This window comes from Fodinibius salipaludis, assembly GCF_002287075.1.
Taxonomy (GTDB): domain Bacteria; phylum Bacteroidota; class Rhodothermia; order Balneolales; family Balneolaceae; genus Fodinibius; species Fodinibius salipaludis.
The window spans coordinates 288358-346028 of sequence record NZ_NSKE01000004.1; the positions used below are offsets into that span (position 1 = coordinate 288358).

Genomic DNA, 57671 nt, shown 5'->3' on the forward strand with positions numbered 1-57671 from the left:
TTAGATGGCCTTATCTACCATAAACGCGGCAAAAGCAAAAAACATCCTCCGCGACCCATCAAAACACCGGTCACCAACAACATCGTGCTTAAAAAACTTCGGGTGGCCTTTGAACTACGCGAAAATGATATGCACAACATCCTGGAACGGGGTGGCTTTTCGATATCCAAGCACGAGATGAGTGCTCTTTTCCGTCGCAAGGGGCATGATAATTACCGGGAGTGTGGTGATCAGATTTTGCGGTATTTCTTAAAGGGATTAACAGAACGAGTGAGAAATTGATTATGTATTATAATATTTCCAGAAGTCTTAAAAATAAGATGTGAATTTTTCCCATTGGCGTATTCCAAGATGGCTATTCATTTTTTGTGACCAAAAAACGAATACAAAAAGTCTCGGGAGAATCGTAGATATTGTACTTTTTATAATTGGCAGTAAGCTTTTTGCTCTAAAACGTCCACTGCTTTTTCGAATTCCTTTCCCGCGATTCACCCCGAACCCCAAATATACCCTCGAGAATTCTGATCCGTCTCGGAGCAAGCGAAGCCGTACCGTCCGCAAACAGCATTTTTTAATTCAATTTCCTTATTAACTCCCCCTGCAAAATCCTTATATTAATCGCTTGACTAAATGTCTGCACATTCCTCATTGATAATTCCTAATTCTTAATTCAAGTCTCGTGAGCGACCAAAAAATTATTTTTTCGATGGAGGGCGTAAGCAAAGTATACAAGCCCAACAACTACGTTCTCAAAGATATTTACCTCTCCTTTTTTCACGGAGCCAAAATCGGTGTACTCGGTAATAACGGTTCCGGGAAAAGCACCCTGCTGAATATTATTGCAGGAAATGATGAGGAATATCAGGGCAAAATATCGCGAAATAAAGGTATTACTTTCGGGATGCTTCCGCAGGAGCCCAAACTCGATCCCGATAAGACGGTCAAGGAAATTGTTGAAGAGGGCGTACAGGAGCAGATCGATCTGTTGGCTGAATATGAGGAAGTAAATGCCGCTTTCGGTGATCCCGATGCCGACTTTGAGAAACTGATTGAAAAGCAGGAAAAACTGCAGGAGAAGATCGAACATATCGGGGCGTGGGATCTCGACAGCAAATTGGACCAAGCCATGGATGCTTTGCGCACGCCTCCGGGTGACACCTCCGTAGAAGTACTTTCTGGTGGTGAAGCACGTCGCGTTGCACTGTGTCGATTGCTACTTAAAAAACCGGATGTACTTCTGCTCGATGAGCCTACTAATCACCTCGATGCCGAATCCGTGGCCTGGCTCGAACAGCACCTGGATCGTTATGAAGGGACGGTAATTGCCGTAACGCACGATCGGTATTTCCTTGATAATGTTGCGGGATGGATTCTGGAACTTGACCGCGGCGAAGGTATTCCGTTTGAAGGCAATTACAGCTCGTGGCTGGATCAGAAGAAAAAGCGATTGGAACAGGAGGAAAAACAGGAGTCGAAGCGGCAAAAAACGCTGCAAAAAGAGCTGGAATGGATACAGCAAAACCCCAAAGGCCGACGATCCAAAAGCAAGGCACGAATCAACCAGTACGAGGAGCTGCTATCCGAGGAACGTCGAAAGCAGCGGGAGGATATGGAAATTTTTATTCCCGCCGGTCCGCGATTGGGTGATAAAGTGATTGAAGCAAATGATGTTTCGAAGGGCTATGATGATCGACTGCTTATTGAAGAAATGAATTTCAGTCTGCCACCCGGCGGGATTGTCGGTGTCATTGGTCCCAACGGCGCAGGAAAATCAACGCTCTTTAAGATGATTACCGGTGAAGAAGAACCGGACAGTGGTAGCATAGAAATTGGCAAAAGTGTTGAGCTTGGCTACGTGAATCAAAAACGTCCACTTGATCCCCAAAAAACCATTTGGGAGGAAATTTCGGGCGGCAAGGATACAATCAAGCTGGGCAATCGTGAAGTAAACTCAAGAGCTTACACGGCCCGTTTTAACTTCAGTGGCAGCGATCAGCAAAAACGGTGCAGCGAAATTTCGGGCGGGGAACGAAATCGCGTGCACCTGGCAAAGATGCTGAAAAAGGAATCTAATGTATTACTCCTTGATGAGCCGACCAACGATCTGGACGTTCATACACTTCGGGCGCTGGAAGAAGCCCTGCTGGATTTTGCGGGCTGTGCTGTCGTTATTTCTCACGATCGTTGGTTTCTTGATCGTATCGCTACGCACATGCTGGCTTTTGAAGGCAACAGTCAGGTGTATTGGTTTGAGGGCAATTACTCTGAATACGAAGAAAATCGTGAACAGCGACTGGGTTCAAAATATCATCCTGAACGCGTACAGTACAAAAAGCTGATGCGGGATTAAAGACAGAATTCAGTTATCAGGAGTCAGAAGAGCTTTGATAGCTGTTCGGGCGTTGACTATTTCACATCTCGACTTTCGCCAACCACTAAAAATTGCCCCTCTTGGAAAAGGTTCTGGGCCTGCGAGGTGAGTAGCTTCTGAGTACTGGCTCCTGAATTCTTCATTTAATTTACCCGTAATTTATCAATCTCCCGGGCAAGAATATGTTGAAGGAATCAATATAAACATAAACAATGTCGATAAATTTATCTTATTTCGACACATATATAGTACGTGTCGATAGCTTCGACATTTATTATTATTCACCGGAAAGTAGTTCGTATAGTCGCGTATTTCGATACAGCTGCTCACGTCCCACTTTCTTACTTTTAAGGATGCCGGCTTTTTCCAGCTCCGACAAATAATCACCAGCAGTCTGTCGTTGCGCAATACCACGGTCTACCAAGAATTTAATTTTACAATAAGGTTGCTCAAAAAGGAGTTCTATCAGCTCTTTTGAATAGACCCTGCTCGGCAGCTCTTGCCTGGCTTTTTCAAGCATTTCATCCATCAGGGTTCGGATTTCATTGATACGCTGCATCGCTTCTTTAGCTGTAACTTCCACCGCATCCAGCATAAACAACAGCCATGGTTCCCAGGCATTTTGCTCAGTAACTTCTCGCAACAATCGATAGTAATCCCCTTTTTTATGGATAACATAATCGCTTAAATACAGAATTGGCAGATTCAGCAGATCTTTCATCACTAAAAATAAAATATTGACAATTCGGCCTGTGCGTCCATTTCCATCATCAAACGGATGGATAGCTTCGAATTGGTAATGAATCACCGCCATCTGTATCAACGGATCTACCTTTACAGACTTATCATGAATATAGTTTTCCAGGTTACTCAGTAATTTTCGAATCCGTTCTTCACCTTCAGGCGGCCAGTAAATAATATCTTTAGTATTCGGATTTGCAATCACCGTCCCGGGAGTATTACGGATCCCCAACTCAGTTTGCTTAATGGTCTGCACCAAATCTATAAACAGGTTACTCGAAAGCGGACGATCATCCAGAGCATTAAACCCCTTCCACAAAGCTTCGCGATAACGAAGTACTTCTTTTGTCTGCGGATCGTAATCGCGATCTTCGGCAGCAAAAGCTTCATACAGCCGGTCGTTAGTAGTAATGACATTTTCGATCTCCGAACTGGCTTTTGCCTCCTGTAGGATAATCGAATTAATCAAAATAGATTGATTGGGTATCGTTTCTGCTTTTCCCTTAAGCTCGGCCAACGCACGATTTGCACGAATTGCTGATTTCAACACAGCCGGTGTTTCCAGTTCTGTATCCGGCGGCAAAAGGGGCAGATCGTTATACGGTTTATTCGGATTGTGAGCCATCTATAGAATATATGTCTATAATTTTGACATGAACAACAAATATGTCGAAATATAATTAATTTATAGACATGTATTCAGTTTTTTTAGTTTACTTTGTTTTCCCGTCTAATAATGGTATTTCAGAATCTTCTCCTTCAGTCAGCTCATAGCCCCACTTTTTAAGCAGTGGCTTCTCCATGGATTCATCGCGATATTCATCGGGAATAAGAATAGGAATGCCATAGATTACCGGGAAGTAGCGGTTGCATTCAGGACAGCTCAAGAGCCCCTCGAGAATTTCACCTTCCTCCCCTTCGTTAATGATATTAGCATTTAGATCGTGCTTGTCGATCGGGCAACATAGTTTTTCTAAGAGTTCTTTCGTCATTTAAATCTCATTTTTTTGGATGCAAAAATTGAATGTCCATTTTTTGTCACCAAAAAACAGACGAAAAAAGTGCTGGGGGAATCGTAGATTTTGTTCTCAATAAAATGTTACATTAGTAGTTGCTCTAAGACGGAAAGTAGTTTTTTTGAATTTTTCCCGCGATTCGCCCCAGACCCCGATAACCCACCATATGAATTGTGAGCCGTCTCGGAGCAAGCGAAGCAGAGCCGTCCGAAAATATGCTTGTCTGAATGAGCAACGCGAATGAGTTTGCGTTTTTTCAGGCTCGATGAGCGACGCTCAGGCGAAGAATTCTCAGGTGGTGAGTTTTTTGGTTCGTTTTTTCCTCATTGAAAAAATGAACAGTAACATATCACCTCTTAATTAACGCTTGATTATAATTCCGTGCTTTTTCTTTCGGTTCATCATCACTCAAAATTCCGGAAATTACCGCCACGCCATTAAACTCTAACCCTTCCAGTCCGTCAATTTTTTCGGGCGTAATCCCACCGGACAAAAACAGCGGTATATCCGTAACCTCCCGCGCCTTGCGAACTGTTTCAGGACGTACGATCTCACAACTGCCCACGGAGGGCGACGGATACATCGCACAAAAAGAAACGTAATCAAAACTGTTTTCCTCGGCCCATTTAACGACTTCTAAATCGTTACTGCAAGTAATACCAGCAATAAAATCACGGCCTACTTTCTGTCGGATTTTATCAATATCATCGGGTATCGAATCAAAATGTACACCGGCCAGATCTGTATTCTGCAACAATTCCCAGTCATCATTAATCAATACCGGCACACCATATTTCCCGGCCATCTCAATGATATATGTAATCAACTGCTCTTTATCATACTCACTCATTCCATCGGGCCAGTGATTCCAGATCTGTAATATTTCTATACCGCCCTTCAAAGATTCTTCTATCTTTTTAAGTAGCACTTCGTGATCCATGGATGGATCGACAACCAAGTATAGACCGTTCAGTTCCTCATTTCTCATACTTTTCAACTTTTTATTAGTAGCCCCCCCTTCAAAGGAGCACAGGAGAACTTATTCCCAACCTTTTTCCATCGCTTTAAAAAATGCATTCCAATACGGATCGTTACCGTCGAACTTAAAAGAATCTTCCTTTCCATCTTCAATCAGGATGGTTGCCTCACTTTTTTCTGTCAACTCACCTACCACCGTCGCCGGAATGGACTGATCATTCAAGTAGTTCACAAGTGCTTCTTCCTTTCCTGCCGCTACGGCCATTATCATAGAGCCGGCCCCTACACAAAGACGGTGATCAATCTCAAAAAGCTCACAAATTTTTTGAGGCGCCTCTCCCACGGGAAGTTTATCACTATCTACGCGAAAGCCACAACCCGAAGCCTCGGCCAACTCAGTTATGCCACCAAGCAATCCACCCTCGGTAACATCGTGCATGGCCTTTAATTCCGTTTTCGGTGCAAGCACCTTCGTTGCTTCCAGTGCATCTTGCAAAGATGAGGTGCGATAGAAATTTTCACAGGCCTGCTCATAAATTTCCGGTCCGCACTCTTCTTTAACCGTCTCGGGAAAACTCTTCGCCAGAATCGAGGAAGAAACCAGCGCACTTTCTTTAGTAACTACAATTTTATCACCCGGTTCAGCACCGTCACTTGTTATAATTTCATCAAGCGGTGCCTGTAAAAACATCGTGCCACCACCCGGCGTTGTGGATTCCTGTCCCGGCACCTGCGCAGTATGTCCGCCGGTAATAGCAATACCTAAATCATCACAAAATTCGTGAATGTATTTCCAGTACTGCTCAAAAGAATCACGGGGGAAATCAGCCGGTAGATTTAATACAAATTGCACATATTGTGGAGCAAATCCGGTAGTAGCCATATCGTTGACCAGTAAGTGCACCGACAGCCAGGCCGATTCTTTAAGTCCCAATAACGGAATCAGCGAGACCGGGTCACTCGAAGTCGCCAGTCCGTTACCATTCCCAAGATCAATGACGGCCGTATCCACACCAAAGCCGGGACCGGTAATAACTTCATCCCGCTTCCGACCGCTTTGCGGTTCAATTATTTGCCGGAAGAGTTTGCTGCTTATTTTTCCACTTTGATCTTCAAATGCACTCATACTTATCTGTTTTCTTCGACATCAGTTAACTTTACATGCAGCCCAAAAAAATCGCCGATCGGTAGTCCCCAACGCTGCACGGGGAACCATTTGGGCAGGCCGGTGGCCGTCCATTCAATCTCATACAATCGTCCCTCGAGCGCCTCGTGAATAGTGTCAATCAGCTTATTCGGCGTATAGAAATTGGCCGTCTCATAATAGGGGTTCGCTCCGAAAACCTCCTGCACGCGCCGGCGCATCACTTTCGTAGAATTGCGATTCATAATACCAAAAATCATCCCGTACTTTCCTACACGAACCGCCTCACGGATCACCTTGATCGGATCATCGTAATAAGCAAACGTAGCGATAAAAGCCAGTGCATCAAATGTGTTGTCTTTAAACGGCATGTGATGAGAATCGGCCCATACCAGATCACCGTCAAAATGTTTGTTTCCTTCACCTAACATAAACGGCGAAATATCCGCCCCAGTGGCCTCAATACCAATTTCCTGCCACCAGCGAGTAAAACGGGTCGTTCCACATCCGTATTCCAGCAGGGTTTCTACGCGCTCATCTTTTTGGATAAGCTTGGCCAACACCTTCTTCTGCCAGATCTCAGCCCGCTTATAGCGACCCTCATAATAATCCTCATACACTTCGGTGTGCTCACGATTGAAAAACCATTCTTCGCGATCCTGCCACTGCTCAAGTTTCTTGGTGGCCAGCTCAAACTTTTTCTTTTGGAGTTTATCACTCATTGCATCATGCTAAAAATTTCAAAGTTCGGTTCCGACCGGATGGATAATAACAGACAGGCAATCAGCCGGACACATAACTTGCAATAAGCAGACTGGTTCCCTACGCTGGTATTATCCAGATCAGGTCGAAGGGTTTGATCTCAGCCCCGTTTTACGGGGCACCCCTGAAAAAGTTAAAGTAATGATTTTCGAGGGATTGGTAAACAAACATATTATCAGACTTGTAACATAGATGACATTAAGTAATCTTATCTACAAAGGCCAACAGAGAGCAAACAATTAATTATGAATTCAACTGACCAAAATACTGCCTTGGTGCTTTCCGGAGGCGGAGCAAAGGGAGCTTTCCAGGCAGGGGCTCTGGAAGTATTAAAAGAGGCAGGCTATTCTTTTGATGCTATCAGCGGGGTCAGTGTGGGCGCATTGAACGGGGTTATGCTGGCTACGGATCAATTTAATGAACTGCTTGACATCTGGCAGGAGATCACTCCCAATAAGGTGTTGCGTAAAACCTCTCTCTTAACACTGGCTCGACAATACCTTCTATATAAAATTGGTTTTGGCTCACCACCGGTTTCCAGATATAACAACGAGCCCCTTCAACATTTGATGCATCATTATCTTAAGGATAAAACAGTGAAGCTCCCATTTCACTTTGGTTATGTGAAACTGGAAAGTGGTGAATATGTAAAAGCAACCATTCGCCGTACTGATGGGCACACGATTGATCAAGACGATTTAAAGCGGATTTTAGCTTCAACGGCCATTCCGGTTTATTTTAATCCTGCACATATTGGCGACTTTACAGCCGTTGACGGGGGACTCCGGAATATCTCACCAATTAAAGAAGTACTGCCCTACAGACCTGATCGGATAATTATTATCCCCACTGAACCGGTAAATAAAGACCCCGGCACCACCAAGGTTCGTGATATTTTAGAGATTGCATTCCGATCTATTGACATCATGCTGAACGAAATCTTCCACGAAGATATCGATCGATTTCTTGTCGCTAATCGACTTGTCAAACAGGCCGAAACCCAAGGATTAACACTCAAAAAATCAGACGGCTCTCCTTATCACTATATAGAACCCATTATTATTGCTCCCGAAGAACCACTGGGTGATGCTCTGGATTTTGACAATCAAAGAATCCGCAAGCTGATGGAAAAAGGACGAAACAGGACCCATCAAATTTTAGAAAGCCGAATTGCGTGAATATCATCTATTTCCCAAACAGGCACCTCTTAGTGATTAACATTTCTTCTCCTGTTTAGATCTCTAATATTAAGATGCAAATCCACCGGTGCCAACATGTCCAAGTGTTTCTCTCTTTTCCTGAAATGAAATAGTATTGACCGTTGTAGTACCGTTCTCAAAAATTTTGTCGTGTTTTGAAGCCTGATCAAAAATCCTTTACGGAACGGGACATAATCCCATAGCCACCTGTACAAGAAAAGATCCCACAATCAAGCCGATGGCAATGAGCATCACTACAAATCCCCACGTCAGGGTTGATCCATCTTCGGTGTTATTTCTGAAAAATCGAATCATTGCCGGATACACCCATCATTTCTTTTTAAGATATTGCAGAGAAAAATAACTCTTATCATCCGTCCACACTTTCTCTACCGAATACCAATCAGCAACCAACTCCTCAAATTCCTCAAGACCATACTTATATGAACTTTCGGTATGGATCGATTCGCCCTTCTCAAACGCTATTCTCTGATCCCCAATAGTAACCGTCTGTTTTTGGGATGATATCAGATGCATTTCAATGCGTCCGGCCTCTTCATTATAAAACGCCTTGTGCCTAAACTTTTCGATATCAAAATCGGCACCCAATACTCGATTAAGGTGTGTCAACATATTTTTATTGAACTGAGCTGTAATACCTTGCTTATCATTATAAGCCGCTTCCAGCACCTTCGGATCTTTCTTCAAATCCACCCCCACAAGCATCTCTGAATCATCAGCGGTAATGCCTGCCATATTATTCAAAAATACCTGTACCTCTTCGGGATCAAAATTACCAATCGTCGAACCCGGAAAAAATACGACCTGTTTCTGGTTTGAACCTTCTGTAACCGGCAGATCAAAATTTGATGTGTAATCTGCAAAAACAGGAATAATAGATATTTTTGGATATTCCAGGCGCAATTGACTAACCGTCTTCAACAAAAATTCTTCTGAAATATCAACCGGTATATAGGTGGAAAGGTCTGATAACTCTTCGAGCAAAAACCGGGTTTTGTAACTGCTTCCACTGCCCAGCTCTATCAGCATCACATCTTTACCAATACACCCTGCAATATCTTTAATATTATTTTGCAGGATCTCCTTTTCGCAATCGGTAAGATAGTATTCATTGAGACGAGTAATCTGTTCAAACAGATCTGACCCCTTTTCGTCGTAAAAATACTTGCTGGGCAGCTGTTTTTGAGACTTGGTCAATCCTTCCAACACCTCTTTTTGCATAATACTGGCATCGACCGACGAAAGATCTTCCATAGAAGAAAATAAGGATTAGAAAACTATTGTATTGTGTAGCTACAAACGATGAGCGAAGCTATTATCGTTCTCTGTAGAAATATATTTTTTTGTTTTTTGAATCCTTACCGGTCTTAATCTTCACTCCCTTCTCCTGATTATATTGATAAACAGCCGTTCGCATAGAATTAACGCTTTTATCATCTTCGTAATCTATTTCGATGGCATCCCCGCCCACTTCAAGCTCATCAAGAGCTTCCAACAGGGGCTTAAACTTCGAAGACCTTTTCTTCGAAGTATAAATTTTTTCACGGTCTACAAACTTAATATCCATATCAAATATTACTTTTATACAATTTCAACCAATATACACATTGAATATAATTTAATTTATAAAATAGTATAAATAGCAAATACAACAATTTACATTGTAATAGAACAGATTACATAAAAAAAGCTTGCAGAAAATTCTGCATGCTCTAATATAAAATTAGATAAAGTAAATCGACCTATTATTGTATTTCATAAAATTGTTTATAAACGTAATCCCAAAAATCTGCCAGATTTGAACCTTTATTGTGTGGGTTTTTTGATTTTGTAGATTTCATGGCATCAACACAAGCTTTTTCTTTTGCGTCGTAATAAGCTTTTAGCTGATGCGCAGTAGGGTCTTCGATCATCTCTTCAAACTTCTCTATTTTCTCAGGCATAAATTAAAAGGCTTTGGTTCTTTTTATTACATAACGATAAAAGGGGGCAAAAAATTTCCTTCCAATTTCTAATAAAGCAGTTTGCAAGTTTTATTGCAATACTACCCTTCAGTTATGTAATAGAAATAAAAAAAGCGATACCACTGCTTGTGGTATCGCTTTGCATGTATTTAGGTATTGGATTTGTAAGATTATCCAATAAATCCAAGAACCGACTGCGGGCCGTTGTTGGCCTGCGCCAGCGAAGAGGTTGCCGTCTGCTGCAAGATCTGCAGTCTCACGGACTCACTCTGGGCCTTCGCAAAGTCGGTATCCATAATTCGGGACTTCGCCGACTCATTTGCACTGATCGACTCCGAGAGCGTCTGCTCACGTACCGACAGCGACGATTGGGTAATACCAATGTCATTCACGTTCTCCGACATCGTCGTAATCGCTTCATCTATCTTTCCGATAAATGAACGGTAATCCTCGGAATTCGCTGTAGAAGCAAAGGTCAATCCACCGGCATCATCCGTATCCGCAGCCTGAGCCTGAATAGCTCCGGCCGTTGCTCCTAAGTCTACCGTTGCACCGGCCGCCGTACCTGAGGCAAAAAGCTCACCCACATTCACTGCACTCAGATCGGCCGTAATCGTATCTGATTCTCGCTCACCAACCTGGAACGTAAGCGACAGTGTTCCTGACATGGTACCCGTTGCATCATCCCCGTTGAGAAGTTCATAATCTTGGTACACGGTCTGATCAGCGATCTTATTGATGTCATCACCCAACGCTTTGAGCTGATCACCAATAAACCCACGCTCATCATCACCAAGCGTATCGTTGGCCGCCTGGGTGGCCAATCCTTTCATTTCTACCAGGTTATCCATCACCGTACCAAAGCTTGACTCGGCAATATCCAAGACCGACTTGGCATCTCCAACATTCTGCATCGCCTGGTTCAAGCCGCCGATACGACTGCGCAACTTCGTGGCAATCGAGAAGCCGGCCGAATCGTCTTCGGCGCGGTTAATCCGCTTACCCGTCGACATCTTCAGCTGGTTCTCGGCCATCTGCTTGTTAATCTTGTTCAGCGACAGCTGCGAGTCCAGCGACTGAATGTTTGTGTTTACCCTGTTTAAATCTCCAAAACTTGCCATAACGTTTTTCTCCGTTTTTTTGTTAGTAATACATTTGTTACTTCCTGCTTGCACTGTGGTTATCGGGGCCCCACAGGCCGACTTAAATATTTTTTCTGGTTTTTCTTCTTAGCACAGATTTACGCAGGTGGGGAATAAGGGCAGTCATTCCGAGGAGAGTTTCTCCCAATGACGTAATCTCCCCGGAAGTGTTCGCGTAAGAAACTCTAATGCATTAAAAACTCGAGTCATGGAGATCGCCGCGCTGCGTTCCACTCCGCTCGCGATGACAAACGTTGTTTCCCAAAAAGCCTTGTAAGTAATGCCACATGAAAGAGTCCTACTATACTATGGCAAAAAAGTATCACGTATATATTATTACCAATACTCACCACACCGTTCTCTACACCGGTGTAACAGGAGATATCCTCAAAAGAGGTTGGCAACACAAACAAAAATTGGTAGATGGCTTCACCAAGCGCTACAACTGCACGAAGTTGGTATACATAGAAGAATACGATCACCCACAAGGCGCTATTGTCTGGAAGAAACAGATAAAGGCGGGTTCCAGACAACATAAAATTGACTTTATAGAAAACCTGAATCCCCACTGGAAGGATTTGTATGAGGAACTCCTTCCCTAATAAAGAGCTGTCATTACGAGGAGTAGCTTGCTACGACGAAGTAATCTCCCTGGAAAAGTTCCTGTAATATCTAAGGGTTACCCCTCACACATAAGCAAACTATTTCAAGGAGATCGCCGCGTTTCGTTTCACTCCACTCGTGATGACGAACATTGTTTTAAAATAATATGAAGGCAATGTCATTACGAGGGAGGTTTATCCCAACGACGTAATCTCCTTGAATTAGTTCGCGTAATATCTAAAAAACTCACCCTCATATGTTAGTAAACAATTTTCAGAAGATTGCTTCTCATCCGGCTGGCAGATCGCAATGACAAACGTTGGTAAAATAAAAAAGCCATACCACCTGATCAGGCGATATGGCTTTATCTAATTATGAGAGTATTTAAGTTACTTCAGTGATTACCCACCAATAAATCCGAGTACGGACTGCGGCCCGTTGTTAGCCTGTGCCAGCGAGGAGGTTGCCGTCTGTTGCAAGATCTGCAGTCTCACGGACTCACTCTGGGCCTTCGCAAAGTCGGTGTCCACAATTCGAGACTTCGCCGACTCATTCGCACTAATCGACTCCGAGAGCGTCTGCTCGCGTACCGACAGCGACGACTGAGTAATACCAATGTCATTCACGTTCTCCGACATCTTTGTAATTGCATCATCAACCTCAGTAATAAATGCTCGATAATCAGCAGAGTTCGCGGTTCCAGCTGCTGCAAAATCGAGTTCTCCTCCTTTATCTGCAGTTGCCGCCGAAACTGAAATATTTCCTCCAGCAGTACCTAACGTATTATCTGCAGCAGTAGGATCATCAGCAAACAACGTTGCTACATTTACCGCATTTAATTCTGCTTCAATTATATCAGAAGTTCGTTCACCAACTTGAAAGGTTAGCGTAGTAGATCCGGTTTTAATCGCTGTATCATCATCATTATTATCTCCGCTCAGCAGTGAATAATCTTGATAGACGGTTTGATCGGCGATATTATTGATGTCATCACCTAACGCTTTGAGCTGATCACCAATAAATGCTCGCTCATCATCACCAAGCGTATCGTTGGCTGCCTGCGTGGCCAAGCCTTTCATCTCCACCAGGTTATCCATGATGGAACCAAAGCTCGATTCGGCAATATTCAAAACCGACTTGGCATCACCCACGTTCTGCATCGCCTGGTTCAAGCCGCCGATACGACTGCGCAACTTCGTGGCAATCGAGAAGCCGGCCGAATCGTCTTCGGCGCGGTTAATCCGCTTACCCGTCGACATCTTCAGCTGGTTCTCGGCCATCTGCTTGTTAATCTTGTTCAGCGACAGCTGCGAGTCCAGCGACTGTATGTTTGTGTTTACCCTGTTTAAATCTCCAAAACTTGCCATAATAGTCCTCTATCTTTTTGTAATATATGTTACTTCTTGTTAGCAATGAGGTTATCGGAACTCCACAGGACGACTTAAATATTTTCCTGTAATAACCAGCTCATTTTTTTGAAGATTAGTACTGTTCTATACCCTTTGCTCCATCGCCAAATAGAGTTATCAATCCCCAACCCAACAATTTTTTTTCCAAAAATAAAAAAAAGCGATACCACTGCTTGTGGTATCGCTTTGCATGTATGATCCTATTGGGGTACTGGATATTATCCAATAAATCCGAGAACCGACTGCGGGCCGTTGTTGGCCTGCGCCAGCGAGGAGGTCGCCGTCTGCTGCAAGATCTGCAGTCTCACGGACTCACTCTGGGCTTTCGCAAAGTCGGTATCCATAATACGGGACTTCGCCGACTCATTCGCACTGATCGACTCCGAGAGCGTCTGCTCACGTACCGACAGCGACGACTGCGTAATTCCGATGTCGTTTACGTTTTCCGACATCGTCGTAATCGCGCTGTCTACTGCTCCAATAAACGATCGGTAATCAGCAGAATTGGCCTCTGTATTACCACTCGCTCCGTTAAAAGTAAGAGATCCCCCTCCCCCGGCGGTAGCTTCTTCAGCAAAAATAGCTGAATTACCTGAGGTAATAGCACCTGCTGAAGTGTCTCCTAAACCTGTTGTTGCTGCACCACTTGAAAACAACTCCCCAACATTCACGGCATTCAAACTAGCTTCAATGGTATCAGATTCTCGTTCACCAACCTGAAAGGTAAGAGAAAGTGTTCCAGATAACGTCCCGGTAGTATCATCGCCATTCAACAGCTCATAATCCTGGTACACCGTCTGGTCAGCTATTTTATTAATATCTTCTCCTAAAGCTTTAATCTGGTCGCCAATAAAAGAACGTTCATCTTCTCCCAACGTATCGTTGGCCGCCTGCGTAGCCAATCCTTTCATCTCTACCAGGTTATCCATGACCGTACCAAAGCTCGACTCGGCAATATCCAAGACCGACTTCGCATCGCCCACGTTCTGCATGGCCTGGTTGAGTCCGCCAATGCGGCTGCGCAACTTTGTGGCAATCGAAAAGCCCGCCGAATCGTCTTCGGCGCGGTTGATCCGCTTACCGGTTGACATCTTCAGCTGGTTCTCGGCCATCTGCTTGTTAATCTTGTTCAGCGACAGCTGCGAATCCAGCGACTGTATGTTGGTGTTTACTCTGTTTAAATCTCCGAAACTTGCCATAAGGCTCCTCTGTTTTTGTTAGTAATAAATATGTTACTTCCTGATTGCACTGTGATTATCGGAGCCCCTCAGGCCGACTTAAATATTTTTTTTAAAAGTTACTGTATTCTATCTTATCTATATAACCTGATAGGAGGTCTTCTTGTGTACCAAGTGAGAATACATAACCGACCATTTTCCTATAATTAGGGTATCAAAAAAAATTCATACAATAATCTATAGTCTTTTTTGCTATAACCACTTCTATTATCTTCCCAAATAAGAAAAGCGATACCACCGTAAAGTGATATCGCTTTGTATGTATGGTTTTCTATTGGGATACTGAATATTATCCAATAAATCCAAGTACGGACTGCGGACCGTTGTTGGCCTGCGCCAGCGATGAGGTCGCCGTCTGCTGCAAGATCTGCAGTCTCACGGACTCACTCTGGGCTTTCGCAAAGTCGGTATCCATAATGCGGGACTTCGCCGACTCATTCGCACTGATCGACTCCGAGAGCGTCTGCTCGCGTACCGACAGCGACGACTGCGTAATTCCAATGTCGTTTACGTTTTCCGACATCGTCGTAATCGCACTATCGACTGAACTTATAAATGAACGATAATCAGCAGAATTTGCATCTGTAGCAAAGGTTAAAGTACCTTGGCCTGATGTTGTTGCAGCTGAAGCATCAATAGCAGCACCACCAACACTTGCACCACCGGCCGTAGTACCTGCCCCAAGATCAGCATCACCACCACTGGCAAATAGTTCACCAACATTCACGGCAGTTAGATCTGCCTCAATGGTATCTGATTCTCGCTCTCCAACCTGAAACGTGAGTGATAAATCACCCGTCATACCAGCAGTACCACCATTCAACAGCTCATAATCCTGGTACACCGTCTGGTCAGCTATTTTATTAATATCTTCTCCCAGTGCTTTTAACTGGTCGCCAATAAAAGAACGTTCATCTTCTCCCAACGTATCGTTGGCCGCCTGCGTAGCTAATCCTTTCATCTCTACCAGGTTATCCATGACCGTACCAAAGCTCGACTCGGCAATATCCAAGACCGACTTCGCATCGCCCACGTTCTGCATGGCCTGGTTGAGTCCGCCAATGCGGCTGCGCAACTTTGTGGCAATCGAAAAGCCCGCCGAATCATCTTCGGCGCGGTTGATCCGTTTACCGGTTGACATCTTCAGCTGGTTCTCGGCCATCTGCTTGTTGATCTTGTTCAGCGACAGCTGCGAATCCAGCGACTGTATGTTGGTGTTTACTCTGTTTAAATCTCCGAAACTTGCCATAAGGCTCCTCTGTTTTTGTTAGTAATAAATATGTTACTTCCTGATTGCACTGTGATTATCGGAGCCCCTCAGGCCGACTTAAATATTTTTCGCAGTAGTGGTATTAATAATAGACAAAAAGTGTAATAAAGCGATACACCTACCTGATAGTTATCTGTGTTCAATATAATTCTTGATTGTTTTTACCAGCTTTTTAGAAGAGCATCAATGACCAGAGCTCATATTTTTCTATGGATTGTCATTTTCCACCTTAAAGACATAGCAGTCTCTGGCACTATCATTTAAAAAAGTAGAAGAGTTAATTTAAGTTTCAACATCGCTATTATACAAGAAATCAATATCCCATTCTTTTCGAAGCCATTTAAATTACTATGATGATTTTGTAGACGAATAGCTTTATATCTACATGTAATTTTGACTTGGATGTAAAAGAGGCCTTTACATGTCGTAATAACCTCCAATCAGATAAAAAACCGATCTCTCCTATTTGGATAAAGATGATGCTTATCTTTTCCAAGAAAGCCCTTTACTGAACTTAAAGAAATGAATTACTCTTTTTATCAGACTTATTTAAATTGTTAGCATTCATCCTCATCTTCTTACACAACATTTCACAAGAATCCATCTCTGGCTAGTATTCCAGAACTTACGTTGTTTATTGCCGCCTCTCTTTATTTACCCCTTAAACTGCCTTGGCCAATCTTCAGCCTTACTTTTAGTAGCATAAAAGAAAAGTACTCATTTTTCTTTCTCTCGGCTATAAAAATCCCTGTTAACACAACTTTTTTTTATTATTAAAATAGGTGTTCTAAATAGACGTCGCCCCTTTTTTGGGAGATCCAATATGCAAGTGTAGCGTTTTCAAAATACTTATCGCAAAATATGTTTGTTGATGTACTTAACAGTACCAACTCCATTTACTTTTGCCACTTCAGTAGAATAGATGCAAAAATCATGTAAGAGAGCATCTATTTCCCTTCGATCTTCCTCAGTATGATATTCAAGCATTATAACCTTTGTCTTATCAAGCAGTTTTTTCATCCCTTTTAGAATTGGAATCTCTGCCCCTTCTGTATCGATTTTCAACACATCAATGGCCTCTATTCCTTTTTCTTTTAAAGCCCTTCCCGCATTTTTTACTTCAACGGTAACCTCTTTAGCACCTTTTACCTTTTGTGAAGTAGTGCTTTGCCCGGTGTTTACAGGGTGTTGCAACAGGGTCAACTCTCCATCATCTTCGCCTAGTGCAATAAACTCTTTCTCAACATTTTCAATGTCTTTGGTATTAAATTTCAACAATTGAACAACCTGCGGATTCGGTTCAAAGCAATATATCATCGCATTCGAGTTCCAGTGTCTGGCATACATAGCAAATGTGCCAATATTTGCTCCTATATCTACAATTACTCCATCATTTTTTATTTTGAAATTCTTGGGAAGAGCATATTCATGATCTAAAACAATATTTTTGAGACGGAACAGCTCTCTTTTAGGAATATCAAAATAATACGGGTTTCCATTTGATAGATAATGGAGATTAATTTTCGTTCGGATTACTTGGGATGGGGTTTCATTATATTCTGAAACCTCACCGACCAAGCTAATTGATTGTGCACTTTCTCTATCATTCTTTTTGTAATTATTTTCATTTTTATAAGCGCTATCTCTCGAGATTAAATTTTTATTTTCTTTTTGGGCCTTACTTGCTAATTCTGCTAGCTTTTCCACATAGCTTGATGCCTCCGGATTTCCCCTCAATGCCTCCAACATTTTTCTACTCTTCTCATCAATGAGATACATCGTGGGATTTTGTAGTATAATCCAAGCCTCAACAATTCGAACAGTCAACCACTTTGAAAAATCCGTTTCAATATCAGTTTCATCCTGCTCGGTAAGGGGCAAAAGAAAAGGCAGTTCAACCGAAAATGTACCACCAGAATTCATTGTCTCCATTAACTCTTTTACCATTTCCAAGGCCTGCTTACGTTTACCCAAATGATTCATTACGCGCACGTAAGTCATTGCCGTAGCAATACTAGCATTTCCACTATTAAATAGTGCAATTAACTTTTGAGCTGCCTCAAGCAACAAAGCTCCTTTACGGGATCGGGCCTGGGGATTATCATTACAAACAGATATTTCTTCTGCAGCACAAGTCAAGCTCAATGCCTGCAGATATTCGTCAAAAATACCTTCATCAATATCTTCCTTCCATTTATTTAGCTGCTTCTTTGCCCACGGCATTTTCTCTAAATACCTTTCCCACATGTACAAATCCGTGTCCCCAACATCAACACTTTCATCAAAAATCCATCCACTTTCTTTAAACTCTTGTATCCTACTTTCGTGAATAGCAATCACATTCATTAAATGGGGATCAACTTCCACTTCGGAATCATGGGCGACCAATACTCCGAGTTGCGGGATATATTCAAATAACCGATAATTAATCTTCTGCAATGAATTTCGGAGCATCGGCAAACTATTATTCTTTTCACCAATAGAGACAAGAATAACTGGTAACAATTGATCAATAACTTCTTTAGCCCCTTCTAAAACCTTTGACTCCATACCATTAGCATCAACTTTAAGCAAGTTTAGTTGCGGCTGGCCGGCGAAGTTCCACCAAGCGTCGAGAGTGGTAAGTAATACTTTCTCCTTCCCTTCTTCTGAAATTGTATTAAGTTCTGGCGTTTCAGCTTGAATCAGTGCTGATTTACCAATTTCATCTGACAATCCACGTCCAATTATCTCCAGCTGATTAAAACTGTTTTTAGTCTTGCTTTTTTCAAGATATGAGCGATTTTCAGCAGAAGGCTCAAATGCAAATACATTTCCTTCCCGTCCAACCTTTTTTGCCATCGGCAAGGCATAGGCACCAAAAGAGGCTCCCACATCCACCACCTGCATGTCAGACTTCAAATAATCACGAACAAAATCCAGTTCGGGCTCAAACCACTGCCCCTGCTCAAGCATTACATATGTAGTTAGCACATCTAAATCTGGAGGCGTACAAATAGTCACATCATCCTTTGTATCTATATAATAGTCATTTTTGTTAAGGAGCGATTTTTCTGAATGACCACTTGTCTTCTGCTTTTTAGCATGAGTTCCATTTTCATTTGTTACCAACTTCTCTGTATCAATCGCCGGCTGTTTCATCATATTATTCTTGTCAGTTTTCTTACTTCCTTCTGTTTTATTTTCTTCCTTAATTGTGATTAGCGAAGTTCTATCCGGTCCATCTGTCAACTCCTGGATTTGTTCTTGTGGTAGATTGTCAACCCGAATATGGTCTTTCCACTCTGCCTCATCATTTTGATAACCTTCTACTCGCTGCCTCCACATTTCGCGAAAGGCTATCGACAGATGAGCACCAAAACGTTTACTATCACAAACAGCCGAATTGCATAACTTTCCACGCAATATTGACCGCCATTCCTGCAGCGCATCCCAGTCATTCGCCAAAGCAACCGTTCTCTCGGTATATTCTTTCCAACTATCTGTGACCCACTGTTCTAATCCTGCATTCATCAGATGGGTTGTTGAATGGCGTCCTGCAAAGGTAGGTCCGGGCATGGTAATAACAGGCACTCCCATATAAAGAGCTTCGCAAGTAGTTAGGCCTCCTGAATACGGCCAGGGATCTAAGGCAATATCGACCTTATTATATGCATCCAAGTGATCGTCATGAGAAGTATGTCCCTCAAATTCTACCCGATCTTCAGCAATATCCTCCTCTTTCATCACTTCCAGGATTTGCTTTCGGAATGAAGCTGTATCATACTGCTTACTCTTCAGGCATAGCTTACTATCTGGAACCTGACGCATTATTTGCGCCCATTTTCTCAAAACTACATCATTTACTTTGGTGGGATTATTAAAACACCCAAACGTTATATATCCATTCTCTTTTGCAGGAAGAGATTGTACATCCGGAGCATAGGCCGGGGGCACAAATGAAATATAGTCATCAGGCATTCTTACCAGCTTTTCTGTATAAAACTCTTCTTCTCCTGCCGGACTTTCATATTCGTCAGTAATCAAGTAGTCAAATGCTTCGAGACCTGTAGTGTTAAATAGTCCACCCACCCATTTCACGATCACTGGGGCCGGCTCATTAGCCATTACCTCCATACAGTTATCAGCGGCATGCCCAGACAGGTCCACTACAATATCCAGTTCATCATCACGAATAATATTTTCAATTACATCAGCATTATACCCTACAACCGACCGCCACGTATTTATATTTTCATGAATACGGCGGGTAACAAAATCGAACTTATTGTTAGTCGTATAGCAGTAGATTTCAAAATCTTTCTCAGGCAGTTGCTCTAAGGCACCGGCAATCATCCAGCCTACCGGATGACGACGAAATCCTCCTGATAAAAACCCTACTTTTAACTTTTTATTGGGATCGGCATCAGATGGTCTTGGACGCCCTTCCGTATTCCGGGGAACAAATGTTTTTCCAAGCCTCAAATGTTCCTCATATATATGCTCTTTACCATTTCGAGGATTATAATGCAATCCCATCAGATAATTTGAAATTGCATTGCGAGGGTCTTGCATATCTTCAATAGCACGTCGGTAATTCTTTTCGGATTGGTCAAACCGACTTACCTCTTGCAAACATAAGGCGTAGTTTACGCGAAGAGCTCCGCTATGAGGATGCTTGTTCAATAACTTTTCATATAACTCAATAGCATCATCATACTTACCACGTGATTTATAAATTTCGGCTTTGCTTACCCTGATTGAGGTTCGAGCTCCATGCATCTTCTCAGCTTGATCCAGATTTTCAATAGCTTCATCCAGATTTCCTTTATTCTTATAAAGATCTGCCTTTTCAAGCATCGCTCGAATATGAGTTTCATCTATCTTCAAGGTGATATCAAATAATTTCATGGCCTGATCCAAATCACCCTGATCGCGGTAAATTTCACCTATCCGAAAAGCCACCCCTGCATTTGTGGCGTCAATCTGATTCGCTTTTTGGTAACATTCCAACGCCTTGTCCAGCTTGGCCTGCGCTCGATAAATGGAGCCCAAATTCAGCCAAGCTTTAAAAAAACCCTCTTTTCGGGCCACCGCCTCTCTTCCATATTTTTCAGCCTCATCAAACCGTGCCAGATTATAATAGTTAATAGAAAGCATATGATGAGTTTCCGGCTCCTTAGAACCATATTTCACTGACTTTTCGAGATAACCGGCCGAAGCCTCATGTTCACCTTTTAGCGATAAAGCAATCCCCATCATATGATAAGGTACCCACTTAAACTGTTGTTGTATTTCCCTACTTTCTAATGTGGGCTTCAATTCGGCAATAGCTTGGTTGGGCTTTTTCCACTCTAAATATTTTTGGGCTTGCTTGATCTTATTCTGCACAATCTAAAGTATTTCGTTAATTTTGGTAGTGTACTACACCAGATGTGTTCACAAATAAAATGCCAAGGTCCTCATCGCCTCTGCCGCGCTTATATGGTATATAAATAGGGTATTCGCTTCCTGGTAGCGGAACTTTTTTCTTCAAAGGGGAATATTACGTTAGAGAACAGAACAACCTTTAAAAAAATGGTGCCAACAGTTGTACTTATGCTTATGCCGACAAATTATTCAACCGTGAGCATCAGAGGCCTCTAATGCTTCAAAGTTGCGAAATAATCCGATCATCACCGGACCAAAAGTGGTTCTGATACTCATAACTAAGAGGTAACTCAAAGTAGATCCAAAGAAACAATGTGCTGGCATATTATTTGCATATTTAGTAGCAAACGAGGTCGTATAGATTAGAGAGTTCTAATCCATAAAGGCTTAAGTTTTTACAGACTCAGTCGATAATGACTGGTACCTAAGACAAAAATAATATCGAAATTTAAGTACCATGCAGAATCCACAACAGGTTTATCAGCAACAAGCGATCATGAACGCATCGCCCCTACAGCTGGTCGTAAAATTATATGACTTGCTACTGCAGGCAACCTATCGAAAAGATCAAAATAGGGTGCGTGACGTACTAAACACCCTGACGGAAAGCCTGAACTTTGATCACGAACCTGCTGAGGAACTTTTCCAACTTTATCAATATTGCCAGGATTTAGCACGTGATGAAAATTATGAGGAGATCCGGGAAATTCTTGAACCACTGAGAGATGCTTGGGAACAAGCCTCAAAAGGGCAAACAGAAGAACAAGCAGCTGATTAAACAACTAAAGATGATATCATGAATTCTATCAGTAGCTTATTACAACAGTCTAATCCCTACTCGCAATTTGTTGACCAGCTGGTTTTAATCGAGAGCCAAAAGAAGTTCAGATTAGAAGACCAGAAAAGTCAGCTCAGTAAGAAACAGTCTGCTCTTAGCACCGTAAGTTCCGTTATTTCTGATTTTACCTCTCAGGTTGATGAGCTTACCAGCACTACCTCAAATAGCTTTAACCCGCTAAAAGCTACCATAAGTAACGAAGAAGCCATCCGGGTTGACTCCATATCGGGACTAAACGATCCGAATACATATGATATCTCAGTGAATCGAAAAGCCTCAAAAGATATTATGCTGTCGAATGTAATGGATGGGACGGCTACGAATCTGGCAGCTAGTGGAGATGGCTCTGTTGATATTACCATTGGTGATAAAACACAAACAATAAGTATTCTAAGCACCAATGACGACGGTACGGACAAAACAAACAAAGAAATTTTAGAATCGTTTTCTAAGGCTGTCAATAATTTAATGGGCGAAGAGTCTGACAGTGATGTTTTTGAAGTGGACAATAACGGTAATGTACAGCTGTCGATAAAAAGTGCGCAGACTGGTTATGATGAACGCGTCCAATTTGCCAATGCCACGGGAGCACTTGCAGATGTTACTGGAAACATGTCGCATCAACAAACAGATACGACAAACCTCGATGCTGAATTCACAGTAGACGGAATTACATTTAGCCGTGGGAAAAATACCGTTGATGATGCCATCTCGGGCATGACCTTTACATTACTGAATTCGACAACCCAGCAAGAGCAAATTACGGTCTCAAAAGATACTGAAAAGGCCCGCGAAAATATTGATGATTTCATTTCTAAATACAATGAAATGAATACCAAAATTCGCAACCAAACCTTCATCAATGGTGAGACCGGCAATAAAGGCCCGCTGCAGGATATGCGCTCTGTTCGTAATTTGACTATAAATATGCGTCAAATGGCACTTACGGATATGGCTTCTACAGCAACAGGAGAGCTTAACAATCTCTCTCAACTTGGCATCACCTTCGAAAACAATGGAAAGATGAAAGTTGAAGACTCGGAAAAGCTCAGCAAAGCTTTATCTGAGAAACCCAACGAAGTTAAGAATCTATTTACCAACGATGACTCTCCTGTTACGAAGATGTATGAACGCGCGAAGACGTTTACTGAAACAGGTGGTACCATTTCATCGCTGGAAAGCGGTTTGGATCAAAAAATTGATTTTCTGGATAATCGTATTGAGTCGGAAAATAAATATCTGGAACGGTATGAGGAGCGCCAACGCGAAATTTTTGCTGAAATCAACCAGATGCAACAACAAGCTCAGCAACAGTTTAATCAAATTGCGAATCAACAATCCACATTAGGATTCTAAAATGAATAACGTTGCCAATCAACTCAAAAAGTTGATTAAAATTAATAGAAAGATTCTAAACCAGCTACACAAAGATGAAGCTGATATTGGTTTATTGCAAAAGCGTTTTGATGAACGGGGCAACCAGACTGATGAATTTATAAAAATAACTTCGGAAGTAAATGCAGATTCATTTACAGAGAAAGAGAAGGAATCACTAAAAAAACTCTTTAACAGATTTAACCAGCAGCAACAAAAAATTCAGGAAGCTTTTACTTATATTTTAGAGGAATCAAAAGGGCGGCTAAACGATGCCATTAAAACAAACAAAGCCGAAAAAAGCTATAAGCTTTTAAAACGATAATAAAGTTTCATAAATTGTCAGGAACTTAATTAAAGGACTATGGATATTAGCAAACTAAATAGCATAAACGGTAATAATGTAAATAAGACTAACGAAACTTCGGAAGGGAATGCTTCAGAGAAGGCGACGTCGAAATCTTCTGCTGATACTCCTAAAGACAAAGTTTCGCTTGGCGATTACCAGTTTCGAAATAACGATCAACTTTTTGCCAAACTCGAATTGGAAAAACTAAACGAATCTTCATCACAACAGTTTAAAGAAATGAAAACTCAGGTTTCTGAGTTTCTCGAAGCTTCGGATCATTCCGCTGAGGCTGCTCAAGAAACAGAGCTTGGACAGAAAATTAATGATCCTGCAATCTGGGAAGATATTGCTTCAAAGATCCTTAAATAAGATTAAATATCGTTAACAAAATGCTATTTATGGTTATTGCCGTTGAGATAACCTCTTGAGTCCGAATAACTTCCAAGCATCGAGATATTCTCTTTCCTCAATTCAACTTTTTATTGAAGTTTTCACCAGAAAAGCTTTTTATATTTAGTCAATTTACGCGGTACAGACCTTAGAAACCTCGGCGTAGTTACTCCCTTTTCTTTTGTAAATATCCATCTGCAATATCACTGATATGAAAGAGCGTGTTTTAATAGTTGAAGATGATAAAATGCTGCTCGAATTTTTGGTCGAGAATTTGAGCATGAACGGTTACGAAGTAGAAGCTTTCACCCAACCTCTCGACGCCATCGACTTCCTGGAAGGAAACAAGGTGCCTTTGGTCCTTACGGATGTCAAGATGGATGACATGACGGGTGATGAGGTGCTCGCACATATCAAGGAACACTATCCCGAAACGGGCGTTATCATGATGACCAGCTTCGGTAATATCACCCACGCTGTTCGTGCCCTCCAGAAAGGAGCTTTTGATTATATTACCAAGCCATTTAAAGCCAAAGAAATTACGTTTCGGGTCAACCGCTTCTTTGAATCGGATAAAATCGATTTTAATAAAGAGCAAAAGATCAAATCCCTTGTTGGAACAACTAATAAAGCAGATCAGCAGCCCTCTCCTCAAGAGAATGACGAAGATTTAATACAACAACCTGACGAGAAAAGGTTTATTGGAGAAGATGAGCAAGTCAAAAAGCTGATGGAAATTCTTCCCCAAATAGCTAAGAGCACTGCTCCCGTAATGATACAGGGAGAAAGTGGAACCGGGAAAGAGGTTTTTGCAAATCTGATCCACCAGAACAGTAATCGCTCCGATCAACCCTATGTTAAAATAAATTGTGCAAATTTACCCAAAGAGTTAGTTGAAAGCACTCTTTTTGGTCATGTAAAAGGGGCATTTACGGGTGCTATATCTGACAAAAAAGGAGCTTTCGAAGAAGCGAATGGCGGTACTATTTTACTGGATGAAATTACCGAAATTGACATCAATATCCAGGCTAAGCTATTGCGCGTTCTTCAGGAAAATGAATTTAATCGGGTAGGTAGTCAGGAATCAATTCAATGTGATGTAAGAGTACTGGCCACATCAAACCGCAATATTGCAGAAGCCATTGCTGACAATCAGTTCCGCGAGGACCTATATTATCGCCTAAATGTTTTTCCGATTTCTATTCCACCACTTCGTGAGCGTAGAGATGATATTCCCTTGTTGGTTAACTTTTTTGTTGATCGTTATACCGAACAATATGGGCTGGAACCTAAGGAGGTGTCTGATGAGTTAATGGAACACTTGGTTAGTAAAAAGTGGAAGGGAAACGTGCGGGAACTGGAAAATAAAATCCATCGCGGCGTTATTCTGTCAACCAATAATGATACCATTACTCTCGATCATATTGAGCGAAACCTCTTTTCGAAAGTCGATCTGGAAGTCAGTAAAGAAGTGCTTTCCGATCTACCCCTGATTTCGATTGAGGATATGGAGCTGCAACTCATCAAAAAAGCACTGGAGCATACGCAGGGCAATCAAAAAGAGGCCGCTAAGATTTTGGGAATTACGGACCGTACCATCCGAAACAAGATTAAAAAAGCTTCAGAAAACGAAGAAATAGACGAGTAATCCTTTCTCTTATTAACTAAATCAAATAGTAATCCCGAAGCTAATGCTCCGGGATAACTATCTATTGGGACAACATTCACTCCTGAATGCTGATGTTAAACAATATTGGCAACCATCTTTTTGGCTTGATCTAATCTATTTGTCTTGGTGAGGGTAACAATAAGTTTTCTCTTATATTCCTGGTCCTCAGGATGAGCATCATACAATTTCTTATAAATATTTGATACATAATCATACCAGTCTTTTTTCATAAACATCGTCATAACCTCATCGATTTGTTCTCTTGATTCTGCATCCATCTGATTTGGCGGCAGTTGGTCATTGAATATTCGCTCGAATAAATAAACTGATCGGTCAAGATCATTCAACTCGATCGAAAGCAATAATGCTTTCTCTAACATTGCTTTATCAGTATTCCCTCTCTTGAATGAAAATAGCCGATCAAAATAGTCGGTCGCTTTTGCTCGATGTCCTGCTTTTAAAGCGATATTAGCAAGGTTAATTAAGCTCTTCTCCTCATCAATCTTACGATCAAAACTGGCGGAAGAAAACAACGATAACCTGTCGTAATATTGGTTTAATACCTCAAATGCTTTTTGCCAATCTTTGCGTAGCTCATGAATACGAAACTGTATCAAATAGGGTAACCCCTGCAATGATTCTGCTTTAATCGACTGCTTTGTTAAAGACAGCGCCTTCTCCCACTTATGCTGCTCGGCCAAACAACTGGCCAATCCATTTACAGCAGCCAAGCGATCAAATGGCAAAAGCTTCTGTTTCTTCAATAATTGACGAAATTGAGCCGCTGCCCGCACATATTTTTTCTCCTGTAGATATCGATTTCCCTGTACCAGGTATAGCTTGGGCGCCTGTTTTTGTAATGATAGTTCCTGATCAATATCAATATGTGAATAAACACTGCTTTTACGTTCAATAATGATAGGCGTACTACTTAAATCAATTTCTTTGGAACGAACAAACTCAGTGGCATCTGTTAAATGGTAGCCCCGAAAGATATCCTCTTCTTCTATCGACACATTTACCAAACGCATCTGATAAAAATGATGCGTGGTACTTTGCCACTGAATATTAATAATAGCCGGCGTCCAAAGCATACTTTCTAAACTCTGAGCATCAGGAAAACTACTGAACCGGGGTACTTCATCATCCTCCAAAAAGAGTACCCAGGAATTGCTCACCTGTTTGTTGATGGTGTTCCACACCTCTGAACGGCTGGTTTCAGCCTCATATTCATACCAATGCACATTATCAGCCAAGTTTTTGGGTTCTTCCCCAATACCGACAACAATTAATTCTGAGAAATATGTATCCCATTGCCTTACTTTTTCAGCATTATAAAACTTTGCATCAGAGAGATAAAGAACGCCCGTGAGCCAATTTAAACTTTTGCTCTCTCTATTTGCTATTGATTTAAGTCCCGATTCCATAATTGCCTCATTGTTTTATTACAAAACTGGCTATGTTTTTAGATATAATTCAATAATGTGTTTTCAAACATTTTGCTATGCACCGCCATCGCTGATTCGTAAGCCACTTGGTTGCGCTGCATATCAGAAAATGCCTCGGCATAGTTGGTATCGACAAGCTCACTAATATCTGATTCCTGGGTGATCTTCGTAGATTCGTATTGCTCAAACATAAAATCCATGCGATTGATGTTATCTCCCAACTTTGAAGTAAGATCGGTAACATGATTAATTACCTCATCAGCATCTGTGAGTAGATTATTAAGCTGCTGATTATCATTATTCCGCAAAGCATCTTCCACATCCCCAATAAACTGGAACACATCACCGGCCGGACTATCTGCAACCTCTTCGCCTGTAATGCTGATATCAATTTCTACGCCATCTGCTGCAACTATATGGGGAGGCTTGTCATTACTGTTATTGGTTACCACCCCACCGGCCAACTCAAAAGGTTTTTCGCCGCTATTAGTCCCAGCAAACAGGTAACGATCCCCATATTGCATATTTAAACTGTCGACAATTTGCTTACGGATACCTGATACTTCATCAGCAATATTTACCCGTTCATTTTCGCCAATAGAGTCAGACGCCCCCTGAACCATCGAATTTTTAATATTGATAAGACTGTCGATGACTCCATTCATCGTATCCTGGGCCAACCTTCCCTGACGTAATCCACTGTTAATATTATTCTGGAACTGCTCTGCTTTATTCAGATCAGCTTCTAAAATTCGGCTACTTTGAAAATTCACCGGACTTTGTGAGGGCACACGAACCTTTTTACCCGTTGAAAGATCGGACTGAATTTCAGCCATTTCTCTACGATTCTTATTTACATCCCGCATAAAATTGTCAAAAATAGTCTTCTGTGTTACACGCATAAAAAATTACCTCACTATACTGATTAAGGTGTCATACATTTGTTGAGCACTGCTCATTACCTTTGCTGCTCCCTGGTAGGCATTCTGAAATTTTATCATCTTACTAAGCTCTTCATCAATATTAACTCCGGCCTCTTCTTCCTGCTGTGTTTTAAGCATCTGAATTTCTGAGTCGCGAGCATCAATACGGTTATTAGTCGCATCCAGCTGAATACCCGGCTCGCTGATGGTACCAATGGTGAAATCCGTCAATGATTGATTTTGTGTAGTATTGCCAATGACTTTCTCATTACGCAATTCTACAATCTGCGATGCGATTTCTCCGTTACCGGCTTCACCATCCGTATCAGAGGCGGCAATCAATTTAGAATTTTCGACCAGATCCTTATTAATCGAAATACTTTCAGCTGTTGTTCCAGTAGGATCAAAAAAGTTGCGCTGAATATTGTCTTCCAAGCCATATCCACTGCTATGGATATTATTCACTTCGGTTACAATAGTAGAAGCAATTTTATCGAGACGTTCCTTAATATCCGGAATCCCTTCTTCATACATCTCAATCTCGGCACCAATCTGTCCACCCTCCGGAGCAATAACATGACCACTTTCGAGTCGAAGGCGATATTTCTTATTAGTATCATCTACTTCCGAAGTAATATTATACGCTCGGTTTCCATCGACCACGCTGTGTCCATCAATCTGAATCTCAACAGCACCAGTACTCGTTTCCTGGCTTTCAAATTCAACCAGCTCCGACAACTCACTCATCTTTGCCACACGCCTGTCAAGGCTGGCAAAGTCGGGGTTGCCCTTGGCTTTGGCCTGTTTAATAGAACTATTAAGCTCGTTAATATCGCTCAATATACTATTAATAGAATCCAGCGTTTTGCCGGCGAAATTCTTTACCAGCTCACTATTTTGATCTACATTTCGGCTGGTTTCGCGCAGCTTGCTCGTAAATTGCTGAGTCTCACTAATCAGGTTATTACGGACACTTACATCCTGTGGATTACTGGCCAAATCAGAAAAATTATCAAATAATCCCCCAACTTGACTGTCCAGGTTGTCCCCGTAATCAGAAACCATGGATGATTCAAGCTTTCCATAGATATCGGCCTTCTTTTTCAGATAGCCCATATCCTGTTTCTTTTTATTCAAAAGCTGATCATTCATTTTATCACGCAATCGGCTTAAGTCATCAATGTTTACACCCAATCCCACATGATAATTATCCATTTGCATGCCATCGGGTGATTTCTCGACACGCTGCCGACTGTATCCCGGAGTATTTGCATTAACAATATTATTGGATGTAACCGACATGGACCGCTCTGCCCCACGAAGACCACTTTTCGCTATTTCAAATAATGATTTCATATCTAAGCTTCTTTATTGAGTGCTATTCCGGAAGAAATTTCCTCTTTACTGCCTCCCGCACTGTATCGTGTATTCTTTTTATTGTGCAGACTGTAAATTGAGTACATCAACTGCATGTTCTTCTCAACCGCAAATTCCAACAGGTTATTTAACTTCTGATGCCTCGCTTTCAGTGTTTCCATCTGGCTTTCAAGCTTTGCTTGCCAATCCGAAATTGTATTTACCTTCTCAGGATAGGCCTTTTTCAAAGATTCCAGCCGTATTTCAACACTGCTAATCCCTGCATTATTTAACATGGTTTGCAAGTGATCTATAAACTTGTGTTCCTGTTCTTTGAACACCCCACGTAAATGAGTGTATTCCTCGACATACTGCTCTATATCTTCCCCACTGGATGATACTACGGCCTCAATCTGTTTATCAATTACTTCTATCAGATCATCAGACAGCCTGCCGAGCCGGTCAATGATTTTCCCAAATTCTGTAAACGCTTTTTTCGATTCCATAACTTTTCTTTCTTAGTCCATTATCATTATTAATATCAAGCCCATCACACTTTGTGATATTCCGAGATCATATCAGCCATTCCTAATTTCCTTTGTTCTGCAATTTCAGTAGCGAGAGTATCCGTAATATGATGTCGATACATGTTGTTGGACTGTCCCATGACACCATTCTTATCGCCCATTTTGAATGATTCTTTAGTTATCTCGTTAACCAGCTGCCGAGCAAATATTTTTTCGAATTCCATGGCAACTTCTTCCTTCTTTTCCTGGGCAAGGTTTTCTTTATCTAATCCCATTGGTATCGACTGTGCTATGCTACTTATATCCATAATGATCTTTCGTTATAATTATGCAGTTTCAAATTCATTTAATGCTACATTACAATAAGTTCACCCTGCAGCGCTCCGGCACGATCAAGCGCCTGGAAAATCGAAATAATATCGCGCGGACTTAACCCCAGCGAATCCAGAGCGTTAGCCAGTTGCTGTACATTGGTATCAGGTTCCAGCACTACATTCTGTGCCGATTCTTCACTAATTCCTACCTGCGGAACAGGAACCACTTCAGTATCACCGCCGCTAAACGGAGGCGGCTGGCTAATAAAAGGAGTCACCTGTGTTCGTACTTGCACGCTACCATGCGAAACCATTGCGTTATCAATAGTTACGCCACCGCCCGCTACAATAGTACCAGTCCGTTCATTAATAACCACACGAGCTGGCTTATCAAGCTCAACCTCTTGATCCATAATGGTACTGATAAACATATTACGCATTCCAGGCTCTTGGAATGCCTCAGGCCATTCTACCTGAATGACTCCAGGATTATATACCGAGGCCAATTCTTCATCAAAATTCTCGTTGATTACTTCTACTACCTGACGCGCATTCGTATAGCCCGGCTGAGACATCACTAACTGCAACGGCTGATCGGCATTCAGCTGAAAATTATTATCATATTCTACTATACCTCCGCCGGGAATGGTCCCCGTTAAGGAACTATTGCGTGAAAAACGAGAACTACCCAGTTCTTCATTAATACCCCCTACTATCAGAGGTCCTTGGGCCAAGGCATATATTTCTTTTGTTTCGGGATTTAGAAGTGGAGTTTCTAATAATACGCCCCCTTCGAGACTACTTGCATCTCCCATCGACGATATCGTTACATCAATTTCGCTCCCTGATGCATGATAGGGTCCAATATCAGCCGTTACAATTACGGCCGCTACATTTCGCGTCCGCAGGCGCTCCGAATCAACATTGATTCCAAAATTATTAAGCATATTAGCAATAGAACGAACCGTAAACTGGGCACCGCGCCTGCTTATCGTTCGATCGCCAGATCGATCTAATCCTACTACTAATCCATACCCTACGACTTTGGTAGCATTAGCATCTTTTACCTTTAGCAATCGGTTTAATGGGGTTTGGGCGTCACCTTCAACCGTAACCATTGCAACCAGAAAAGTCACCGCTATTAATATGAGTATTTGTTTCTTCATGAGTTTCCTAATAATGTGATAACCGTATATTCTATTCCATTGCTTTTAACACTGCCACAGCGCTTAAACCTATCCCAGCTACAGTCAAGACCGCTCGTTTTAAAAATCCTTCTTTTTTTGTAATGCGATTTAAACCACCTTCCTTTTCATAGTTTATTTGAGCATTTGCCAACCGATACGAAAACACTTGGTTTCGTCCATTTATATCTTTGGGACGTACGGTGCCATTTAAATCTATTTGGTGTTTTTCACCGTTGATTTCGGTTATTCTTGTACCTGACACTATCAAATTACCCGTGGGGGTCATATCTGTAACCTCCACACTCATATAACCTTCCAATAGTTGTCCCTGATTGGTAGATACTTGCTCACCTGATTCATAGTTTACTTCGGCGTCAGCACCAAAAGTAGGCTGAAAAGGCATAAAATTTCCGCCCATCGATCCCCCTGCATCTGCACCGGCATTTGATGCATTCTGTGCATCAGAACTGGTACTGCCGGATATATTCTCCTGCAAAATGATCGTCAGTACATCACCGACTTGGACAGCTTTGTTGTCTTTGTATAGCGACCGCTGGCCATACGTGGTGCTTGATATTCCTATAACTAATAACAGGACTATAAAAGATGTTCCGACTAAAGTGTATTTTTCCATTGTAATACTCCCGGACGAAGAACTTCGCCCACATATTTTCGATTTGTTTCGTTGCTAAAAATTTTGATTCGGTCTCCTTTGGCTCCATCCTCACGCGCCACACCGGATACCTGTACTTGTATTCCTCTGCGTTTGATAAAAACGCTGACTTCGTCACCGGCTTTGATAATTAAATCTCTACTAACATACGATTTACGGATGGATTGCCCGGACAGGAGCGTCCGGCGAAGCGTCTTGCCAATTAATTCTTCGATTCTGGAAATGTACGACTCCCCACTTTGTGATATTGAAACCCACTGATAGGAAAGGTGCTCTTCCTCCAGTTTAGATCCCTTTCTAACGCGATCGGTGACAACGGGCAACTTTTGCTCTGCATTAACTTTAAGCTGAACCTCTGCACGCTTACGGTTTCCACGTTGGTTATACACTACCTCAAAATTTGTATACCGACGTATTTGTCCACTAAGTTGAATGCTAAGAACCTGCCCGGGAGATTGCTGTAATAGTTGATTGGGTATCCACCGCGGTTGAATATCAAAACGATATTCTCCTGTCGCGAAATGACGCTCTAACTGCTTATGAGCCTTCTTCATGATGAATGACTTCATCTCGTCATCTACAACCATATCTATATCTGCCCGGGCAGGTATAGCGCCCAGGCCGATAAAGACAAGCAGGCTAATAATGATTATTCGAGCGTGCAAATTCATTGAGGTTTATCGCTTAATAGAATTGGTTACCGACATCATATCTTCGGCTGACTGCACCATCTTTGAATTTGTTTCATAAGCCCGTTGCGCTTCGATAAGATGAACCATCTCGGTTACTACATCTACATTGGACCCTTCAAGATAGCCTTGACGAACATTTCCGAACCCTTCTGATCCGGGTTGATCCACAAAAGGCATTCCCGAAGCCTGTGTTTCACTGAATAAATTACCCCCATCAGCTTTGAGTCCCGCGGGATTTGAAAATCGAGCCAACTCAATTTGGCCTAATTCAACTTCACGGTTATCGCCGCCCATCAGGGCCGTAACAGTACCATCCTGTGAAACATCTATCGCCTTGGCTTCCATAGGTACTTCAATCTGTTCTGCCAGAGGCAAGCCGGAACTATTAACCAGCATTCCCGAAGAATCACGGGTGAAGTTTCCGTCACGGGTATAGCCTATTGAACCATCTGGCTTCTCAACACGGAAAAATCCGTCACCACTAATTGCCATATCTAAAGGATTACCGGTTTCAGAGATCGATCCCTGGGTAAAATTCCTGATCGTTGATACTGCTTGTGAACCGTGACCAAGCTGTAACCGCGGACTATCATTGGAAATGCGATTAGCCGAAGCTCCGGCTTTTGAAACAGCAATATCCTCATAAAAGAGATCCTGAAAAGCGATATTACTCTTTTTAAATCCTGTGGTACTTACGTTCGACAGGTTATTGGCAATATTATCTACTGACTTTTGCTGAGCACTCATCCCGAGCGAAGCAGTTGTTAAAGCTCTAAAAGGCATAGTGTTATTCCGTTTATTAAATTAAAATTTTCCTAATTGCTGTGTGGCTCGGCCCATCATTTGATCTGTGGTCGTCATGGCTCGCTGCTGCGATTCAAACATCTTTGTAGTCTTCATCATATCCACCATTTCGTTCAGTGGATCTACATTTGAAGATTCATAATAACCCTGCATAATCTTGCTCGAAGGATCGTCAACCATAGCTCCTTCGGGAGCACTTAAATAATTACTTCCTCTACGCTCCAACTGTGATGTGTCTTCAACCTGTACGATGCGAAGCTGATCAAATACTTCTCCATCAAGTCGAATAGTTCCATCATCGGCAACTTCTAAGTTGGCTTCATCAGCCCCTCGACCTGTTGCTTTTAGATACTCTGGCATATGAATAGGCCCGGAGTCGCCCATTACGCGAGATCCATTTTCATCTACCAAAAATCCATTGCTGTTAAAATGCATCCGGCCATCACGTGTCAGCTGGGCTCCTTCACCATTCTCTACCACAAAAAAGCCTTTCCCCTTAATACCAAAATCAAGTGGATTCCCAGTCGGCTCAAGCACCCCCTGCTGCATATCAACCTGCTGCTGAGGTACTGACTTGGTCACCATTTGACCATCGATACGTTGTTGCACCATCTTTTGAAAGACGTTGCTGCCTTTAAAACCCGGCGTATTAATATTTGCCAGATTGTTAGCTGTAACATCCTGCATTTTGGTCAACATCTGCATGGCCTGCATTTGAGCCTGTAGTCGATCAATCATAATGTCTTGAAATGCTTCATTATTACTTTAGTTAAAAATCCGGTGGTGCCGGCTGAGGTGTAAGTCTTTCAAATTCTATGCCACCGATATTTTTGGCAGACTAATACCATTGTTTTAACCCGATTATCACAACACTAAATGCTCCTCCTTATATATAAGGATGGATTAGTCTCTCTTTTATTTAACCTGATGGGCTTACCAAAAAGCAATTTGTGCCGAGATGTCTGTAGCGGTTAAAATCACCGTTAAAATGGAAATGTTTTCCGTCAGAGTGGATTATTTCTCCCTCATCCCTACAAATTCCATCCCCAAGACACTTAAATCAATTATTACGGAAATGGTACCGTATTTGAATTAACAATACGTTATGTCCGATAAACAATCAGATCAAGAAAAAACAGAAGACCCCACGCAGAAGCGTCGTGAGAAAGCACGCGAAGAGGGTCAGGTTGCCATCAGCACCGAAATTTCTTCGGTAATGATTATGGTGGTTTCAGTAATGACAGTTGTGGGTATGGGCGGATTCATGTATGGCCGTGTTGAAGCGCTCTTCGAAACGTTCTTTCTGAATGCACAGATGCCGGTTGAAAACCAAAATCATGCGGCAATTTACCTGGGAATAGCTTTTCGACACGGGATTGAAGCGATGACGCCCATTCTGATTGCACTTATCGCTACCGCGCTGGTAGTGAATCTCATTCAAACCAAAGGGGCTTTTTCGCTTAAAGCGATTAAGTTCAAACCCGAAAAGCTAAATCCCATTACCGGTATTCAAAACATTTTTTCGATGAAGGGGTTCGTAGAGCTGGCCAAAGGACTTTTTAAATTACTAATTATGGGCATCATCGTTTACTTCACCGTTTTCCCCAACATGGAACACTTTGTTTCCTTTTCTGTGATGCCATTAGAATACAATATTAGCGAGGCAGGAAGCTATGTGCTCCTTTTCTTAACCAGAACGTTTGTAGCCCTTACCATCCTCGCTATTGTTGATGCGATTTACCAGCAGTATCAGCATAAAGAAGATCTTAAGATGAGCAAGAAAGAAGTGAAGGATGAACACAAGGAATCGGAAGGAGATCCCCAAATGAAAAACAAACGAAAACAGATGGGGCGATCCTTTATGAGTAAACGACTGGATCATGCGGTAATGGATTCGGATGTCGTCGTTACCAATCCTACACACTATGCTATTGCTCTGCAATACGATCCCGAAAAAAATAATGCGCCGCTGGTGATGGCCAAAGGGCAACGTCTGCGAGCTCAAAAGATTAAAGAATATGCCAAAGAATTTGATATCCCTATTGTAGAAAATAAGCCCGTTGCCCAAGCTCTATTTGCCTCGGCCGAAGTTGACCAGCATATCCCCGAAGATCTCTATCGGGCTGTGGCCGAAATACTGGCTTACGTCTACAAGCTTAAAAACAAACACAATATTTAATTGTAAGTATGCCTTTTACGAAAATTTCAACAAACAAACTCAAGAACCGGTTTCTGCAAACCGATGTTCTTATTTCGTCGAGCATCATTGTCATTTTGTTGATAATGATTATCCCGTTTCCACCAATGCTGATGGACTTCTTTCTGGCACTTAACGTGTCACTGTCCATCATTGTAATGTTGGTGGCCTTTTACACGCTCAAACCGCTTGAGTTTGCGGTGTTTCCGGGTATGCTGCTTATTTTAACGCTCTTTCGACTCTCGCTGAATATTGCTTCTACCCGACTTATCCTAAGTGAAGGATATGCAGGATCTGTCATTGAATCGTTCGGTGGTTTTATTGTACAAGGCAATTATGTGATCGGTATTATTATCTTTGCTGTACTAATTATTATCAACTTTGTGGTTATTACAAAAGGGGCCACTCGTATTGCCGAAGTAGGTGCACGCTTTACTTTGGACGCGATGCCCGGGAAACAGATGTCTATCGATGCTGACCTGAGTGCAGGGCTTATCACCGATCAGGAGGCCAAACATCGACGTGAGGAAATTGCCCGCGAAGCTGATTTCTACGGTGCCATGGATGGTGCCAGTAAATTTGTACGCGGTGACGTTATTGCTGGATTGCTGATTACTTGTATCAATATCATTGGCGGCCTTGTTATTGGAACAGTACAAAATGGAATGGAAATAGGGGAAGCTGCCAAGCTTTATACACTATTAACTATTGGCGATGGCTTGGTGTCACAGATTCCCGCCCTGCTCATTTCTACCGCGGCCGGCCTTATTGTTTCGCGAGCCGCTTCGGAAGGAAACTTAAGTGAGGAACTCGTAAGCCAGCTTTTGGGAGATCCCAAAACACTTATGCTGGGCGCCTTTTTTGTTCTTTTCTTAGGCATCATGCCAGGCATGCCTTTTATCCCCTTTGCGCTCATGGGCGGACTCTTCATCACTCTTGCCTATAAACGACACGAAGATGAAGAACAAGAAAAGACAGCCGAAGCTCAACAACAAGAACTGCCTGAGGGCGAAACTGATAGCGTAGAAGATTATTTACTACTGGATACTCTCGAGCTCGAAATTGGCTATAGCCTTATCTCTATGGTTGAAGAACAGCAAGGGGGCGATCTTCTCGATCGAATTACTTCGCTACGGAAGCAATTAGCTTCGGAGCTGGGTATCATTATTCCATCCGTTCGCATTCGCGATAATGTCCAACTGGATGCTAATCGGTATATCATTAAGATGCGCGGTATTGAACAAGGTGATGGTGAGTTGTTACCTGATTACCACTTAGCTCTTGTTCCTTCCGATTTTGATGCAAACATCCAGGGTATTGAAACAAAAGATCCTACTTTTGGAATGGATGCGATCTGGGTAAGCGGAAAAAATAAGTCTGAAGCGGAAAAATTTGGTCTTTCGGTAATCGAAGCCGGTGCTGTTATCACAACCCACTTAATGGAGGTGCTTAAGAAAAATGCACACAAACTTATCGACCGTCAAATGGTTAAACGGCTGGTTGATAATATCGAGGAACAGTCTCCTGCTCTCGTTGAAGAGCTGGTACCCGAGGGTATGCGTATTGGTGAAATACAGAAAGTACTCAAACGATTGCTGCGTGAGCGCATCCCTATTAACAACTTAGTTACAATCCTCGAAACACTTGCAGATCACTGCCCACAAACCCAAAACACTGATATTCTAACGGAATATTGCCGGGCATCACTTTCAGAAATTATCACAAAACGATTTGTGGGCGAAGACAATGAAATTGTAGTCGTAATGATGGGTTCCAACTTGGAATCGCGACTTATTCAACAAGCACAACAGGGCGGACTTAATGCCAATACCCTTGGCCTTGAACCAAGCCTGGTTGAGCAACTTTATAAAAACGCCTCCAGTACTTTTGAGGATATGATCCACCAGGGCTACGACCCTGTTTTACTAACTTCGCCGGTGCTTCGACACACCCTATTCGAGTTTTTGGCACCAATTTTGCCTGATATAAATGTGCTGTCGTACAACGATATTAGCCAAAATGTGCAATTCCAAACATTCGATCGATTGCACCTTGAACAAGCAGAATTAAATGAAGCTGCAACAGTATGATACTTAGCAAATTTATAGATAAAACCTTCAAAGCAGCCAAGGAAAGTGCGCTGCAAATCTATGGGGATGACTATTCGAACCTAAAGGATGTGGTCCCCGGAAAGGAAGAGGATGATGGAAACAATGCTTCCGACAAACGGAAAAAGAAGCAATCTAAATCCGAAAACAAAAAACGCCCCGTTACCCAAAAAGCGACTCGTGGCGTAGTATTTGAACGATCTGCTGGTGCGAAACCAGACAACAAAGATTCCTCCAACAAAAAATTGGAAAAGAAGCTGGAATCTATTCGCAAATATGCTGCACAACAAACCAAAGAAAATACAAGAGAATCCTTTAACAAAGCAGATGCTACTACTGATGCTAAACCAGCAATCACAACCAATAAAAAGAATTCAACATCGGAGCAGCAGTCAATAAATGATGTCTACAGCAGAAAAGATATCCGAAACCGCACATCTGCTGTTAAGAGAAGGAATTCTCAAAAAGAAACTCCCAAACAAGAATTTGAGACGGTAACCTTGAACAATATGGAACCTCCATCAGAAAGTGATCTGTTATACGACAAGTTTGTCGAAGAACTTCCTAACGGCGTGTCTCCGGTTGCTCATAGCAAAGAAGAACAAACAGATGCCAAAAATTCTGATGATGACGCCATTCACAAACGATTGGATCGGCTGGAATCACTGATACATCTGGCGCTTTCTACCCCGGATACTGCCTATTCCGAACATCCCCTATTCCACAAACTGCTGCATAAGGGGGTATCACAAAAATTAATTCGCGGATGGTTTGAACATATCATCGAACAAGGCATTCAACCGGCCCAGCAGCCCCAGCTTTTTTATTCAAAATTGCTGCAACACATTGATGAGTTACTGCAACAGTCAAAAGCTGGAAATCCTAAAAGAATTATGTTATTTGCTGGTCGGTCGGGTTCGGGTAAAACTCATTTAATTATGAAGCTGGCGTCGCTGCCACTCTTTGCAGCTAATAAGCAAATTGCTATTGCATCGTTTGCCCCGACTAATGGAAGTACCAAAAACAGATACAGCATTCTTGCCCCATTTTGCAACGATCAAGGAATTGATTTTTATCATATCGAAAGTACCGAACAGGTGAAGGCCGTTGCACCAAAGTGGAAGAACTATGATCATGTATTAATCGATACCCCCTCTCTTGAAATGGAAGGACAATCGCTCATTGAAGATATTGCCTCATTAAAAAATGAATTTTATAATAAAATGGGTATCGAAACCCACTATCTGGTGAATACAGCCGTAAACGGTACTGCTTTTAACGATCCGTTGGCAAAAGACATTGAGGCCGATCATATTGCTCTTTCACACATTGATCAGTCACTTAAATGGGGTAAAACCGTACAGCTTTTAGCTAATACCGATTACAAGTTGCGGTATATCAGTAGTGGCCCATCAATCATGAGTGATCTACTCCCGTTTAAACCAGAAAAATTTGCTCGAAAGCTATTACGAGCCTGACAGAAGCATTGTAAGGAAGACAAAACAAAAATTGTAAGGACTAACAAAACCAAGCACCATGTTATTACGAATTATAGCGGTTATATCTCTTATCCAGTTTCTATTGCTTATGGTATCGGGCGAAAGCATCAACCTTGCCCTATACCGTGGTCTACTGGTATTCCTGATTCTATTCTCGCTGGTATACATCTCGATGTTCCTGCTGAATATAGTACAGGAAAACACCAACGCTATATCTAAGGGGTCAACTGCAGCAGAAGGCAATAAATCACAGAATAAGAGTGGAGAATCATGATGAGCAATAAATCACTACAGGAGCTTGCCGAGCTACACTGCGAGAATCCATCAAATGGATTACGGAATGCGATTATCAGTAAATCTATGCCGCTTATCCGCAGTATAATTGGCAAAATCAACATACCCGACCAACCGTTAACACAACATGAAGATATTGAAAGTGCCGGTATAAGCGGACTCATCCAGGCGATGGATTCTTACGACTGCAGCCGAAATATTAAGTTTAACACCTTTGTTTACTATCGTATCCGTGGCAATATCATCGATTACCTACGCAAGATTGATCAGTTACCCCGGCAGAAACGAAAAGATTACGGTACAGTTAAGAAAGTGATACAGGAGCTTTCGCAACAACTTGGCCGTAAACCCAGCGACGGAGAAGTAGCTCGTGAACTCAATATGGATATCGAAGATTATCGTCAGTTGCTATCAAATGTGCAGACACGTAACGCCCTGTCGCTTGACAGCAGCTTCAACAACGACGAATCAAACTCATTTTACGAGATCCACGAAAATGCCGATGTAGAAATGCCCGATCAGGATCTTGTTAATAAAGAGCGGGCTCAAATACTCAAAGAAAAGATTGGTGATCTCGGAGAACGCGATCGTCTCATCCTCACACTCTACTACTACGAGGATATGACTATGCAGGAAGTTGCTTTACTGCTTGAACTATCCGAAGCTCGAATATCCCAGCTTATCGGCCAGATTCTTGTTCGCCTCAAAGGTGATTTGGTAAAAGAAAAAGTGACGGTAGAGTAATCCCTTTTCCCTAAAAGGTTATCTTTACCGTTTATCTTTCCCGCTTGTTTCACGGGATATTATATACATCCGTTGTCTTCCTCAAAGACAACGCCCTTGGCTTATAAATCTTTGTCCCCTTCTCTTATTGGTGAAATAAGTTCTATTTAGTCCTACCATTTTTTAGGCAGCGATCCTCTCACAACTTTACGTAACAGCGATGCCATCGCCCAAGCAATAGCCTCTACTAACTTAACTTCTACTCAGATCCATTTACTCCTATGCCGTTACTTTGTTGCGGTATACAACTCATCTTGCTAACAAGGTGACTATTCGTAATCTCATTACAAAACTCTGCATCACAACAAAAATAACATAGTTCGGATACCGTTTCCGCAGTGAAGTCAAACCGCATCAAAGCTATAGAACAAGATAAATGATATCATTTTTTTCATCTCATGATGATTTAAAGCATTGACACGAGATAAGTTTCATATTATGAATAAGCTAATGATCAGGCCATCGTAGCCAACAGGTTCACTAAGTACTCGAATAAGCGATCGAACATCTTACCAAAGGCATCCGGCATGTAGGGAAGCATCCAGGAAAGCAGTGTAAAGCCAAGCAAAAGCTTAATGGGTATAGCGATAAAAAGAATATTTGCTTGGGGCATAATCCGGGCAAAAATAGCCAGAGAGAGGTCTAAAATAAAAAGCACTACCAGAAATGGAGCAGCGATCTGTATGGCAATCACAAAGAGATAGTTTGCCACCTCAAGCATAAACGGACCTGCCTGTTTTAGCTCTGCCTGGTTAAGGGGAATAACCTCAAAGCTTTTTACCAATCCATTAATAAAAATCTTATCTCCATCCATCGACAAGAATACCAAGACGGCAAGCATCGTAAATAGGTTGCCCACGATATCAGTTTTCTGCTGGGACATTGCATCTATAATCTGGGCAAAACTTAAGGTAATCTTAAGACTGATAAGCCGCCCCGCCATTTCGATACCTGCAAAGATCAGCTGTCCGACTAATCCCAGTGCAACCCCCACCAACAACTCCAAAACGATCGCCGTAACAACAAAAGGAAGCGTAGGCTGAAGGGGGCCCAAAACACTTTCCTCCGGAATTACAAACGAAAGAATAAAGGTAAGTATCAGCGCAAAAAAAAGCTTAACCCTACGCGGAAAGGCAGCAGAATTAAAATAAGGCGCCGTCATGATGAGGCTGCTGATTCGGACAAATATCAGAAAAAGGGCTAAGACAAAGTTGGAGGACAGCAGCGTCATTATACCACCGTTATCTTATTACCAGATGGCATTTAATTGACTAACTCAGGAATTATCTCAATAACTCGTTCTGTAAATCCAATAGCATATTGCAACATAAAGCCAAACGAAAGAAATAGGATAATTGCTACTACTGCCATTTTAGGCACGTAACTAAGCGTAAGCTCCTGAATAGAAGTCGCTGCCTGAAAAATAGCAACCGCCAAACCAACCACTACTGCAGCGATCAAAGGTGGAGCAGATAAAGCTACTACTGCCGTTAACATCTCTTGTAACCAAAATAATGCCGTTTCTGTATTCATAATATTTTATTCTTATTAATTAAAACTTTGCACCAGTGATTGTACGAGTAAATACCATCCATCGGTAAGTACAAACACCAGTATTTTAAACGGCAGCGATACCAATACCGGGGGCAAAAACATAATACCCATGGAAAGCAGCACTGCGGCCACAACCAAATCAATTACTACAAACGGCAGATATATCATAAAGCCAATCTGGAATGCTATCCGCAGCTCACTCATCACGAAAGAAGGTACTACGATATAAAAAGGGATCTCCTCTACGCTGCTCACCGACTCTATCCCCACCATATCCATAAAAAAGAGTAGCTCCTTTTCGCGCGTCTGTTTAACCATAAATTCTTTGAGTGGCGTCGAAGCCTCTCCCAGTGCTTCCATCTGCGTTATTTCTTCATTTAAATAAGGTTGTACTGCGTCTTCATTTACCTGCTCAAAAGTCGGCATCATAATAAAAATCGTAAGAAACAGTGCCAGCCCTATTAATACCTTATTAGGAGGCGATTGCTGGGTACCCAATCCCATCCTTAAAAAGAAAAAGACCACAACAATACGGGTAAAGCTGGTCATCATCGTAATAAAAGCAGACCCAAACGATAAAATGGTAACCAGAATTAATGCCTGTATGGCTACTGAAAGATCTTCACCCTCCATCCCCAAATCGATAGGAGGCGTTGCCTGCAAAAATGCCGTTACATTAAATCCTGCATACGAGAGCGAGCTTGCCCACCCCGTAACAGGGAGGAGCAGTACCAGCAAGCCGGCAATAGTTCCAATTTTTTTCCACGAAATAGTTCCAAAAAATTTCATATTACGACATCTCACTCTTAAAGAGTTTCCTAAATAAGTCCTTATTTTCCGAATCCTGCTCATCAGTCTCTTCCTTCCATTCGTCCTGTGGATATCGATGCAACAAATTCACCGAACTGGATGTAACTCCAACCACCCATACTTCTTCATTTATTTGGATGACTTTGAGCTTAGCCCCTTCGCCAAGCACCTGACTATCCAATTCTCGGCCCCTGCGCTTGGTTTGGCCTGATTGTTTGCGGTCAACCCAAAACCAAACTATGATTAATACAACCAGTAGTACTAAAAAAGTAACGAGTCCATTTGTAAACATCCCCGATGACTGTTCGTACGATCGAACCTCTTTTGCCTTACTCTCTTGCCCTTCGGATGAAATAATCTCAGTGGTGTCGGCTTTAGCTTCCGACTTAACATATTCTTCGGCATTGGGACCTTGATTATAATCGACCTGTGATAACGTAAACAACCACATCAACAAAAGTATGACGGCCAGACCAATAACAATTTTCAGAATTTTACTGGGCGCAACATCCAGCGAAGAAAGTTTATCCCTCAGGTCCATTTTTAATCTTTGCTAAACGTTTCTTTGTTGTTACTAAACTTGATATACGAACACCGAAGTGCTCATCAATTACCACCACTTCGCCAAGGGCAATGCGATTGCCATTTACCAGAATGTCGACAGGTTCACCCGCCAGTTTTTCGAGCTCAATTACAGAACCTTTAGCCAACTCCAGCACCTTGCCTAACGGCAGTTCAATACGTCCCAGCTCTACAGACACATCAAGGTCCACATCCTTTAAAAGATCCATGCTGTGAACTTCTCCATTGCCGTTACCATTCTCTTCGGCAAACTCTGCAAATTCGATATGTCGCGCTGATATTACCTTTTCTTTCTTACGCTCTTTGGGCTCCGATCTTGTATTAATGGAAGAAAAGTCTTCATCATCTTCTTCCTCAAGCGAACTCAGTTCACTTAGGGTCTCTTCTTCAAATTCGTCCTCCTCATCTTCAGCAGGCTCTTCGATCTCCTCCTTTTCTATTTCCGTTTCCGGATCACCCAACAGAAACTCTGCCCGAACAACCTCATCGGCAATGCCTTCAATATCCAGCTTGGTCCAAATGTACTTTTCATGGGCCAGCTCTTCCTGCATCTCTACTTTCGACAGCACCTTTACTTCACTGAACTCAAATTCCAAATCGTTTGAAGCAGCTTCTTCTTTAATTGCGTCGGCAAGGTCATCCGCAAACTCTTCGAGTAAGCCGATGGTTTGCTCATTTTTTTCTTTCTCTTCAATACCCAGCATAATACTTGACAGCAGGCCGAACCATTCTTGGTCAAGGACAATGATTACATCCGAACTGATATTCTGCTCTCGGGCATACAGATATACATCGGTATTATTGAGATGCTCTAAGGCAATTTCATTTTCTACTTCTTCAAAAGCGTCTACTTCAATATCTGTTTCTTCAAGCAAAATAGAGGTCAAAAACTCCTCTATTGTTGGTACGTATTGCTCTAAATTTTCTTTAAGGATATCCATAATTAAAATTTATATAACTTCCTGTTCGTTAATCTCTTCTATCATATTGTAAATTTTGACGGCTCGGCGTCCGCGTAAAACTCCCGGATAAGCCGACATCTTGTGAACATTATTTACCTTCACCTTCAACGGTTGATCGGCACGCTGTTCAAGCGGTATCACATCTCCTTCTTTAAGATCAAGAATATTTTGTACGGTGAGCTTGGTTTCTCCCAATAGCGGCTTAATGCTAACGCCGGCATTTGAAAGGGTATACTTGTATGATTCCAACTGCTTTTCGGAGAGCTCCACGGTTTCGGTCTTTTTTCCTTTTTTTAACACCGAATTATTCATCGCCTCTTTTAAAAGACTATAGGGATAAGAAAGGTGAAAGTTGACTTTACGATCTCCGAAACTCACCGAAATACCTACTACAATGGTGGGATCAACCGAAGCCAGGTGGATGTTCTCGGGCTTGCTCTCGAAAGTTGATGACTTGATCTCGAACTCCATGTAAGGCTCCCAGGCCTTCATGATTTCATCATTAATACTCCGTACAATACGAGAAATGATCTTCTCTTCGATTATGGTAAGTGTACGACGCTCCGAAAGGTCTCCTCCATATCCACCACTCTGTCGCTCTACAAGATGAATACAGAATCCTGGAGGCATCACCATAATAATATTGCCCGAAGAATCATCAACCGACAACAAGTAAATTACACTCGGGCTTTTAATCTTATTGATGAATTTACTCGAGGAAATCTGTTCGATTTTCTCTAAACTCACATCCACTTTTGCACGTAATGCGCTACTAAAAATGCGACTAACACTACGAGCAAAAATATCGTGCAGCGAACGGAGATTACGCATAATCTCCTTACTAAACAGCTTTGGCTGCTTAAAGTCGTAGGTCTCTACATATTTAACATCTGCGAGCTGCTGCCCAGACTCTGGCGATTCCATAAATATTGTTTCGTTCGGATATTAATTCCATCATTGCATTACGTATTTAGAGTAGTACAAATTGCGTACCGAACGAGAATCTATCGCATCATTAATTATTTGTATCAACTCTACACGCAGATCTTCCTTATCCTTAATACCCTGCAGCTCAGTTACTGTTTTAGCAGACAGGTACTTTATGATGTTATTTCGAATCTTAGATCGATGCTCTTCAATTAGCGGCTGATCGTCTATACTGTCCAGCTCAAGGGATAATTGGACCAACAGATAACGCTGGCCATTGGTATCTGCCGGATTTACAATGATTTCATTGAGCTCTGCTTTGCCGCGTTCTACAGGTACCAAGCTTTGTGTATAGTCATAAATAGCGTCATAATTTTGGGTAACAATTGAATACGCAACAAATACCTGACCCAAAACCAAAAACAAAATCAGGAAATATTTTCCATATCGTCGAAAAATTGACTGCTTCGATTTCTTCTTATCTTCTATTGAATTTTTCTTATTTGCCATAGTAATTACCTCTTCAGTTCATCTTTTTCATCACAACCTTGCGCAATGAATCAACATCCAGTTCCGTCATATCAACTTTGATACTCTGCTCTTCCTGTTCATAGTTGATGTATATCTCAACCCGCCTGTTTCGGCGGCGTCCTTCAGGGGTTTCGTTTGTATCTACCGGCTGATATTCACCATAACTGCTGGCCTCAAATTTACCGGCAGAAAGATCCGCCGATTCATTTAAAAACAGCACCACCGACACCGCTCGCGCCGCCCCCAAATGCCAATTTGTACGATACATTGAACTCTCTGATATAGGTACATTATCTGTATGTCCGTGTGTTTTCACCTCTCTGACATTAGGTCCAATAGCTTCAGCAATCCGTTTTAATACCGTTTCTGAACGTGCTAATAGCTGTGCAGATCCACTATTAAACGTCAAAGAATCGTTAAGAGTTATCTTAACCCCTTCATCTGTTTTTTCAATATCCACTTCCTCAGAGTATCCCTGATCTTCCAGAAATTTTTGCACCTCCTGCCATTCTTCTCTCATTTGGCCATCATCCTGCTTTTTGCTTGCTTCCTCCTTATCAAATACAACACTGGTAGAAGATTGAAAATGGGATATGATATCATTAAATGTAGACTCATCTATCCCAGGAGTCATCACATACAGCAATACAAAAAAGACTAACAACAGCGTAACCATGTCGCTGTATGTTGTTAGCCAGTTTCCAGTTCCAGATTCTCGTTCAATTTCTCCCATTCTTCAGTCTGATATGTTGGCCATTTTTGGTAAAGTCGATCTACACGGTCTGTGCCATATGCTAATTTTTCGTGATATTTTTTATACTCGGCTCGTTTTTTAGGCTCAAGATATATGAGCATTTTATTTTCCATAATACGCGGGTTCTCTTCCTCTACCATCGAAAGAACTCCCACACGAAACATTTCCTTTCTATTCAGATCTAATTTGCTCAAATACTCCAATTTTCCGGCCAGCGGCCCTAAAATCATGTTCGATAATATCGTACCATAAAGGGTTGTAATAAGTGCAACCGCCAAACCGGCTCCGAGCGACTTGGGATCATCAATATTTTGAAGCATCAGGATCATGCCGATTAATGTTCCAATCATTCCAAATGCAGGAGCGTATTCCGACATTGAATCCAATACCTTTACCGATATTGACAATTGGCGCTTTTGGCTTTGAATTTCGTCATCAAGGATATTACCCAAGCTCTCTTTATTGTATCCGTCAACGGCCAACTGAATCGCATTCTGCAAGAAATCATTTTCGATACTGCCAATTTCGTCATCAAGTGTAAGAATACCGTCGGTTCGAACCTTCTTGGCAAACATGCGCATCAATTCCATGTCGGTCCGTAAATCGACCGATTTAGCCCCCATCATTTTGCTAATCACCTTAAAACTATACTTAATGTTTTCGTAACTATAGTTTACCAATGTAGCAGCTAAAACGCCGCCGGCTACAATCAGGAATGATGACATACTCGCAAATATCATCAGGTTTCCCTGTAGAACAATTGCCAGCAAAATTAATGTGAACCCTGATACAAATCCTATGATGGTTGATCTATCTAACATAGGTATGCTTATCGTCTAATTAATTAATTTCTTAATAAGAAAATCGAGGAAGGGGGAACTATCGCTATGGTTTGTTACAAAATATTTGAGAAGCGATATGCTATCTCAAAAACGTTACTTTTTAATACATAAATGGCAACAGACATAAAAAAGCCCCGAACCTGTATCTCCCAATACAAACCCGGGGCGTTATCTACCTCCCAATTATGAAAGCAGTTTTTATAACATTATCGCTTGAGATTCACAGCTTCGGTAAGCATCTCATCAGAAGTACTAATAACACGCGCACTTGACTGATAAGCTCGTTGCGAAGTAATCATCTCGGTAAATTCCTGAGCCAAATCAACGTTTGATCCTTCCAGAGAACCGGACTGAATACTGCTGTTTGCCACGTTATCGGCGGTATCCACAAATACTTCGCCAGCCGCGGATGTAGCTCTGAAAAGGCCTCCACCGACCATCTCTAATCCATCTTCATTTTGAACATCACCAAGAGCCAGTTGAGCCAAATTCTGATTTTGGCCATTATCGTACACCCCTTGCACGCGCCCATCACCGTCGATGCGCACATCTACAAGTGATCCCTGGGTATAACCATTCTGGTTTAATACCTTAGCGGTATTGGCACCTGAATACTGGGTAAAATCAGTACCTCCGGCCCCTCCAAGGTTTACTTCAAAATTGGAAGTACTTGCTCCATTACCGGGATTGAATTCAATATCAAAGGTATCACCGGAATCAATTTGTCCCATTTCATCAAACGTAACAGTGCCTGTTGCAGCCCCACCCGTTATTTCCTCTCCGTTCGCAAAAGTGGCTTCATAATCCCACTCATTAGGACCGGATTGTGTAAAGTCAACCAACAGAGAATGCTCTTGGCCAAGATCATCATACACGGTGGTACTCATTGTTTTAGTTCCTGTTTCCCCTTCTTGGGTAACCTGGAATCCCGGGGTATTCATATCACCAGTTCCACCGCTTATAGTAATGGAATCCACATCAAGTTCACTGTCACCCAGCGAATCGGATTTTAACTTTAACATACCGTCGACCAGTGTCAACTCACCCTCGGCGATACTACCATTTAATCCGCTTACGACATCACCAAGCGTATCATTGGCTCCCGTCAAGTTGTAATCCGCTGTTTGGGCATTTCCATCACCATCCACATAATTAACGGTAATAGTCTCACTTCCATCAAAGTTAGTGTTCGTTTGACTGAGATCATTTAGCTGTGTTGTTGATGATGCAATGTTGCCGCTGCTATCAGTAAACGAACTCTGTGCCTGAACTATCTGGGCAGTGCTTGTATTAGAATTTAGATTCCCACCTACATTTACCTCACTGGTTCTTTGAGGTTCTAACACGTTTTCAAAATCAACTTGTACATTATCAGTTGCGCCCCCGCCGAGAATATTCCCAGAATCGTTGGCATTGTATCCCTGCACGTAATTACCTGTTTGATCTACCAGATTGCCATCTTTGTTAAAGGTAAAATTTCCGGCACGGGTCATAAGATCCTGTGATCCATTATTAACCACAAAATATCCATCTCCTTCGATAGCAAGATCAGTCGTTTTCCCGGTATTCTCGATCGTTCCCTGACTAAAATCACGATCTACAGAGGCTACACGCACTCCCAGACCTACCTGATTGCTTAGTGAAGGAGCCGACTCTCCGCCTCCTGATCCACCAATATTCTCATTCATCAATTCCGAAAAGGTAACTCTCGAGGATTTAAATCCTGTAGTATCCACATTCGAAATATTGTTTCCAATAGCATCCATCTTTGTTTGGAAACTCTTTAATCCACTTACACCTGAATTTAGCGATTTAATTAAAGACATAACTTACTCCTTTTTTTATAAGTACAGCTTTCTATTACTACTAATATTCACTGTATGATTGTTGTTAAACTGATTCGTTTGTTTTCCTGCTTATTTTTCACCTTCTGCTACTGTTTCTATATCACCGATAGGCACTTCTACACCATCAATTGACACGCGGACTCCTGCTCCGGTAAACCGTACCTTGTTGGCAATTCCTTCTATAAACATCCGTGCTTTGACGCTTTCATCCCCGTTGGTGGCATTAATTTCTACGTTGTATTGCCCATCGGGTACATCTACGCCGTCATTACTTTTTCCATCCCAGCTCCAGCTGTTATCTCCTGCTGCAGCACCATCAACTGTCTCGCGACGTACTTCACTTCCTGAAGAATCGCGAATAACAATCTCCACTTCGCTTGCAGCATTGTTCAAGTCATAGTTAATATTTGTATTTTCGCCAGCCTGTAAATTCACGTCGCTACTCAATGCCCGTACCTGCTTACCCGTCAACGACGATGCCATCGAGTTTGTCAATTCGCTACGCATTAACTGCTGACTTTGACTCAGCTCTGACAACCCGTTATTAACCCCTATCAACTGTTCAACCGAATTAAACTGAGCCAGCTGCGAGGCAAACTCTTTGCCGTCCATAGGATTAATTGGATCTTGATTCTGCATCTGTGCTACCAGAAGCTTCAAAAATTGGTCCTGTCCAAGTTTACTATTTCCTGTTAACGACTTATCGTTTTGCGATGCTAACTGCGACTGCCCATTTATCTGTCCTATATCCATAATACTATGATATTCATTAATTTATGCGGTCCACTCCATTTGGTTGTACCCAAAATTGCGGACTGTTTTTCTACTTACATCTTCTGCTGTTTCTACTGTTACACCTTTGGCACCAAAATTATTTCTGTAATTTCGTTTACGATCCAACGACTCTGTATCTTCTGAAAATTGCGACTCTTCTCCCTGCTGCTGGTTTTCAAAATGCAAATCTACTTCAGAGCCAAACTCCTGCTTCAAATGCTCACGGATCTGCTGCAGATTCTGCTGCAGAAGCTTACTCAAATCAAGATTCATCGACCCCATCTTAACCTGTAAAACTCCTTTCGACTCACGAACTGAAAGTTGAATATTTTTTCCATCATCCAACGTAAAATTATGCGTCTGCCAATTACTGCTATCTCCTTTAGAAGAAGAGGCCGCCTGTTGAATACGTTGTGTTAGCCCGGGCAATATCTTTTTTCGCAGCGATCCATTTGTTATCGGTATCTGTCCCAGCCGAACTGAGCTGGAAGCCGAACCGGCTTTTGACTCCTTTTCTGTGGCTGAATCCATCGTTTTAGTGAGCTGATCTTCCCAGTTTATTTTCTGTTCTTCTAAACTTGAATTTGATTCTCCAACCGTAACGCCGGAAAAGTTCTGTAGATCAAGAGGCTTGGCCTGCTTTTGAGCATTACTTCCCGAAATTCCCAAACGGTTTAGCAGTTTATTTCTTCCTTCTGATGATTCTTTTCCAAGCCCTTGCTTACTATTCTCAGCTTCGTTGTTTCCTTTTGCATTTTTTCCTTTCTCTTTTTGTACACTCTTCATCTCCAACCCTTTAGTAGAAATATTCGACGGATCTCTTTTCTGGAAGAACGAATCCATTACTTTCTTCTGCTGCTCTGTCAATTCCGTCTTTGCCGTTTGCCCACTTTCAAATTGAACACCTGCCTGTGCTTTCCCAGGTTCTACATTTTTATTCCTAACCCTTTGCTCTTCTTTAACCTGATTCATAGTATCCTGTTGGGCCTGACGACCAGCAAAACGTTGTGCTTTCTCAAACGCCTTACCCCGGCTATCCATATCACCGTTCCGGTTCTCAATTCCTTTCTTTTGTGAAGTTTGTTCTCGTGACTCCTCAACCTCTTTTGTCGTTGCTTGTTCTTCCCGAAGAGTTGTTGCGGAACCATGCTGAACACCCTCCTTTTTATCGGTTGATAAGTTAGCTTGTTGTTTTTCCTGTGAAAGCTCACCCTTTTTACTACTTACAGATAATTCTGCTTTCTCTTTATCCTTCTGGGAATCTCCATCTATCCCTTTAACATTCTCAGCAGCTCCATCTATACGGGTTGCACCTTTTTTACTTCCAGATTCGGTACTCTCTTTATTATCCCCTTCCAAATTCCCAGCGGCCTGCTTCCCAAGATTCACTTTTGTACTATGTTCCTGTTTCGCAGATTCTTTTTCGGAATCGGTCTTTGTCGATTCTCCATTCTCCTGGGCCTGACCTTTAGGAATCACTTCCCCATTTTCATCCAACTCCTCCGAAAGTTGTGCCTCAGTCCCCTCACCACTTGTTTTCTCTTTTGCATCAACTTCCGAGCCCTCAACTACCTGCGGCTCACCTGATTCAGACACTCCATTTTGATCCTCATCCTCTTTCCCATCAGCTGATGGAGAATCACTCGTATCACCTATAAGTTCATTTTTGATATTCTGAAATTCTTTCTGCAGCTCTTTGAGGATATTATGATCAGCCTGCAACAAATTATCAGCCTCCTTTGCTCCTATCGCTGTGAACGAGCCGCCAAGAATATTTTTCTGTACATCTTCTCCCTCAGGAGACTCTGCTTGTTCTGAGGAACTGTCTGATAAGGCCAACAACTGCTGTTTTGCTTTATCTGACGAATTCTGATTCTGCAACGACTGCAACAGTGATTGAAAAACTTCTTTGGAGGTATTCCCTCCTTCCTCCTTATTACTACCGATTATCTCTTCTCCCGAAGTAATGTTTTTTCCACTGATATTTGATAATAGCTTACTTAACATTATAACACCTCTGTCATCAGTTTTGCTGCACGATCAGACTCCAGGGATTGCAAAAGTTTTTTACGCTGCAATCCGGATCCAGCTTTAAAAATTTTCACCAACTGCTCATCACTCATTTTGTTCAATATCGGCGACAGACTCTCGATATCCAGATCGAGCAGGCTTTTAATATTCTCTGAGAATTCCTCTTCGGATATCTCTGCATCAGCTGCTTCAACCTCTTCTGCAATAGATTCCCTCTGGTCAAGTTGTTGACTAAGTGAATCATTGACTACCGTTAATGAGTCTATTTCCATTTTCAGATCTTCAATATTTTCTTTCATCGTTGCATAGTCTTTCCCCAGATCTCCAACAGTCTCACTTTCTTCAGCTGCAGGACGAAAATTGGATGTCATTACGTTTGTTGAATCTCCAATAACAAACTCCTCACTATGCTTTTCCGCTACCTCCTGATGTTTCTCCTCATTGATATATGGAAACAAAAAGTAGATAGCTATAACCATCGGGAGCAATGGCACAAAAATATATCCCAGAATTTTAAGAACTTTTTTAATCGACATAATTATTATTTGCTAAACGTTTGTGCTGCAACCTCGTCCATTACTTTGCGTTGCTGTCTCGACATTTCTTCGAAATATAATTCCTGCTCACCCTCTTTTACTTTTTCCATGATATGACGCTTTTTATGGACATCAGCTAATTTATCACGCTGTTGATCAACCGCCTTTTTTACTGAATTAAGGCTACTATTTACTTTCTTTACCTTTTCATATAGATCATTGATGTACTGCTGTTTTCGTTGCAAATCGTGTAAGCTTGCATATGTACTACTACCATTTTCGCTGATATGGTTTTCAAGTTCTTTCTTAAGTTTTTCTTTCAGAGCATTTAAATGCTTTTTCTTGTTTAATTTTTCTGCAAGCTTCTGCTTCTCAACTTTTTCTTCATGCTTTCGCACTTTTAAAACCGATTCCAACGAAAATTCAAATTTCATAGTGCTTTAGTACTTTCTACTGAATTATTTTTCTAAGCGAACTCCACAAGTTATCATCGAAGTCCGCTTCATTAATATCTTGTATCAAAAATGATTCCAAATCCTCACGTTTTTCCACAGCCTTATCAATCTGGGGATTCGAGCCTTCCACATAAGCTCCAATGTTGATCAGGTTTTCAGCTTCCCGATAGGTGGTTATCATATCCCGAACCTCTCCTGCTAATTCCCTTTGTTCTTGCGTCACAATATTTGGCATAACCCTCGAAATACTCTCCGGGACATCAATAGCAGGATAGTGATTTTTATGGGCTAATCGCCTTGAGAGTACAATGTGACCGTCTAATATGGACCGTACGGCATCAGCAATGGGCTCATTCATATCATCACTGTCAACCAGTACTGTGTAAATTCCTGTGATACTTCCACTCGATGTTTTACCCACCCGTTCAAGAAATTTAGGGAGCATTGAAAAGACGCTTGGAGTGTACCCTTTGGTCGTTGGAGGTTCGCCTGTAGCCAATCCTACTTCTCGTTGCGCCATGGCCACGCGGGTTACGGAATCCATCATCAAAAGGACATTTTTTCCTCTGTCACGGAAATATTCTGCTATTGATGTCGCAGTATACGCTGCTTTAATTCTACTCATTGCTGATTTATCCGACGTCTCTGCTACAATAATCGACCGCTCAAGCAACTCTTCATCAAGTATATCGTCAATAAATTCTTGAACTTCGCGTCCACGCTCACCAATAAGAGCAATAACATTAATGTCGGCATCAGAATGGCGGGCAATCATACCGAGCAAAACACTTTTCCCTACACCCGATCCGGCAAACAATCCAACACGCTGCCCCTTACCAATGGTATTTAATGCATCAATCGCTCGAATTCCGGTACTCATAATGTCGTTGATAGGCTCACGATCAACTGGTGATGGGGGATCATTGTGCACCGGCTCTTGATGCCCACACAAAATGGGACCTTTTTTGTCAATGGGATCACCATTAGCATCAACTACGCGTCCCAACATCTCAGGGCCAACCGAAATGGTCAGTGACTGTCCCATATACTCGACCTTGCACCCTGATCGCATACCCTTAATACTCTCGTAGGGCATCAAAAGCGCATACTGATCTTCCAGCCCAACCACCTCGGCGGGAATAATATTATCCATAATATTTTCAATACCATACACTTCACCGACACTTGCCTGTAAGCCTGTACATTTAATAATAGTACCTACAATAGATGCAACCTTGCCATACCGCTTACTGCCATTGGTAAAATCATCAAGACAACTTCGAATTTGGTCGATATATGTACGGAGATCAGCAGTATCGGTCATTTCCATGAGGGTAGGGTCATATTATCTTTCAGATCGGCAAGTTTTTCTCTAAACCGATGGACCACCGTTTCTTTCTGGGTCTCAAACTCAAATTCCCCGGGATTACAGTCTTCACTTATCCGGATAGAAAGCGAAAGTTCGGGAGCATATTTTTCTACCAATTTCTCTACAAACCGGTAGTCCTGTTCACTTACCCAAAGCCGAGGCTTGATATCCCCTTCCGTTTCATGTAATAGCCCGGATAATTTCTCTTCGAGTTGCTCACGTATAGCAGGGTTTTCTACGGGAATACTTACAATTTTCTCAACCATATCGAACACCAAATCCAACAAGCCCGGATTCAACAGCTGATGCTGTTTTTTCCAATCCTTATGTGCCTTCACTACCAGGTCTTCTAACCGAGCAAGTTTATCATCGACTTGTTGCTCGGCTGCCTCAAAACCTTCCTGATACCCCTGCTCGTGCCCTTTTTCAAATGCTTCTTCCCGGGCTTTGGCCAAGCGCTTTTTCCACTTCGTATCCCGTTTATCAATAAGCTTTTTGACATCTACCTTCTTCTTCGAAGAGGAAGTTTCTGTATCCTCACACTCTCCTGACTTTTTGTATCCCTTACCCTCAAAAGCCAAGTCATAGTCCAACGGGTGATCATCCTCGTCGTACCAATTTATTTCTTCGGTATGTAAAATCTTTTGATCTTCCATAGCGTGCTACTCAACAATTTCTTCTTCGCCCATCTTTCGGGTGGTGATCTGTCCTTCTTCTTCGAGCTGTTTAATCTTTCGAATAATGCGTGACTGCGCCTCCTTTACATCTTTAAGCGGCACCGGTCCAAGGGCATCCATATCTTCCTGGAGCATAGCCCCGGCACGATCCGACATGTTTTCCAGGAATTTCTTTTTCACTTGCTCGTCTACACCTTTCAGCCCCATAACAAGGTCGGTCTTTTCCATCTCGTTGATAATGGTTTGCACCGTTCGATCATTGAAGTAAAGAATATCTTCGAAAAGGAACATTTGCTGTTTAATATCATCGGCCATCTGAGCATCGCGCTCCTCAATTTTACCTAAAATATGACGTTCAACAGCGATCTCAGCTTCGTTAAGAATCTGTGCCACAGCATTTGTTCCACTCTTAATACGATCGCCAACCGTGTACATACCCCCCATCTGTTCTTTGATGACTTCTTCGATTTCTTCTATTACTTCTGTCGAAATTTTTTCCATGGTAGTAAGACGATAAATCACTTCTGCCTGTAAATCACCATCAAGATGCCCCAATATCTCGGCTGTTCTCTTTTCATCCAGCTGAGAAAATATGAGGGCAATCACTTGGGGATGTTCATTTTTCAAGAAATTAGTGATTTGGGTGATTTTGCTTTCCTGGAAATCAGCAAAAGCGGTATTTTCGGAGTTCGCCTTCAGCTTTTGACGCACCTTTTCAGAATCAATGTCATCACCCAGCTCTTCCAACAACTCATTTGCATAATCCTGGCCACCCTCCAGTAGTAATTCATCATTCGACATCATCCGATAATATTCGCTCATTATCGAGTCTACCACATTAGGCTTTATATTATCCATCCCCGCAATAGCAAGCGTAACAGCCTCAATTTCCTCTTCCTTCAGGTATTTAAAGAGCGGTGTAGCATTCTTCGTACCCAAGTTGGTGATAAAAATTGCTGCCTTTTCGGCACCGGTTAGCTGGTCTACCTTACTGATGACTCGCTTTTTATTCTGCTGTGCCATACCGCTTTATTCCTCTTCTGTTGAAATTAACATTGAACGTACAATCTTTGCTGCCTTTTCAGGCTTCATATCAACCATATTTATAATTTCTTCCATGTCGTACTTTTTGGCTTCAAGCGCACGCATTTCTTCTTTTTCTTCATCATTCATAAGCTCTTGTTTGCTCATACCTTCCAATTCGGGATCCATACTTCCATCTGTAAAAACTTCTTGACCATCTCCAAAGGGCGACTGTATTGCCAATCCGGGCTGGCCACTACTCATTTGTCGGCGAATACCGAAGAGCAACCAAGCGATTAATCCAAGTGTTACAAAAATCAAAGCCCATCGCAGAACCCGCGTCCAAGGCCAATAACCATCAATCATTTGTCCTCTTGGAGTTTCCTGCCCAGGCTGCCAGAATTCAACTTGACGTATTGTTATTTCATCTCCGCGTTGGGCTTGGATGCCCAATGCTGAGGTAATCACTTCCCGAAATTCCTGCAATTCTTCTTCGCTATAGGGCTCTGTTTCATATACGGTTTCCCCCCCTTCATTTACCGTTTCTATCTGCTTATGATTTACCAGTACAGAGGCTGAAATATTTGTAATTTCACCCTGTGCTTTTTTATACACTTCTTTGGTTTCACTTACCTCATAATTTCGAGTTCGCGAACTGCTCTCATTTTCATTTGATGATACTATTGAAGTTTCTCCACGTTCATTAACAGGGGTAAACTCATCAATGGGTACTAATTCTGATCCCTCTTGTGTTTGCACCTGCTCATCGCGCTGTTCCGAAATCAGTGTTCGGCTTTCAGGATCAATTTTATTAGATTCACGAACCAGACTGTCAAAATTCTGATCCACGGATACTCGTACGATACTATTCCCGGGACCCAATACCCGATCCAGCATAGTTTGTCCCCGACGGGTTAAATAATCTTCAGTCTTTTGTTCTGACTTCATCCAAGACTCTTCGGAAGCAAAACCACTGTTGCCCTGCTTATCATCCGTCAATCGATTCCCTGCGTGATCAACAATGGTCACATCTTTGGCTTCCAAGCCCTCTACACTACCAGCTATCAACGAAGTAATACCCTCTACCCTGGTTTTATTAAGTCGTTCCCCCCGTTTAAGAGTTAGTAGCACTGATGCCGAAGCTTTAACTGTTGTTTCCTGAAACGGCGATCGTTCTGGCAATACCAGATGTACTCGTGACGATTTGACCTGTTGCAAGCTATTTACTGATCGGGAAAGCTCGCCCTCTAATGCACGCTTGTTGTTAAGCTGCTGCATATAGTCAGTCATCCCAAGCGAATTATT

The 57671-nt window shown here is 42.1% G+C and carries 57 protein-coding genes and 1 riboswitch (2 of these 58 only partly in view); of the genes, 14 read left to right on the top strand and 43 right to left on the bottom strand.

Going from position 1 to position 57671, the window contains the following annotated elements; genetic code table 11:
• Both CK503_RS07200 and ettA read left to right on the top strand, forming a co-directional pair.
• Nucleotides 1–282 carry the 3' portion of a YehS family protein gene (locus CK503_RS07200; RefSeq protein ID WP_095606116.1) on the top strand. It extends 189 nt beyond the left edge of the window, so the window shows 282 of its 471 coding nt (coding positions 190–471); the start codon falls outside the window, past its left edge; it ends in the stop codon at nt 280–282.
• A 397-nt stretch (nt 283–679) separates the two neighbouring features.
• Nucleotides 680–2350, top strand: coding sequence for an energy-dependent translational throttle protein EttA (gene ettA / locus CK503_RS07205; RefSeq protein ID WP_095606117.1), 1671 nt, complete (start codon nt 680–682; stop codon nt 2348–2350).
• Between the two features lie 298 nt (nt 2351–2648).
• Here ettA and CK503_RS07210 read toward each other — a convergent pair whose 3' ends face one another.
• From CK503_RS07210 to CK503_RS07230, 5 genes are all read right to left on the bottom strand, one after another.
• Nucleotides 2649–3737 carry a Fic family protein gene (locus CK503_RS07210; RefSeq protein WP_095606118.1) on the bottom strand — a complete coding sequence of 363 codons (1089 nt, stop codon included), beginning with the start codon at nt 3735–3737 and terminating at the stop codon, nt 2649–2651.
• An 88-nt stretch (nt 3738–3825) separates the two neighbouring features.
• A complete protein-coding gene (locus tag CK503_RS07215; RefSeq protein WP_095606119.1) occupies nt 3826–4104 on the bottom strand; it encodes a Trm112 family protein in 279 nt (92 codons plus the stop codon).
• Between the two features lie 373 nt (nt 4105–4477).
• Nucleotides 4478–5116 carry a thiamine phosphate synthase gene (locus tag CK503_RS07220; RefSeq protein ID WP_095606120.1) on the bottom strand — a complete coding sequence of 213 codons (639 nt, stop codon included), beginning with the start codon at nt 5114–5116 and terminating at the stop codon, nt 4478–4480.
• A gap of 51 nt (nt 5117–5167) precedes the next feature.
• Nucleotides 5168–6232: an AIR synthase family protein gene (locus tag CK503_RS07225; RefSeq protein WP_095606121.1), complete on the bottom strand. Its 1065-nt coding sequence runs from the start codon at nt 6230–6232 to the stop codon at nt 5168–5170.
• Between the two features lie 2 nt (nt 6233–6234).
• On the bottom strand, nt 6235–6972 hold the full coding sequence (locus CK503_RS07230; RefSeq protein WP_095606122.1) for a class I SAM-dependent methyltransferase: 738 nt from the start codon (nt 6970–6972) through the stop codon (nt 6235–6237).
• A gap of 80 nt (nt 6973–7052) precedes the next feature.
• Nucleotides 7053–7148: riboswitch (TPP riboswitch) on the bottom strand.
• A 109-nt stretch (nt 7149–7257) separates the two neighbouring features.
• Between CK503_RS07230 and CK503_RS07235 the strand changes: the two genes are divergently transcribed.
• Complete coding sequence (locus CK503_RS07235; RefSeq protein ID WP_095606123.1) at nt 7258–8190, top strand: patatin-like phospholipase family protein; 933 nt, start codon at nt 7258–7260, stop codon at nt 8188–8190.
• A gap of 198 nt (nt 8191–8388) precedes the next feature.
• Here the strand turns inward: CK503_RS07235 and CK503_RS16095 are convergent, their stop codons facing one another.
• The 5 genes from CK503_RS16095 to CK503_RS07255 all read right to left on the bottom strand — a co-directional run bounded on the left by CK503_RS16095 (nt 8389) and on the right by CK503_RS07255 (nt 11317).
• Nucleotides 8389–8526: a hypothetical protein gene (locus CK503_RS16095; protein WP_176466242.1), complete on the bottom strand. Its 138-nt coding sequence runs from the start codon at nt 8524–8526 to the stop codon at nt 8389–8391.
• A 15-nt stretch (nt 8527–8541) separates the two neighbouring features.
• A complete protein-coding gene (gene egtD, locus CK503_RS07240; protein ID WP_255233353.1) occupies nt 8542–9486 on the bottom strand; it encodes an L-histidine N(alpha)-methyltransferase in 945 nt (314 codons plus the stop codon).
• A gap of 61 nt (nt 9487–9547) precedes the next feature.
• On the bottom strand, nt 9548–9799 hold the full coding sequence (locus CK503_RS07245) for a hypothetical protein (protein ID WP_095606124.1): 252 nt from the start codon (nt 9797–9799) through the stop codon (nt 9548–9550).
• A gap of 178 nt (nt 9800–9977) precedes the next feature.
• Nucleotides 9978–10175: a hypothetical protein gene (locus tag CK503_RS07250; RefSeq protein WP_095606125.1), complete on the bottom strand. Its 198-nt coding sequence runs from the start codon at nt 10173–10175 to the stop codon at nt 9978–9980.
• A gap of 191 nt (nt 10176–10366) precedes the next feature.
• Nucleotides 10367–11317 carry a flagellin gene (locus CK503_RS07255; RefSeq protein WP_095606126.1) on the bottom strand — a complete coding sequence of 317 codons (951 nt, stop codon included), beginning with the start codon at nt 11315–11317 and terminating at the stop codon, nt 10367–10369.
• A 308-nt stretch (nt 11318–11625) separates the two neighbouring features.
• Here CK503_RS07255 and CK503_RS07260 point away from each other — a divergent pair, with 308 nt between their 5' ends.
• Nucleotides 11626–11940 (top strand): GIY-YIG nuclease family protein, encoded by a 315-nt coding sequence (locus tag CK503_RS07260; RefSeq protein WP_217988363.1) that lies wholly within the window; start codon nt 11626–11628, stop codon nt 11938–11940.
• A gap of 402 nt (nt 11941–12342) precedes the next feature.
• Here the strand turns inward: CK503_RS07260 and CK503_RS07265 are convergent, their stop codons facing one another.
• The 5 genes from CK503_RS07265 to CK503_RS16330 all read right to left on the bottom strand — a co-directional run bounded on the left by CK503_RS07265 (nt 12343) and on the right by CK503_RS16330 (nt 21591).
• Nucleotides 12343–13308 (bottom strand): flagellin, encoded by a 966-nt coding sequence (locus tag CK503_RS07265; RefSeq protein ID WP_095606127.1) that lies wholly within the window; start codon nt 13306–13308, stop codon nt 12343–12345.
• Between the two features lie 260 nt (nt 13309–13568).
• The gene (locus CK503_RS07270) at nt 13569–14549 is read right to left on the bottom strand and encodes a flagellin (RefSeq protein WP_095606128.1); all 981 of its coding nucleotides are present in this window, start codon (nt 14547–14549) and stop codon (nt 13569–13571) included.
• Nucleotides 14550–14877: 328 nt separating this feature from the next.
• A complete protein-coding gene (locus CK503_RS07275; protein WP_095606129.1) occupies nt 14878–15837 on the bottom strand; it encodes a flagellin in 960 nt (319 codons plus the stop codon).
• Nucleotides 15838–16707: 870 nt separating this feature from the next.
• Nucleotides 16708–21228: an FkbM family methyltransferase gene (locus CK503_RS07280; RefSeq protein ID WP_095606130.1), complete on the bottom strand. Its 4521-nt coding sequence runs from the start codon at nt 21226–21228 to the stop codon at nt 16708–16710.
• A 228-nt stretch (nt 21229–21456) separates the two neighbouring features.
• Entirely contained in the window at nt 21457–21591 is a 135-nt protein-coding gene (locus CK503_RS16330; protein ID WP_255233354.1) for a hypothetical protein, read from the bottom strand.
• Between the two features lie 133 nt (nt 21592–21724).
• On the opposite strand from CK503_RS16330, the gene CK503_RS07285 reads away from it, so the two are divergent.
• The 5 genes from CK503_RS07285 to CK503_RS07305 all read left to right on the top strand — a co-directional run bounded on the left by CK503_RS07285 (nt 21725) and on the right by CK503_RS07305 (nt 25866).
• Nucleotides 21725–22045 (top strand): flagellar export chaperone FliS, encoded by a 321-nt coding sequence (locus CK503_RS07285; protein WP_095606131.1) that lies wholly within the window; start codon nt 21725–21727, stop codon nt 22043–22045.
• An 18-nt stretch (nt 22046–22063) separates the two neighbouring features.
• Nucleotides 22064–23461, top strand: coding sequence for a flagellar filament capping protein FliD (gene fliD / locus CK503_RS07290; RefSeq protein WP_095606132.1), 1398 nt, complete (start codon nt 22064–22066; stop codon nt 23459–23461).
• Nucleotides 23462–23492: 31 nt separating this feature from the next.
• Complete coding sequence (locus CK503_RS07295) at nt 23493–23804, top strand: hypothetical protein (protein WP_141239899.1); 312 nt, start codon at nt 23493–23495, stop codon at nt 23802–23804.
• A 39-nt stretch (nt 23805–23843) separates the two neighbouring features.
• A complete protein-coding gene (locus tag CK503_RS07300) occupies nt 23844–24197 on the top strand; it encodes a hypothetical protein (protein WP_095606134.1) in 354 nt (117 codons plus the stop codon).
• Nucleotides 24198–24429: 232 nt separating this feature from the next.
• Nucleotides 24430–25866 carry a sigma-54-dependent transcriptional regulator gene (locus tag CK503_RS07305; RefSeq protein WP_095606135.1) on the top strand — a complete coding sequence of 479 codons (1437 nt, stop codon included), beginning with the start codon at nt 24430–24432 and terminating at the stop codon, nt 25864–25866.
• A gap of 95 nt (nt 25867–25961) precedes the next feature.
• Here the strand turns inward: CK503_RS07305 and CK503_RS07310 are convergent, their stop codons facing one another.
• From CK503_RS07310 to CK503_RS07355, 10 genes are read right to left on the bottom strand one after another with little or no spacing between them, the layout of a single operon-like run.
• A complete protein-coding gene (locus CK503_RS07310) occupies nt 25962–27314 on the bottom strand; it encodes a tetratricopeptide repeat protein (RefSeq protein WP_095606136.1) in 1353 nt (450 codons plus the stop codon).
• 38 nt (nt 27315–27352) lie between these two features.
• Nucleotides 27353–28237 carry a flagellin N-terminal helical domain-containing protein gene (locus CK503_RS07315; protein WP_095606137.1) on the bottom strand — a complete coding sequence of 295 codons (885 nt, stop codon included), beginning with the start codon at nt 28235–28237 and terminating at the stop codon, nt 27353–27355.
• A 6-nt stretch (nt 28238–28243) separates the two neighbouring features.
• Nucleotides 28244–29614: a flagellar hook-associated protein FlgK gene (gene flgK, locus CK503_RS07320; RefSeq protein ID WP_095606138.1), complete on the bottom strand. Its 1371-nt coding sequence runs from the start codon at nt 29612–29614 to the stop codon at nt 28244–28246.
• Between the two features lie 2 nt (nt 29615–29616).
• Nucleotides 29617–30120, bottom strand: a complete 504-nt coding sequence (locus tag CK503_RS07325; protein ID WP_095606139.1) for a hypothetical protein — start codon at nt 30118–30120, stop codon at nt 29617–29619.
• Nucleotides 30121–30164: 44 nt separating this feature from the next.
• The gene (locus CK503_RS07330) at nt 30165–30449 is read right to left on the bottom strand and encodes a hypothetical protein (protein ID WP_095606140.1); all 285 of its coding nucleotides are present in this window, start codon (nt 30447–30449) and stop codon (nt 30165–30167) included.
• A gap of 44 nt (nt 30450–30493) precedes the next feature.
• On the bottom strand, nt 30494–31621 hold the full coding sequence (flgI, locus tag CK503_RS07335; RefSeq protein ID WP_095606141.1) for a flagellar basal body P-ring protein FlgI: 1128 nt from the start codon (nt 31619–31621) through the stop codon (nt 30494–30496).
• 31 nt (nt 31622–31652) lie between these two features.
• Nucleotides 31653–32276: a flagellar basal body L-ring protein FlgH gene (locus CK503_RS07340; protein WP_095606142.1), complete on the bottom strand. Its 624-nt coding sequence runs from the start codon at nt 32274–32276 to the stop codon at nt 31653–31655.
• Nucleotides 32258–32986, bottom strand: coding sequence for a flagellar basal body P-ring formation chaperone FlgA (flgA, locus tag CK503_RS07345; protein ID WP_095606143.1), 729 nt, complete (start codon nt 32984–32986; stop codon nt 32258–32260). The genes CK503_RS07340 and flgA overlap by 19 nt, the downstream gene beginning before the upstream one ends.
• Nucleotides 32987–32992: 6 nt before the next feature.
• Nucleotides 32993–33790 (bottom strand): flagellar basal-body rod protein FlgG, encoded by a 798-nt coding sequence (gene flgG / locus CK503_RS07350; protein WP_095606144.1) that lies wholly within the window; start codon nt 33788–33790, stop codon nt 32993–32995.
• A gap of 21 nt (nt 33791–33811) precedes the next feature.
• Complete coding sequence (locus tag CK503_RS07355; RefSeq protein ID WP_095606145.1) at nt 33812–34549, bottom strand: flagellar hook-basal body protein; 738 nt, start codon at nt 34547–34549, stop codon at nt 33812–33814.
• A gap of 367 nt (nt 34550–34916) precedes the next feature.
• Between CK503_RS07355 and flhB the strand changes: the two genes are divergently transcribed.
• The 5 genes from flhB to CK503_RS07380 are packed head-to-tail and all read left to right on the top strand — an operon-like array spanning nt 34917 to nt 40653.
• Complete coding sequence (flhB, locus tag CK503_RS07360) at nt 34917–35990, top strand: flagellar biosynthesis protein FlhB (protein WP_095606146.1); 1074 nt, start codon at nt 34917–34919, stop codon at nt 35988–35990.
• Nucleotides 35991–35998: 8 nt separating this feature from the next.
• On the top strand, nt 35999–38098 hold the full coding sequence (flhA, locus tag CK503_RS07365; RefSeq protein WP_095606147.1) for a flagellar biosynthesis protein FlhA: 2100 nt from the start codon (nt 35999–36001) through the stop codon (nt 38096–38098).
• The gene (locus tag CK503_RS07370) at nt 38095–39594 is read left to right on the top strand and encodes a hypothetical protein (protein WP_095606148.1); all 1500 of its coding nucleotides are present in this window, start codon (nt 38095–38097) and stop codon (nt 39592–39594) included. Before flhA ends, CK503_RS07370 begins: the two co-directional genes overlap by 4 nt.
• A 58-nt stretch (nt 39595–39652) precedes the next feature.
• Nucleotides 39653–39889 carry a hypothetical protein gene (locus CK503_RS07375; protein ID WP_095606149.1) on the top strand — a complete coding sequence of 79 codons (237 nt, stop codon included), beginning with the start codon at nt 39653–39655 and terminating at the stop codon, nt 39887–39889.
• Nucleotides 39886–40653: a sigma-70 family RNA polymerase sigma factor gene (locus tag CK503_RS07380; RefSeq protein WP_095606150.1), complete on the top strand. Its 768-nt coding sequence runs from the start codon at nt 39886–39888 to the stop codon at nt 40651–40653. The genes CK503_RS07375 and CK503_RS07380 overlap by 4 nt, the downstream gene beginning before the upstream one ends.
• A gap of 493 nt (nt 40654–41146) precedes the next feature.
• Here CK503_RS07380 and fliR read toward each other — a convergent pair whose 3' ends face one another.
• From fliR to fliF, 18 genes are all read right to left on the bottom strand, one after another.
• Nucleotides 41147–41923, bottom strand: coding sequence for a flagellar biosynthetic protein FliR (fliR, locus tag CK503_RS07385; protein WP_095606151.1), 777 nt, complete (start codon nt 41921–41923; stop codon nt 41147–41149).
• Nucleotides 41924–41955: 32 nt separating this feature from the next.
• Entirely contained in the window at nt 41956–42225 is a 270-nt protein-coding gene (locus tag CK503_RS07390) for a flagellar biosynthetic protein FliQ (RefSeq protein ID WP_095606152.1), read from the bottom strand.
• Nucleotides 42226–42240: 15 nt separating this feature from the next.
• On the bottom strand, nt 42241–43035 hold the full coding sequence (fliP, locus tag CK503_RS07395; RefSeq protein WP_095606153.1) for a flagellar type III secretion system pore protein FliP: 795 nt from the start codon (nt 43033–43035) through the stop codon (nt 42241–42243).
• Nucleotide 43036: 1 nt separating this feature from the next.
• Nucleotides 43037–43597, bottom strand: coding sequence for a flagellar biosynthetic protein FliO (locus tag CK503_RS07400; protein WP_095606154.1), 561 nt, complete (start codon nt 43595–43597; stop codon nt 43037–43039).
• Nucleotides 43581–44579: a flagellar motor switch protein FliN gene (fliN, locus tag CK503_RS07405; RefSeq protein ID WP_095606155.1), complete on the bottom strand. Its 999-nt coding sequence runs from the start codon at nt 44577–44579 to the stop codon at nt 43581–43583. Before fliN ends, CK503_RS07400 begins: the two co-directional genes overlap by 17 nt.
• Nucleotides 44580–44588: 9 nt before the next feature.
• Complete coding sequence (locus CK503_RS07410) at nt 44589–45524, bottom strand: flagellar motor switch protein FliM (RefSeq protein WP_095606156.1); 936 nt, start codon at nt 45522–45524, stop codon at nt 44589–44591.
• A 30-nt stretch (nt 45525–45554) separates the two neighbouring features.
• Nucleotides 45555–46037, bottom strand: a complete 483-nt coding sequence (locus CK503_RS07415) for a flagellar basal body-associated FliL family protein (RefSeq protein ID WP_095606157.1) — start codon at nt 46035–46037, stop codon at nt 45555–45557.
• A 13-nt stretch (nt 46038–46050) separates the two neighbouring features.
• Nucleotides 46051–46791 (bottom strand): OmpA/MotB family protein, encoded by a 741-nt coding sequence (locus tag CK503_RS07420; protein WP_095606158.1) that lies wholly within the window; start codon nt 46789–46791, stop codon nt 46051–46053.
• On the bottom strand, nt 46749–47633 hold the full coding sequence (locus CK503_RS07425; protein WP_095606159.1) for a motility protein A: 885 nt from the start codon (nt 47631–47633) through the stop codon (nt 46749–46751). The genes CK503_RS07420 and CK503_RS07425 overlap by 43 nt, the downstream gene beginning before the upstream one ends.
• Before the next feature lie 227 nt (nt 47634–47860).
• On the bottom strand, nt 47861–49480 hold the full coding sequence (locus tag CK503_RS07430; RefSeq protein ID WP_095606160.1) for a flagellar hook protein FlgE: 1620 nt from the start codon (nt 49478–49480) through the stop codon (nt 47861–47863).
• Between the two features lie 90 nt (nt 49481–49570).
• Nucleotides 49571–50254, bottom strand: coding sequence for a flagellar hook assembly protein FlgD (locus CK503_RS07435; protein ID WP_095606161.1), 684 nt, complete (start codon nt 50252–50254; stop codon nt 49571–49573).
• A 21-nt stretch (nt 50255–50275) separates the two neighbouring features.
• Nucleotides 50276–52282: a hypothetical protein gene (locus CK503_RS07440; protein ID WP_095606162.1), complete on the bottom strand. Its 2007-nt coding sequence runs from the start codon at nt 52280–52282 to the stop codon at nt 50276–50278.
• The gene (locus CK503_RS07445) at nt 52282–52842 is read right to left on the bottom strand and encodes a hypothetical protein (RefSeq protein ID WP_095606163.1); all 561 of its coding nucleotides are present in this window, start codon (nt 52840–52842) and stop codon (nt 52282–52284) included. The genes CK503_RS07440 and CK503_RS07445 overlap by 1 nt, the downstream gene beginning before the upstream one ends.
• 5 nt (nt 52843–52847) lie before the next feature.
• On the bottom strand, nt 52848–53276 hold the full coding sequence (gene fliJ / locus CK503_RS07450) for a flagellar export protein FliJ (RefSeq protein ID WP_095606164.1): 429 nt from the start codon (nt 53274–53276) through the stop codon (nt 52848–52850).
• A 16-nt stretch (nt 53277–53292) separates the two neighbouring features.
• Entirely contained in the window at nt 53293–54621 is a 1329-nt protein-coding gene (locus CK503_RS07455) for a FliI/YscN family ATPase (RefSeq protein WP_095606192.1), read from the bottom strand.
• Nucleotides 54618–55322: a FliH/SctL family protein gene (locus CK503_RS07460; RefSeq protein ID WP_095606165.1), complete on the bottom strand. Its 705-nt coding sequence runs from the start codon at nt 55320–55322 to the stop codon at nt 54618–54620. Before CK503_RS07460 ends, CK503_RS07455 begins: the two co-directional genes overlap by 4 nt.
• Before the next feature lie 6 nt (nt 55323–55328).
• Nucleotides 55329–56366 (bottom strand): flagellar motor switch protein FliG, encoded by a 1038-nt coding sequence (gene fliG / locus CK503_RS07465; protein WP_095606166.1) that lies wholly within the window; start codon nt 56364–56366, stop codon nt 55329–55331.
• Between the two features lie 6 nt (nt 56367–56372).
• Nucleotides 56373–57671, bottom strand: partial view of a flagellar basal-body MS-ring/collar protein FliF gene (gene fliF / locus CK503_RS07470; protein WP_095606167.1) — the 3' portion only. 336 nt of this gene lie beyond the right edge of the window; the window shows 1299 of its 1635 coding nt (coding positions 337–1635); the start codon falls outside the window, past its right edge; it ends in the stop codon at nt 56373–56375.

Bases quoted from the DNA above. Each gene is read 5' to 3' on its own strand.
- CK503_RS07315 (WP_095606137.1), bottom strand. From the start codon at position 28,237: ATGCGTGTAACACAGAAGACTATTTTTGACAATTTTATGCGGGATGTA.
- CK503_RS07440 (WP_095606162.1), bottom strand. From the start codon at position 52,282: ATGTTAAGTAAGCTATTATCAAATATCAGTGGAAAAAACATTACTTCG.
- CK503_RS07310 (WP_095606136.1), bottom strand. From the start codon at position 27,314: ATGGAATCGGGACTTAAATCAATAGCAAATAGAGAGAGCAAAAGTTTA.
- CK503_RS07410 (WP_095606156.1), bottom strand. From the start codon at position 45,524: ATGGAATCGCCAGAGTCTGGGCAGCAGCTCGCAGATGTTAAATATGTA.
- fliP (WP_095606153.1), bottom strand. From the start codon at position 43,035: ATGAAATTTTTTGGAACTATTTCGTGGAAAAAAATTGGAACTATTGCC.
- CK503_RS16330 (WP_255233354.1), bottom strand. From the start codon at position 21,591: ATGCCAGCACATTGTTTCTTTGGATCTACTTTGAGTTACCTCTTAGTT.
- CK503_RS07255 (WP_095606126.1), bottom strand. From the start codon at position 11,317: ATGGCAAGTTTTGGAGATTTAAACAGGGTAAACACAAACATTCAGTCG.
- CK503_RS07260 (WP_217988363.1), top strand. From the start codon at position 11,626: ATGAAAGAGTCCTACTATACTATGGCAAAAAAGTATCACGTATATATT.
- CK503_RS07375 (WP_095606149.1), top strand. From the start codon at position 39,653: ATGTTATTACGAATTATAGCGGTTATATCTCTTATCCAGTTTCTATTG.
- CK503_RS07225 (WP_095606121.1), bottom strand. From the start codon at position 6,232: ATGAGTGCATTTGAAGATCAAAGTGGAAAAATAAGCAGCAAACTCTTC.
- CK503_RS07285 (WP_095606131.1), top strand. From the start codon at position 21,725: ATGCAGAATCCACAACAGGTTTATCAGCAACAAGCGATCATGAACGCA.
- fliR (WP_095606151.1), bottom strand. From the start codon at position 41,923: ATGACGCTGCTGTCCTCCAACTTTGTCTTAGCCCTTTTTCTGATATTT.
- CK503_RS07270 (WP_095606128.1), bottom strand. From the start codon at position 14,549: ATGGCAAGTTTCGGAGATTTAAACAGAGTAAACACCAACATACAGTCG.
- CK503_RS07325 (WP_095606139.1), bottom strand. From the start codon at position 30,120: ATGGAATCGAAAAAAGCGTTTACAGAATTTGGGAAAATCATTGACCGG.
- egtD (WP_255233353.1), bottom strand. From the start codon at position 9,486: ATGGAAGATCTTTCGTCGGTCGATGCCAGTATTATGCAAAAAGAGGTG.
- CK503_RS07210 (WP_095606118.1), bottom strand. From the start codon at position 3,737: ATGGCTCACAATCCGAATAAACCGTATAACGATCTGCCCCTTTTGCCG.
- CK503_RS07275 (WP_095606129.1), bottom strand. From the start codon at position 15,837: ATGGCAAGTTTCGGAGATTTAAACAGAGTAAACACCAACATACAGTCG.
- CK503_RS07460 (WP_095606165.1), bottom strand. From the start codon at position 55,322: ATGGAAGATCAAAAGATTTTACATACCGAAGAAATAAATTGGTACGAC.
- CK503_RS07300 (WP_095606134.1), top strand. From the start codon at position 23,844: ATGGATATTAGCAAACTAAATAGCATAAACGGTAATAATGTAAATAAG.
- CK503_RS07355 (WP_095606145.1), bottom strand. From the start codon at position 34,549: ATGATTGATCGACTACAGGCTCAAATGCAGGCCATGCAGATGTTGACC.
- fliG (WP_095606166.1), bottom strand. From the start codon at position 56,366: ATGGCACAGCAGAATAAAAAGCGAGTCATCAGTAAGGTAGACCAGCTA.
- fliN (WP_095606155.1), bottom strand. From the start codon at position 44,579: ATGGATATCCTTAAAGAAAATTTAGAGCAATACGTACCAACAATAGAG.
- CK503_RS07250 (WP_095606125.1), bottom strand. From the start codon at position 10,175: ATGCCTGAGAAAATAGAGAAGTTTGAAGAGATGATCGAAGACCCTACT.
- flgG (WP_095606144.1), bottom strand. From the start codon at position 33,790: ATGCCTTTTAGAGCTTTAACAACTGCTTCGCTCGGGATGAGTGCTCAG.
- CK503_RS07330 (WP_095606140.1), bottom strand. From the start codon at position 30,449: ATGGATATAAGTAGCATAGCACAGTCGATACCAATGGGATTAGATAAA.
- CK503_RS07435 (WP_095606161.1), bottom strand. From the start codon at position 50,254: ATGGATATAGGACAGATAAATGGGCAGTCGCAGTTAGCATCGCAAAAC.
- CK503_RS07265 (WP_095606127.1), bottom strand. From the start codon at position 13,308: ATGGCAAGTTTTGGAGATTTAAACAGGGTAAACACAAACATACAGTCG.
- CK503_RS07235 (WP_095606123.1), top strand. From the start codon at position 7,258: ATGAATTCAACTGACCAAAATACTGCCTTGGTGCTTTCCGGAGGCGGA.
- CK503_RS07370 (WP_095606148.1), top strand. From the start codon at position 38,095: ATGATACTTAGCAAATTTATAGATAAAACCTTCAAAGCAGCCAAGGAA.
- CK503_RS07215 (WP_095606119.1), bottom strand. From the start codon at position 4,104: ATGACGAAAGAACTCTTAGAAAAACTATGTTGCCCGATCGACAAGCAC.
- CK503_RS07415 (WP_095606157.1), bottom strand. From the start codon at position 46,037: ATGGCAAATAAGAAAAATTCAATAGAAGATAAGAAGAAATCGAAGCAG.
- CK503_RS07425 (WP_095606159.1), bottom strand. From the start codon at position 47,633: ATGTTAGATAGATCAACCATCATAGGATTTGTATCAGGGTTCACATTA.
- CK503_RS07390 (WP_095606152.1), bottom strand. From the start codon at position 42,225: ATGAATACAGAAACGGCATTATTTTGGTTACAAGAGATGTTAACGGCA.
- CK503_RS07380 (WP_095606150.1), top strand. From the start codon at position 39,886: ATGATGAGCAATAAATCACTACAGGAGCTTGCCGAGCTACACTGCGAG.
- CK503_RS07245 (WP_095606124.1), bottom strand. From the start codon at position 9,799: ATGGATATTAAGTTTGTAGACCGTGAAAAAATTTATACTTCGAAGAAA.
- fliD (WP_095606132.1), top strand. From the start codon at position 22,064: ATGAATTCTATCAGTAGCTTATTACAACAGTCTAATCCCTACTCGCAA.
- CK503_RS07305 (WP_095606135.1), top strand. From the start codon at position 24,430: ATGAAAGAGCGTGTTTTAATAGTTGAAGATGATAAAATGCTGCTCGAA.
- CK503_RS07230 (WP_095606122.1), bottom strand. From the start codon at position 6,972: ATGAGTGATAAACTCCAAAAGAAAAAGTTTGAGCTGGCCACCAAGAAA.
- flhA (WP_095606147.1), top strand. From the start codon at position 35,999: ATGCCTTTTACGAAAATTTCAACAAACAAACTCAAGAACCGGTTTCTG.
- flgK (WP_095606138.1), bottom strand. From the start codon at position 29,614: ATGAAATCATTATTTGAAATAGCGAAAAGTGGTCTTCGTGGGGCAGAG.
- CK503_RS07430 (WP_095606160.1), bottom strand. From the start codon at position 49,480: ATGTCTTTAATTAAATCGCTAAATTCAGGTGTAAGTGGATTAAAGAGT.
- CK503_RS07445 (WP_095606163.1), bottom strand. From the start codon at position 52,842: ATGTCGATTAAAAAAGTTCTTAAAATTCTGGGATATATTTTTGTGCCA.
- CK503_RS07220 (WP_095606120.1), bottom strand. From the start codon at position 5,116: ATGAGAAATGAGGAACTGAACGGTCTATACTTGGTTGTCGATCCATCC.
- CK503_RS07340 (WP_095606142.1), bottom strand. From the start codon at position 32,276: ATGGAAAAATACACTTTAGTCGGAACATCTTTTATAGTCCTGTTATTA.
- CK503_RS07400 (WP_095606154.1), bottom strand. From the start codon at position 43,597: ATGGACCTGAGGGATAAACTTTCTTCGCTGGATGTTGCGCCCAGTAAA.
- CK503_RS07455 (WP_095606192.1), bottom strand. From the start codon at position 54,621: ATGACCGATACTGCTGATCTCCGTACATATATCGACCAAATTCGAAGT.
- CK503_RS16095 (WP_176466242.1), bottom strand. From the start codon at position 8,526: ATGATTCGATTTTTCAGAAATAACACCGAAGATGGATCAACCCTGACG.
- flhB (WP_095606146.1), top strand. From the start codon at position 34,917: ATGTCCGATAAACAATCAGATCAAGAAAAAACAGAAGACCCCACGCAG.
- fliJ (WP_095606164.1), bottom strand. From the start codon at position 53,276: ATGAAATTTGAATTTTCGTTGGAATCGGTTTTAAAAGTGCGAAAGCAT.
- CK503_RS07420 (WP_095606158.1), bottom strand. From the start codon at position 46,791: ATGGGAGAAATTGAACGAGAATCTGGAACTGGAAACTGGCTAACAACA.
- flgA (WP_095606143.1), bottom strand. From the start codon at position 32,986: ATGAATTTGCACGCTCGAATAATCATTATTAGCCTGCTTGTCTTTATC.
- flgI (WP_095606141.1), bottom strand. From the start codon at position 31,621: ATGAAGAAACAAATACTCATATTAATAGCGGTGACTTTTCTGGTTGCA.